The organism is Priestia sp. JV24 (assembly GCF_025910025.1).
GTDB classification, from domain to species: domain Bacteria; phylum Bacillota; class Bacilli; order Bacillales; family Bacillaceae_H; genus Priestia; species Priestia megaterium.
On record NZ_JAPCIN010000012.1, the window covers coordinates 576,716 to 618,911 of the forward strand.

44 protein-coding genes, 4 pseudogenes and 1 other annotated feature (1 of these 49 only partly in view) are annotated in these 42,196 nt (G+C 33.8%); of the genes and pseudogenes, 34 read left to right on the forward strand and 14 right to left on the reverse strand.

Features of this window, described 5'->3' with window-relative positions; genetic code table 11:
* On the reverse strand, positions 1-1,211 hold the 5' portion of the coding sequence (locus OK414_RS08600; protein ID WP_263046001.1) for an arsenic transporter. The gene continues 88 nt to the left of window position 1, outside the view; 1,211 of the gene's 1,299 nt are visible here — the first part of the coding sequence; its start codon is at positions 1,209-1,211; the stop codon falls past the left edge of the window.
* An 18-nt stretch (positions 1,212-1,229) separates the two neighbouring features.
* Complete coding sequence (locus OK414_RS08605) at positions 1,230-1,577, reverse strand: ArsR/SmtB family transcription factor (protein ID WP_263046002.1); 348 nt, start codon at positions 1,575-1,577, stop codon at positions 1,230-1,232.
* Positions 1,578-1,984: 407 nt separating this feature from the next.
* Here OK414_RS08605 and OK414_RS08610 point away from each other — a divergent pair, with 407 nt between their 5' ends.
* A complete protein-coding gene (locus OK414_RS08610) occupies positions 1,985-2,314 on the forward strand; it encodes an ArsR/SmtB family transcription factor (protein ID WP_205662614.1) in 330 nt (109 codons plus the stop codon).
* A 50-nt stretch (positions 2,315-2,364) separates the two neighbouring features.
* On the forward strand, positions 2,365-2,793 hold the full coding sequence (locus OK414_RS08615; protein ID WP_205662615.1) for an ArsI/CadI family heavy metal resistance metalloenzyme: 429 nt from the start codon (positions 2,365-2,367) through the stop codon (positions 2,791-2,793).
* 50 nt (positions 2,794-2,843) lie between these two features.
* On the opposite strand, the gene OK414_RS08620 is transcribed toward OK414_RS08615, so the two are convergent.
* The gene (locus tag OK414_RS08620) at positions 2,844-3,077 is read right to left on the reverse strand and encodes a hypothetical protein (protein WP_205662616.1); all 234 of its coding nucleotides are present in this window, start codon (positions 3,075-3,077) and stop codon (positions 2,844-2,846) included.
* A gap of 180 nt (positions 3,078-3,257) precedes the next feature.
* Positions 3,258-3,455, reverse strand: a pseudogene (locus OK414_RS08625) (MerR family transcriptional regulator); the annotation flags it as partial.
* A 1,093-nt stretch (positions 3,456-4,548) separates the two neighbouring features.
* Here OK414_RS08625 and OK414_RS08630 point away from each other — a divergent pair.
* Positions 4,549-4,749 carry a cold-shock protein gene (locus OK414_RS08630; RefSeq protein WP_013056497.1) on the forward strand — a complete coding sequence of 67 codons (201 nt, stop codon included), beginning with the start codon at positions 4,549-4,551 and terminating at the stop codon, positions 4,747-4,749.
* 265 nt (positions 4,750-5,014) lie between these two features.
* Here OK414_RS08630 and OK414_RS08635 read toward each other — a convergent pair whose 3' ends face one another.
* Positions 5,015-5,218 carry a cold-shock protein gene (locus tag OK414_RS08635; protein WP_016763693.1) on the reverse strand — a complete coding sequence of 68 codons (204 nt, stop codon included), beginning with the start codon at positions 5,216-5,218 and terminating at the stop codon, positions 5,015-5,017.
* Between the two features lie 628 nt (positions 5,219-5,846).
* Here OK414_RS08635 and OK414_RS08640 point away from each other — a divergent pair.
* The 4 genes from OK414_RS08640 (at position 5,847) to OK414_RS08655 (ending at position 9,076) form a co-directional block, all read left to right on the forward strand.
* On the forward strand, positions 5,847-6,701 hold the full coding sequence (locus tag OK414_RS08640; RefSeq protein ID WP_016763694.1) for a hypothetical protein: 855 nt from the start codon (positions 5,847-5,849) through the stop codon (positions 6,699-6,701).
* Between the two features lie 506 nt (positions 6,702-7,207).
* Entirely contained in the window at positions 7,208-7,396 is a 189-nt protein-coding gene (locus tag OK414_RS08645) for a hypothetical protein (RefSeq protein ID WP_013082641.1), read from the forward strand.
* 500 nt (positions 7,397-7,896) lie between these two features.
* A complete protein-coding gene (locus tag OK414_RS08650) occupies positions 7,897-8,565 on the forward strand; it encodes a DUF3885 domain-containing protein (protein ID WP_263046003.1) in 669 nt (222 codons plus the stop codon).
* 175 nt (positions 8,566-8,740) lie between these two features.
* Positions 8,741-9,076 carry a hypothetical protein gene (locus OK414_RS08655; protein ID WP_013082643.1) on the forward strand — a complete coding sequence of 112 codons (336 nt, stop codon included), beginning with the start codon at positions 8,741-8,743 and terminating at the stop codon, positions 9,074-9,076.
* 192 nt (positions 9,077-9,268) lie between these two features.
* Here the strand turns inward: OK414_RS08655 and OK414_RS08660 are convergent, their stop codons facing one another.
* Complete coding sequence (locus OK414_RS08660) at positions 9,269-9,994, reverse strand: hypothetical protein (RefSeq protein ID WP_016763697.1); 726 nt, start codon at positions 9,992-9,994, stop codon at positions 9,269-9,271.
* 186 nt (positions 9,995-10,180) lie between these two features.
* On the opposite strand from OK414_RS08660, the gene OK414_RS08665 reads away from it, so the two are divergent.
* Positions 10,181-10,624 (forward strand): hypothetical protein, encoded by a 444-nt coding sequence (locus OK414_RS08665; RefSeq protein WP_263046004.1) that lies wholly within the window; start codon positions 10,181-10,183, stop codon positions 10,622-10,624.
* 305 nt (positions 10,625-10,929) lie between these two features.
* Here the strand turns inward: OK414_RS08665 and OK414_RS08670 are convergent, their stop codons facing one another.
* The gene (locus OK414_RS08670; protein WP_034652933.1) at positions 10,930-12,306 is read right to left on the reverse strand and encodes an amino acid permease; all 1,377 of its coding nucleotides are present in this window, start codon (positions 12,304-12,306) and stop codon (positions 10,930-10,932) included.
* Between the two features lie 43 nt (positions 12,307-12,349).
* Positions 12,350-12,564: a binding site (T-box leader), on the reverse strand.
* Positions 12,565-13,086: 522 nt separating this feature from the next.
* Between OK414_RS08670 and OK414_RS08675 the strand changes: the two genes are divergently transcribed.
* Both OK414_RS08675 and OK414_RS08680 read left to right on the forward strand, forming a co-directional pair.
* Positions 13,087-13,602: a DinB family protein gene (locus OK414_RS08675; protein WP_263046005.1), complete on the forward strand. Its 516-nt coding sequence runs from the start codon at positions 13,087-13,089 to the stop codon at positions 13,600-13,602.
* Between the two features lie 352 nt (positions 13,603-13,954).
* On the forward strand, positions 13,955-14,116 hold the full coding sequence (locus tag OK414_RS08680; RefSeq protein ID WP_370881284.1) for an IS3 family transposase: 162 nt from the start codon (positions 13,955-13,957) through the stop codon (positions 14,114-14,116).
* Between the two features lie 176 nt (positions 14,117-14,292).
* On the opposite strand, the gene OK414_RS08685 is transcribed toward OK414_RS08680, so the two are convergent.
* Together OK414_RS08685 and OK414_RS08690 are read right to left on the reverse strand one after the other, a co-directional pair.
* Positions 14,293-15,492 (reverse strand): MFS transporter, encoded by a 1,200-nt coding sequence (locus tag OK414_RS08685; RefSeq protein WP_216874831.1) that lies wholly within the window; start codon positions 15,490-15,492, stop codon positions 14,293-14,295.
* Between the two features lie 100 nt (positions 15,493-15,592).
* Complete coding sequence (locus tag OK414_RS08690; RefSeq protein ID WP_047934085.1) at positions 15,593-16,039, reverse strand: MarR family transcriptional regulator; 447 nt, start codon at positions 16,037-16,039, stop codon at positions 15,593-15,595.
* A gap of 608 nt (positions 16,040-16,647) precedes the next feature.
* On the opposite strand from OK414_RS08690, the pseudogene OK414_RS08695 reads away from it, so the two are divergent.
* Positions 16,648-17,232 (forward strand): annotated as a pseudogene (locus OK414_RS08695) (DUF3231 family protein).
* Positions 17,233-17,371: 139 nt separating this feature from the next.
* Positions 17,372-18,148, forward strand: a complete 777-nt coding sequence (locus OK414_RS08700) for a hypothetical protein (RefSeq protein WP_263046006.1) — start codon at positions 17,372-17,374, stop codon at positions 18,146-18,148.
* An 89-nt stretch (positions 18,149-18,237) separates the two neighbouring features.
* Here the strand turns inward: OK414_RS08700 and OK414_RS08705 are convergent, their stop codons facing one another.
* Complete coding sequence (locus OK414_RS08705) at positions 18,238-18,462, reverse strand: hypothetical protein (protein WP_016763705.1); 225 nt, start codon at positions 18,460-18,462, stop codon at positions 18,238-18,240.
* A gap of 132 nt (positions 18,463-18,594) precedes the next feature.
* Between OK414_RS08705 and OK414_RS08710 the strand changes: the two genes are divergently transcribed.
* From OK414_RS08710 to OK414_RS08745, 8 genes are all read left to right on the forward strand, one after another.
* Entirely contained in the window at positions 18,595-20,217 is a 1,623-nt protein-coding gene (locus tag OK414_RS08710; RefSeq protein ID WP_263046007.1) for a spore germination protein, read from the forward strand.
* On the forward strand, positions 20,207-21,433 hold the full coding sequence (locus OK414_RS08715; protein ID WP_263046008.1) for a Ger(x)C family spore germination protein: 1,227 nt from the start codon (positions 20,207-20,209) through the stop codon (positions 21,431-21,433). The genes OK414_RS08710 and OK414_RS08715 overlap by 11 nt, the downstream gene beginning before the upstream one ends.
* 21 nt (positions 21,434-21,454) lie before the next feature.
* Positions 21,455-22,564, forward strand: coding sequence for a GerAB/ArcD/ProY family transporter (locus OK414_RS08720; protein ID WP_263046009.1), 1,110 nt, complete (start codon positions 21,455-21,457; stop codon positions 22,562-22,564).
* 159 nt (positions 22,565-22,723) lie between these two features.
* Positions 22,724-23,836, forward strand: coding sequence for a GerAB/ArcD/ProY family transporter (locus OK414_RS08725; RefSeq protein ID WP_221790512.1), 1,113 nt, complete (start codon positions 22,724-22,726; stop codon positions 23,834-23,836).
* Positions 23,837-24,047: 211 nt separating this feature from the next.
* The gene (locus OK414_RS08730; RefSeq protein WP_176586280.1) at positions 24,048-25,148 is read left to right on the forward strand and encodes a GerAB/ArcD/ProY family transporter; all 1,101 of its coding nucleotides are present in this window, start codon (positions 24,048-24,050) and stop codon (positions 25,146-25,148) included.
* Between the two features lie 364 nt (positions 25,149-25,512).
* On the forward strand, positions 25,513-26,631 hold the full coding sequence (locus OK414_RS08735; RefSeq protein ID WP_263046010.1) for a GerAB/ArcD/ProY family transporter: 1,119 nt from the start codon (positions 25,513-25,515) through the stop codon (positions 26,629-26,631).
* Between the two features lie 324 nt (positions 26,632-26,955).
* Positions 26,956-27,366 carry a thiol-disulfide oxidoreductase DCC family protein gene (locus tag OK414_RS08740; RefSeq protein WP_263046017.1) on the forward strand — a complete coding sequence of 137 codons (411 nt, stop codon included), beginning with the start codon at positions 26,956-26,958 and terminating at the stop codon, positions 27,364-27,366.
* Positions 27,359-27,847, forward strand: coding sequence for a hypothetical protein (locus tag OK414_RS08745; protein WP_258357771.1), 489 nt, complete (start codon positions 27,359-27,361; stop codon positions 27,845-27,847). Before OK414_RS08740 ends, OK414_RS08745 begins: the two co-directional genes overlap by 8 nt.
* Before the next feature lie 360 nt (positions 27,848-28,207).
* Here the strand turns inward: OK414_RS08745 and OK414_RS08750 are convergent, their stop codons facing one another.
* Complete coding sequence (locus OK414_RS08750) at positions 28,208-28,546, reverse strand: hypothetical protein (protein ID WP_263046011.1); 339 nt, start codon at positions 28,544-28,546, stop codon at positions 28,208-28,210.
* Positions 28,547-28,926: 380 nt separating this feature from the next.
* Here OK414_RS08750 and OK414_RS08755 point away from each other — a divergent pair, with 380 nt between their 5' ends.
* From OK414_RS08755 to OK414_RS08780, 6 genes and pseudogenes are all read left to right on the forward strand, one after another.
* On the forward strand, positions 28,927-29,715 hold the full coding sequence (locus tag OK414_RS08755; RefSeq protein ID WP_216874850.1) for a hypothetical protein: 789 nt from the start codon (positions 28,927-28,929) through the stop codon (positions 29,713-29,715).
* 3 nt (positions 29,716-29,718) lie between these two features.
* Positions 29,719-30,188 (forward strand): annotated as a pseudogene (locus OK414_RS08760) (hypothetical protein).
* A gap of 439 nt (positions 30,189-30,627) precedes the next feature.
* Positions 30,628-30,777 (forward strand): hypothetical protein, encoded by a 150-nt coding sequence (locus OK414_RS08765; RefSeq protein ID WP_233335160.1) that lies wholly within the window; start codon positions 30,628-30,630, stop codon positions 30,775-30,777.
* A 9-nt stretch (positions 30,778-30,786) separates the two neighbouring features.
* Positions 30,787-31,521, forward strand: a complete 735-nt coding sequence (locus OK414_RS08770; RefSeq protein ID WP_370881286.1) for an EamA family transporter — start codon at positions 30,787-30,789, stop codon at positions 31,519-31,521.
* 396 nt (positions 31,522-31,917) lie between these two features.
* Positions 31,918-32,292, forward strand: a complete 375-nt coding sequence (locus OK414_RS08775; RefSeq protein ID WP_216874852.1) for a UPF0715 family protein — start codon at positions 31,918-31,920, stop codon at positions 32,290-32,292.
* Between the two features lie 239 nt (positions 32,293-32,531).
* A complete protein-coding gene (locus OK414_RS08780; protein WP_216874854.1) occupies positions 32,532-33,365 on the forward strand; it encodes an STAS domain-containing protein in 834 nt (277 codons plus the stop codon).
* A gap of 966 nt (positions 33,366-34,331) precedes the next feature.
* Here the strand turns inward: OK414_RS08780 and OK414_RS08785 are convergent.
* Positions 34,332-34,844: a DUF3231 family protein gene (locus tag OK414_RS08785; RefSeq protein WP_216874856.1), complete on the reverse strand. Its 513-nt coding sequence runs from the start codon at positions 34,842-34,844 to the stop codon at positions 34,332-34,334.
* A gap of 381 nt (positions 34,845-35,225) precedes the next feature.
* Between OK414_RS08785 and OK414_RS08790 the strand changes: the two genes are divergently transcribed.
* The 4 genes and pseudogenes from OK414_RS08790 to OK414_RS08805 all read left to right on the forward strand — a co-directional run bounded on the left by OK414_RS08790 (position 35,226) and on the right by OK414_RS08805 (position 38,423).
* A complete protein-coding gene (locus OK414_RS08790) occupies positions 35,226-35,495 on the forward strand; it encodes a hypothetical protein (RefSeq protein WP_216874858.1) in 270 nt (89 codons plus the stop codon).
* 101 nt (positions 35,496-35,596) lie between these two features.
* Positions 35,597-36,135, forward strand: a pseudogene (locus OK414_RS08795) (IS6 family transposase); the annotation flags it as partial.
* Positions 36,136-36,515: 380 nt separating this feature from the next.
* On the forward strand, positions 36,516-37,751 hold the full coding sequence (locus OK414_RS08800) for a Bcr/CflA family multidrug efflux MFS transporter (RefSeq protein WP_216874860.1): 1,236 nt from the start codon (positions 36,516-36,518) through the stop codon (positions 37,749-37,751).
* A 525-nt stretch (positions 37,752-38,276) separates the two neighbouring features.
* Entirely contained in the window at positions 38,277-38,423 is a 147-nt protein-coding gene (locus tag OK414_RS08805) for a sporulation histidine kinase inhibitor Sda (protein ID WP_129542320.1), read from the forward strand.
* A 7-nt stretch (positions 38,424-38,430) separates the two neighbouring features.
* Here OK414_RS08805 and OK414_RS08810 read toward each other — a convergent pair whose 3' ends face one another.
* Positions 38,431-38,559, reverse strand: coding sequence for a hypothetical protein (locus OK414_RS08810; RefSeq protein WP_263046013.1), 129 nt, complete (start codon positions 38,557-38,559; stop codon positions 38,431-38,433).
* A 526-nt stretch (positions 38,560-39,085) separates the two neighbouring features.
* On the opposite strand from OK414_RS08810, the gene OK414_RS08815 reads away from it, so the two are divergent.
* From OK414_RS08815 to OK414_RS08825, 3 genes are all read left to right on the forward strand, one after another.
* A complete protein-coding gene (locus OK414_RS08815; protein WP_241097060.1) occupies positions 39,086-39,409 on the forward strand; it encodes a YbjQ family protein in 324 nt (107 codons plus the stop codon).
* Positions 39,409-39,639 (forward strand): hypothetical protein, encoded by a 231-nt coding sequence (locus OK414_RS08820; protein ID WP_263046014.1) that lies wholly within the window; start codon positions 39,409-39,411, stop codon positions 39,637-39,639. The genes OK414_RS08815 and OK414_RS08820 overlap by 1 nt, the downstream gene beginning before the upstream one ends.
* 67 nt (positions 39,640-39,706) lie before the next feature.
* Positions 39,707-39,862, forward strand: a complete 156-nt coding sequence (locus tag OK414_RS08825; protein WP_168797088.1) for a hypothetical protein — start codon at positions 39,707-39,709, stop codon at positions 39,860-39,862.
* A 136-nt stretch (positions 39,863-39,998) separates the two neighbouring features.
* Here OK414_RS08825 and OK414_RS08830 read toward each other — a convergent pair whose 3' ends face one another.
* Positions 39,999-40,637, reverse strand: coding sequence for a hypothetical protein (locus OK414_RS08830; RefSeq protein ID WP_263046015.1), 639 nt, complete (start codon positions 40,635-40,637; stop codon positions 39,999-40,001).
* 367 nt (positions 40,638-41,004) lie between these two features.
* Between OK414_RS08830 and OK414_RS08835 the strand changes: the two genes are divergently transcribed.
* Entirely contained in the window at positions 41,005-41,748 is a 744-nt protein-coding gene (locus tag OK414_RS08835; RefSeq protein ID WP_263046016.1) for a polysaccharide deacetylase family protein, read from the forward strand.
* Positions 41,749-42,196: the final 448 nt, after the last annotated feature.

Genomic DNA, 42,196 nt, shown 5'->3' on the forward strand with positions numbered 1-42,196 from the left:
GTTCCCCAAGAAATCTTAACTCCTTTTGTCGAAAGAACGTGGAGCCATAAGAGAGTGGCTAGAGAGCCAATAGGTGTAATTTTTGGTCCTAGATCCGAACCAATGACATTTGCATAAATTAAGGCTTCTTTAATTGTACCTGTTGCAGAAGTTGCATCAATGGCCAAAGCATCAATCATCACGGTTGGCATGTTGTTCATAATCGATGAAAGTATGGCTGCAATGAATCCCATGCCAATGGTTGCAGCAAATAATCCATGGTCAGCCGTTGCTTGAATGAGGCTTGCTAATACTTTAGTTAGCCCTACATTACGTAATCCATAGACAACAACATACATACCAATCGAAAAGAAAACAATCGCCCACGGAGCTCCTGCTAACACTTTTTTAGTGTGAACAGCGGGACTCTTTCTTGCTATTCCTAAGAATAAAATCGCAATAATACCTGCGATAATAGAAACAGGAATATCGAAAAACTCACCAATAAAGTAACCAAGAACTAAAATGAATAAAACGATTCCTGATAAACGGAACATTTTCTTATCTTTAATGGCTTCAACCGGTTTCTGTAAATCATCTAGATTGTATTTCTTAGGGATGCTTTTACGAAAGTACAAATATAAGACAGCAATACTTGCCAAAAGTGAGAACAGATCTGGCACAATCATACGTGATGCAAATTCAGAAAAGCGAATACCAAAGAAATCAGCTGATACAATGTTGACCAAGTTACTTACCACAAGAGGTAACGATGTTGTATCTGCAATGAATCCACTGGCGATAATAAAAGGAAAGACCATTTTATCTTCAAATTTAAGTGCTCGTACCATGGCAAGTACAATAGGTGTTAGAATTAAGGCTGCTCCATCGTTTGCGAATAATGCTGCTACTACAGCTCCAAGGAGGGATACATAAACGAACATGCGAACGCCATTGCCTCCTGCAGTACGCGCCATATGTAAAGCTGCCCACTCGAAAAATCCAATTTCATCTAAAATTAAGGAAATAATAATAACTGCAATAAACGTTAATGTTGCATTCCATACAATTTGAGTTACATCCAGCACGTCATGGAAATCAACCACATCTGCTAAAAGAGCTAATACTGCGCCTCCACATGCTGACCAACCAATAGACAAGTTCTTTGGCTGCCAAATGACAAAAATCAATGTCACTAAGAAGATGAGGGAGGCTACTATAACTGATACCACTTTACAGACCTCCTATTATTAGCAACAATTAATACGTAAACCTTGCTTTTCTAGTTCTTTTAATCGTTCATCTTCGTTTGGTAAAGAATCGAGTATATCAAGGACAAACTGATAATAGCTGTTTTCTTTATTTAAGGAATAGAAGATCCAATGTCCTTTTCGTCTTTCACTTACAAGTTCGATATCTCTTAATTTACGCAAGTGTTGGCTAATAGCCGGTTGACTTGCTTTATAAATTTCAACTAGCTCACAAACACAGCACTCGTTATTTTGGAGCAGCTTCATCATTGACAATCTTGTCTTATCTCCAAGCAACTTCAGTATCTGTACTGCTTTTTCCACTTCTACCTGCGCTTTTACATTCATTATGACTCGCCTCCTTATTTTTAAATATAATTATATAAGTATTTTATTATATACTCAACAAAAATATACATTTTAAACATTAATCAAAAAAAGTTGATTAATTCCTTGATTTATCTAAATTTTCCAGATATGATGAATACATCAAAAAAAATTGATTTATAAAAGTGGGGATGAAAGCAGTGAGAGTCAACAACTCTGGAAACTTATCTGTTACGTACTTTCGAGCCTACTTTCATTTAGTTATGAACACCCAAGGGATGAACCAGAAGGAAGCACAAAACCTAATTTTTCAGCGTTTTTTTCATCAAGATCCTATGCTAAGAGGGGAAACTACATATCGTAACTTTAAAAAAGCTGCCGAAAGCTTCAAGCATTAAATCAAAAAAAATTAATGGAGGAGAATGACAATGGAAACAGTTAAGGAAGGAAAGCACCCATTTAAACAGTACGAACAAAAATTTAAAGCACTTGCTGATCAAAAGAGATTAGAAATTATGTATGAGCTCTGCCAGCGAGGACAGACATGCGTATGTGACCTAACTGAATTCTTTGGGATGTCTCAATCTAAACTTTCTTATCATTTAAAAATTTTATTAGAAGCAAACCTTATCACAAAAGAAACAAAAGGGACATGGAACTATTATGATTTACATGATAAAGAGGTAAATCACCTGTTATCTGACGAGCTTTGCTGTTTATTTAGAAAAGATACGAGTAAAAGCTGTTCATGCTCTTAATCTAAGGAATTCAAGTTAATAGTGTCTATAAGACGAAGGAGGAATTTTAAATGAAATATGTTCATGTAGGAATTAATGTAACCAATCTAGAGGCATCCATTGAATTTTATCAAAAAGTATTTGGTGCTAGCCCTGTAAAGGTTAAAGAGGATTATGCAAAATTCTTATTAGATGAACCAAGATTAAACTTCACATTAAATATACGTGACGAGGTACGTGGAAACCAAGTTAATCATTTTGGATTCCACGTAGATACTCAGGAAGAAATATCTTCTCATAAAACACGATTAGAAAAAGAGGGCTTCTTTGCTCGTGAAGAAATGGATACGACTTGCTGCTACGCTGTGCAAGATAAGTTTTGGGTAACAGATCCGGACGGAAACGAATGGGAATTCTTTTATACGAAATCTGATAGTGAGGTTCACAAGAACAGCGATGGGCTAAATGAAAAGCTACCTGTAACTAATGCTTGTTGTTAATCATTAGTTAACATAAAACCATTTATCGGTAAAAAATAAAAAGCAGACCTTTAATTAAAGATCTGCTTCTTTTCTTTAGCAAAAACTAAATATGTTCCCACTAAAAACATGATGCCCAAACCTATAAACATTAACCAGTACGTTAAAGGGAAACTATAGGAAACTTTCATAACTCCAGTGTTTCTATTTAATATTCTAACGATGTAAGGAGTATATGCTGGCTTAATAGTTAAGTACGTTAATAAAGCTTGAGCAATAAGAACTATCCCTATTGCACATTTCATTATATTGCCTCCAGACTCATACATGTTTCTGTGTACAGTTTAACACAAAGGGGCTTACTTAATATGCTAGATACATTTATAAAAAATCTGAATAAAAATAACCCAGTAAATATTGAATATAGAGATTGAGTAAGCATGAACAAAGACTAAAAGAACAAATCAAATTTACCTACTTTAAAATAAATCCTTGCGCATTTCCCGTGTTCTAACACCATCTTCCATTTTTTCTGCAATATCCATTAACCTTTCAATGTCGGAAAAGGAATACATTCGGGTACCTGAAGAGTTTCGTTTTGGAAAAATAAGCTCTCGCTCTTCATAATAACGAACTTGTCTTTCTGATAAACCTGTCATTTCAGTAACGATTTTTATAGTCATAACTTTCTCATCTAAATATGGATGATTTTTAGTCAAGATTATCCTCTCCTATTTCCATTCTTTATCAGTATATATGTTATTAACTTTTGGTCTGTATATAGAAATGAAGTTTATTAAAAATAGCACGTTATAAACACTTCTTGATGAAAGGCGTTTGTAGTTATTGAGAGTGACAGTAGGTTAACTAATTTCAAAACAAGTGTTTCAAAATCAATAATAAGAAGAAAATAAGAGCTTCTAAATTGCTCAAATTTACGTCGAACTATTTATTCTATTATATGTAAAACCAAAGTTCATTCCCTCAGAGAGCGTTTTTCTGTATATTTGAAATATATTTTAATCTGATTACTAATGAAATATATGGATACGGTGCAACCTATATCATTCTAGTCATTTTCATTCCTATAAATAAAAAGACTTGCTTTAGATAGAAAGCAAGTTGAAAGAAGGATAATCACTTTGGTGATTCCATTATAATCCAATGATTATAGTGAATCATTAAAATATGGTTAAAAATAAATTAAAAGTAAATTAATTCATTAAAAGTATTAATTAACCTTTTGTTTAAGGTTCGTTAAAGCAATTTTATTAATTCCAATAAATTTTTTAACTTTATTTCTTTAGTGTTTGAATAAAGTTAAAAATTAGGAGTCCGTAAAAGTATACTTTTTCGAATGGGATAGCTGTTTTTTAAGTCGTTTTTTCACAATCCCAAAAAGTGTACTTTTTAAGACTATCTATATTAGAAAACTTAACCATAAATTAACTATACCTAGTTAAAGGGATTCTGGTGCATAAGTGTTGAAATGTTGTACTGAGAAGCCATCAGAAGAAGATATTCTTTATTTCGCGGGTGATTGTCCACTCGTTGCAATTCTGAGCGTTTCTCATAATACTGTTTTTAGTGAAGAATGAAAAAAAGCAATTATTTGCTATCAATATCTCTATGTGTTACACTATGTTTAACTTGTTTTTGTTCGGTATAAGATTGAGAGAAGAAAAAACCTTAAACAGAAGTTTTTATCTTGAAATAGTATGATTGGGCAAGAAAGGTAATACATTTGTGGAGTATTCCACAGCAGGAGGCAACATTATGACACAAGGTACAGTAAAATGGTTTAATGCAGACAAAGGTTTCGGTTTCATTGAAATCGAAGGCGGAGACGATGTATTCGTTCATTTCAGTGCTATTCAAGGTGAAGGTTTCAAATCATTAGAAGAAGGTCAAAAAGTTACTTTTGATATCGAGCAAGGTCAACGTGGAGCACAAGCTGCTAACGTTCACAAAGCATAATTAAAAGTGATAACAAAAAGGACTCCTTATGAAGGAGTCTTTTTTTATGGTCTTATAATTAGAAAACCATGATTTATCTACTATTAGTTCAATAGAAAACCCAAGCTTTAAAAAAAAGCCTGGGTTTTAGACAAGACGATCGATACAAGGTATAACTAGTTATAACATACATTAGAAATAGAAAGCAAATGCAAATAAATTAACTATATTTTCAATTAAATAATATAGTAGTAATTTTTAATCTATGCGATAGCATTGGTACAAATTATCTTCGATGGGGATTAAGGGGGATTTTATTAATAAGCCGTTCTCCAGCTTCCATGTGATTTCCACACAAAGGGCATTTTTGGTGGTTGTCGTAAGAGAAATCTTTTCTCATCCAGCCCTTACAATCTTCTACTGTACATTCCCAAACCTCTGTTTGTTCTTGAGCTAAAGGTTCTTGATTTCTTTTGCCGTAATAATACATACTAACATCACTACTCCTCATATTACATTATAACTTATAAAAGAGTAATAATCATTTATATCAATTAGTGTTTCTTACCATTTTATTTTCATGGGATAATGCACGGAATTTTTTATATGAGAATTTCTAAACACTTGGTAATAATGTTCATATCTTCTTCTTTTGCTTTTTAATTGTACCACTTACTGTAGTAGTACATCCCTAAACTAAGCCTCCAACGTCATGAGGGTTAGTTTAATGGTGGAATCATTTCGCTTATCACCAGTAATCAAATGGTTATTTATAGGGACTTTCCAGAAGTTTCATGACTTGTTGGAGACTTTTATTTTGAGTTATTGTAAACAACAAAACTTCATTTTACCTCAAATTAAAATATATTGTCAATGAAAAATTTGTAATGTTTTCAAAAAATGTTATAATAGTTTTACAATTGTTTTTTCGATCGTATTCTGAATTCCGCTGTGTTTTTTTCAGATAGAATTATGGATGCATTTTTTCAATACCCTTTTTTAAACTGAAAAAAAACTCAAACAGTTGTGTGAGCTTTAAAGGTAAGTTAGTTGAATAAAATTATTAATTTACTATCTAATAGTAACCGAGTTTTTATTCTACAAGGAGGCCTAGAATAATGAATCTAATCAATAAGAAAGTTACACACAAGCTTTTTGGGATAGGCAGTATAGTTAAATGTAATGATTCCAGTATTGAAATACATTTCGCATCGGAAAATAAAAAATTTGTTTTCCCCGATGTATTTGGAAAGCATCTAAAACTGCATGATAAAAGTGTTGCTCATTCACTCGAAAAAATTATAGAAAAAAAGGAAATGGAACACAACGAGGAAGAACGGAAGAAGGAAGAGGAAAAAAAACTACAACGAAAAAACCAAGAACTTCGCTGGGGACTTGAAAAACTTATGAAAAATCATAAACTTCATTCTGAATCACAAATGGTTTTTTGGTGTGACACAGAAGAACAGAATAGTTCTTTTTTAGAGTGGAAGGTTTTTTCAGGTGTAATAAAAAGCGGTAATAACAAGGGGAAGCCCACCAAACCCATTCGTTTGCACCAAAATAGTGCTGTCTTGTTAACAGCAATAGATTCCAGTATGCCTGAAAAAGACAGACGTATCTTAGGCGTCTATATGGTGAATGAAGATTTTATCGGTAAGCTTTGTGAAGATGGATATATTCCTGCTCATTCAAAATACAGACTCCAGCTTACAGAACAGGAATCGGATCAGATGCCTTTCTGGAAATATTATGTAAATGAAAGAACATCCCAAAAAATGACATGGAATACAGGTAAATACCGTTATTTTGATAATTTATGGATGGCTCAAATTTTACTTGATATAGCTGAGTTGAAAAATGACCCAAAGGAAAGAGAGCTGGCACAACAATTTTTTGAACATTTTTGTAAAATGAATCTGATAACAGCTGAGGAGTTACCAAAGCCTAATGGCGCATTGATGCGTATGTAAACGTTAGCCCAAAGGTAATAGGAATGACTAAGGACTGACCCATTTTTCTCACCCATCATTAATAGCGAACGTTCCTTGGCTCTGTTCGCTATTAAAAAGGCAAGAACAGAACATAGGAGAGGTAGAAAAGTGACGGTAGGTGATTAAAATCTATATAAAATAATCCTTTACTATTTTATAACTATATACTTTTTGAGCTCATATACCAGAATGAGGAAAATCTGTACAGATTGATGTAAGCTTTTCTCAGCTCTATTATAAGAATAATACGATAACCTTATTATTTTTAATAGGAGAGAAGATGAAGGATATAACGTGAAAATATTTAGTAATGGAAAAACAGTAACTATAAGAGTATCGAATGAATTAGTAACAATCTTAAAAAGTCATTATGTAAAAAACATGAAAAGATACTCTTATACGGTTACTAAATATCCAAGTATTTTTTTCTTTGAAGAAGAATTGATGAAACAAGAATAATAAGTAGATAATGAGGAGATACACCTATGCTTAAATTTAAAGTTATTTTCGAATTTATAAATGGCAGGACAAAGGAATTAAAATTCGAAGCCGCATCAAAGAAAGAAGTCATTAGTCATATAACAAAATATGAAAGATTCATTTCGAATGAAAAAGAGTTAGTGCACATCAATTTAAATAACGTGGTACAGTTTATGATTACAGAAGAAAAATAATAATAAAAACTAGGCATCTATTAATTGAGGTGCTTTTTATTTTAATAAATAGACTGATTTAAGAAATAAGCAGCACTATAAGATTTAGAGCCTCTTGATTCCATGAGGTGTCATCAGTGGCAAGCACTTACGAAGCTATTGTGATTGGGTAAAATATTCATTCTGAGTTCATATAATGTGATTTTTCAACACACATGCAAAAATAGATTAAGATTCGATAGGGAAGATTAACTGCCAAAATGCATAAAAAGTTTGCGTTTTACGAATGTATTTATGAGGTAGAGAATAGTTTTTATAGGAAAAATATACTATACTTTATAATTCCATATTAAGTTTCTCTTGTAAGCTACCTTTCCTGACAATTCGAGGTGGCTTTTAAGTTTATTTTTTAAAATAAAGGGCTTTATTAATCCTACATATAAAATCGAACAATTACTTAATGTTTAAGTGAAAAAAGTTACTTATAAACTATAAAAACTAAAAAATTTGGAGAAAAATACATGAGCACTAACACTCTACCTTCATTTTTAGAAAAATACTTTGAAGGATTAACTTTAAGTCCAGCTCTGTTTTATTCGTGGAAATATAGCATTCGCTTTGAAATATCAGATCCATTAATTTCATCTCACGAAAAAGATTGTTTGAATCAAGCTTTTCATCGATCAATCACATTATTTCACAGAGTATTTGAAGAGGGAGATGAGATTCTTTTTATTACGGATGTGCATACTACGAACAAAGATCGTTTCCTTCAAAAAAGACCTTTAAACGTTTATTTAAAATACATAAAAGATAAACAGCGGCTATATCAATTAAACCATCACTGTGTGCCGAGTGTATTTCAGGATGAAGACGAAGACGATGATCAATCTTTGACTCATCGCTATGTACTTTCTTGTAAGAAAACAGAATTAAGATATGCGCAACTTTTAAAGGCTATTAATTATGAAGATTTTGCTCATCCATCTACTATTCTGAAGAGTAATTCCCAAAGTAGTTATGATATTTACTTTATTAATCTCTCTAAAAAAAAGATTTTTCATTTGTATGATGATCGCGGATGTGATGTCTTAGCCTCAAGTAAAGAATCTATACGCTTTCTTTATGAAGAATATAATAATTGGATTTTGGATTATGATCGAGAAGAAATTGACCTTTTATTTAAGTGAAAAGTAGGATTCATCCACTAATTAGCACATTTTTTATATCCATAATCACCTGTCTCACAGTAACTAAAAATAAAAAAGGTATCTACAATCTTCTAGGTTAATTTTGTTATATAATCAGATTAGCATTAGGCTTATAGCTAAATGGAAATCCAAATAAGATTAAGGTGATAATACAATGATGGAAGAACTAAAAAATAATAAACCGACAGCAGCTTGGCAACAAAGAATGGAAGATGATGAGATTTTCACTGTAGAGAATATTAAAGCCACTGATGAAATCCTTGATACTTATATTAATAGACTTGAAGGTTCTGTAGATAAAATGTCAGAACAAGATATCTTAGAATATGTACAAGAGATAGTTATAGGATTAAATGAGTTAAATGAACAATTTGATTATTTCATTGAAACGTTAGAAAGAGAAGAACTTTGCGAGTTTATCATCAAAGCTGCAAATGCAGCTGGCTTAGAGACTGAAGAGGATATCACAGAAGAGTGGAGAGAGTGGTAACATACAGATGCTTATATATAAGAGAATGAAATATGGATTCTAAGCAGTTATTTCTAGTTACCATAATCATGACCCTAGGAAGTAATGTAAAAGAAGAACATTCTATGAAATGTTCTTCTTTTATAAATGATCACAGTGAGGTATAGCTGCATACAATTGTAGGTGTCTTTTTGACACTTAAATTTAATCATTCTAATGGCCATGAAATAATGAAAGAGAATATTGATAAACATAAATAATTACGAATCCTAGCGAAATTAATAGCCATACATGCAATTTCCTGAAGTGCTTGATGGTATTTCCAATTATTTCATGAAAGATAACAAAAGACAGTGTACCGATTGCTGCGCCAGTCGACAAAGCTTGTAGTTTAAGTGAGGAAACTTGTACACTTTCACCAATGAATAAACTGCCTCCTAAAGACAGCGACAGAATGGCTATAATTAGTAAAAAGAAGGTGTTAGGTATTTTTGCTATAGAGAGGACTGTCATAATTGCCATCCCCTCTGGGACCTGATGTAAAAGGGTAGCTGCGAATACAGAAGCTGATTGGTGCATATCTGTTATTCCAAAGGTAACACCTGTGATGACATTATGAAAAAAGATAGCAACCGTTAATAAGATAAGTGCCTGTAAGGGTGAAATTTCGCTGTTTTGTTTATGCAAAAAGAGGTCAATGCATAGCATGATGATATATCCGACTACAATCCCTAATAAAACGCCTCTTAAATCATATAGATGCCAAGTAGACGGAAGGATATCAAAAAACAATAAGCCCAATAAGATTCCACCGCATATAGCATACATAAATTGGATTCTTCCCCTTGCCAGATGGTTTACTAATTTGAGAAGTCCTCCACCTGCTAATAAACCCAGTAAAGAACCTAAAGTAAATAAGATATTCATTTCTATATGCATAATTGCTACTTCCTTTCGGCTATATGGTTTTGTACAACTAACCTATTCAAAGGAAAGGCAATCATACCTATGTTTTATAAATGGTTAAAAAAAATAAAAGCACATGATATTAACTTGGGAGTAACTTTTAGGTAAATCACTAATAAAAAAGGACATACTAACGTTATCTAAAAAAGAGGTGTTACTATGGAATCTCCTTTTGAAATGATAACCAGTGTGGACAAGGTCGAAAATGCTTATTATATAGAAGTGAAACCAGGGGAGTACAATGCAAAGTATTGGAATAAAGAATCGGTCTATTTTGCTGATGAAGCTTTTGCTTATTTCTACACCACTATTTGCAAGTATGTGCCACAGTATCAACCTACCCAAGTGACAGAAATCAAAGCAGAAACATGGCTGAGGATCAGTAATCAGCTGCAAGAACTCGCATATTTTTTGAGCACTAATCCGCCTATGATTAAACTAAAGAAATGGATTGATTTTAGCAAAGTAAAGGAAACGTACAAACAGTTTGATCATCACAAAAACAAGTACATTCGTGAGTTAATTAACATGATTAACGAATTTACAGTGTGGATAACAAAGGTATGTCAAACACAATCGTACATCACCATTTTGGGCACTTAACGGGAATCGATGTTGCTTATTTTAATCTACAAGCTATGCAGAAAATGAAAGAATTGCTCAAAACGAATATGGCATATTACGCTAAAGGAATAAACGACACTCACAGCGAAAAGAGCTATAAGAAGATGCAAAGAGTATCTTGCATGAAACCTTAGAGGCTTGGAATGAAGAGCAAAAATCCCAAAAACAAATCGTGAGTTAAATCACTAAAAATGCTCTCAAATGAAGCAAGTGATTCTATAAATCAAAAAAAGATACTTTATAAAGTATCTTTTTTTGATTTAAGTTTTTGAAGAATGTAAAATCTAATTGGTATCATTCGGTACTTCAAGAGAAGTAGGTTTGGTGTTCTTTTTGAAAAATGAAAGAATTACCATTACAAGAACGAATGCTACACAAACTATAGAGCTTAACCTATTCGCACTGTCTATGAGAAAGACTATGAAGCTAATAATTAATGTACATGCGGCAAAGAGCGTTAAATAAGGGAAGCCCCAAAGTTTAAAATATGGTTTTTCTTTATATTGAGGACGTAGCTTTAGCTGAGCTAAGCAAATACTAATCCATATAAGAGAAACTGTAAATCCAGGAATAGCTAATAAATAAGAAAAAGCTTTTTCAGGATATAAGTATACGAGGTACGTTCCCAATAATAAAAATAGGACACTGAAAGCTAAACTGTAAACAGGTACGCCTTGTTTATTTACATAGGACAAACTTTTAGGAGCATCTCCCGACTGAGATAAAGAATGAAGCATCCTTGTACAGCCATAAATACCTGAATTGGCTGCTGAAAGGACAGCTGTTAATAAAATAAAGTTCATAACATGAGAAGCACCTTGAAGCCCGGCTGTTTCAAATACCTGCACAAAAGGGCTAGCATTTGCATCAATTTTATCCCATGGTATCAAGCCACAGATAATAAAAATAGGCAAAGTATAAAACAGAACTACTCTCCACATAACGCCTTTAACTACCCCTGGTAATACCTTTTCAGCATCTTTCGTTTCTGTAATAGTTAAACCAATGAGTTCTGATCCTCCATACGAGAAAATGACTACAAGTAATGTAGAGAAAACGGCTTTCCAGCCATTTGGTATAAAATCACTATAATTATGAAGATAATGAGAAGATGAATTATTGCTTGGCATAATTCCAAATAGTATCGCTATACCTAATAAAATAAAAGCAATAATAACAAAGATTTTAATACCAGCAAACCAAAACTCAATTTCTCCAAAAGACTTTACGCTTGTAGCATTAATTAAAATAAGTACAATTGAACAAATAAGACAAAGAATCCATAAAGGGATAGAAGAAAACCAATATTGCAGAAAACTACCTGCAGCGATGACTTCAATAACACACACAGTAAGCCACATAAAGCAATAAGTAGCTCCCGTTACAAAAGAAAAACGTCTTCCAAAAGCTTTTTGAATTAGATCTTTCATATTGTGCGATGGGTATACAATAGCCATTTCAGCCAAAGCCCCCATTACAATGAGAAGCAATAGTCCAGCAAATAGATACGAAAAGATAACCGAAGGTCCTGCTAATCCAATTGTATCAGCACTCCCTTTGAAAATCCCTGTTCCAATCATTCCTCCAATAGCAATCATTCGAATGTGCCGCGGTAATAATTGCTTTTTTAACGTATTCTTTGATGCAGTATTTTCTTTCATGATGCCCTCCTTTTAACATAAAAAAGTCCCTGCTGAATTATTCAGCAGGGACGAAAATTTCGCGGTACCACCCTATATTGTAAAAACATCTTACCTCTTAATTAGCATAACGGTTTTATCCGTCCTCTCTAAAATACCATTAGAAGAGGAAGCTCTAGGAGTGAATTTCATCTCTAATCTTTGTACTGACTTCCACCAATTATCAGCTCTCTATAACAGGGAGATTAGGATTACTTAAGATCCTATCTTAGCTTTTGTTTATTAAATTAAAGTGTATGTAATGTATATCATCATAGTTAGTTTGAAATTAAATGTCAATATGTTTTTATCTATTTACAGCTATAAGAAGAGTTATTAGATTTTACACAAAGATAACAATTACCATTATTCAGTATTTAATCATTCCTTTTCCCATCTTTTGTACTGTGATTGAATTGTACGCTTTTCTATAATAGAAAACCTACTGTGCAAACAAGAGTACAGTAGGTTTTTAAATCAGAATAAAAATGGTGAGAAAATATCTCAGTATTGTATTTTGTCCTAAAGAATATAACAAGGCAAGAGTTATTCTTTTCTTTTACAACATTTGAATTATGAATATACAAAACCTTTAATAATAGGAATTTTAAAAGTTTGTTACTTCTTATAATTCATATTAAGTGAACAAAAAACTCCTCTAAATAAAAGGTCTGGAGGATATTTTTATAGAAGTATAGTTAAGTTGACTACTGATACCTTGTGTAATGTCGATAATGAATTGGGAAATAGGGGGAGTTTCAAATGTCACATCACTCATTAAAATTGTACGATTACCATGTATGGGTAAACCAAAAAATTTTCGACCGATTAAAAGAACTTTCTGAGGACATTTACGAAAAGGAAATTCAGAGCGTTTTTTCTTCTATATCAAAGGTGATGGCGCACATTTATGTCTCTGACAACATATGGTTAAATTGTATTTCTGGTGAAAAGTTTGATGAAGCATCTGCGTCGGCTAATCAATTGAGAGAACAGATTGAAACGAAAAGGATCGAGGAAGTAGAAACGATGTTTTTCGATTTATCTGACAGGTACAAAGCATTTCTCAATCCTCAAGAAGATATAGAAACCGCCTTTGTGCTGGAAACTTCAATTGCTGGACGACTCGAAACCCGTTTATCTGATGTAGTACAACATGTTGTCAATCATGGAACATATCATCGTGGCAATATTACAGCTATGCTACGGCAATTGGGCCATCCCGGTGTTATGACTGATTATATTTTATATTTATATGAAAGGGATACAAAAGAGTAGTTTCTCCTCTATCTAAAAGGGGTAGGGTCAGGAAATGCGGATTTACAATGTTAAGGGAATTCTAATATTAAAAGGTCCAATTCCTAAGTATTAAACTAGAGAAATTGAGCTTTTTTTCGTTCCTCCATTTTTATATTTTTATAAGAAACGAAAAAGCACCTCCCGTACAAATAGAAAGTTGCTTTCTCGTCACAATCATTTATAAATAAAAACCTAGTTAATCAAAGACTTTAAAATGCAGAGAAATGCTCGCTGACAAAATTAACTTTTGTTTTTCATATAACTCCTGATTCAACGCAAACTTCGGCATTATAGAAACCTTTATTTTCTTGTTATCAATTTATTTTTCAAACTGAAGCCAGAGCTTTTATATCTTCAACAATTTAAAGATATGGACCATTTTGAGAGAGAACTAGAAGGATATATACACTATTACAATAACACTCGAATTAAGAGAGAATTGAAAGGCATGAGTCCAGTCGAATACCGTACTCATGCCAACTACGTTGCTTAAATATAAATTGTCTAACTTTTTGGGTTCAGTTCATTTCTAAGGGTTCTCTTTTTGCGTGTGTTCCGGAAGAGTGTTTATGTTAACTAAATGCCTGTAAGGTATACAGTTATAAAACAGAAAAAACTCCCATCGGTGAAGAGGCAGTTCTTCTATTCTTGTTTAATGGTTGTTTTTTATTAAATATAACGATGCTTTTTTGATAAAACGAGAGTAGAGATACCAATCAATACCACACCCATGATGGCTGGAGTAGTGTGGCTAACTACTGAATACAACTGACCGCCAATAATTGGTCCAATTAACCGAGCTAGAGATTGAATGCTCTGAGCTCCCCCTAGTATATGCCCTTGCTCACTGTCACTAAGGGATTTTGAAAGCATACCATTAAATGATGGCCCAAAGACCGAATCACCCAGGCCGAAGAAAATCATCCCAACAATAAAGACGAAATAAAAAGCTGTAAGGGCTGAAATTGAAATAAGGATAAAACCAATAATTTGACTTATCATGCCTAAAAGAGCAATTTTTTTATCTGTCAAAAATTTGAGTAATCGTGGCATAATGATTGTTTGTGAAAAGATATCAAGTACGCCTATTATAGAAAATGTCAGACCAATAAATATAGGCTGCCATGCAAAGGTATCTATTGAAAACTGAGAGAAGATAGCTTGTAATGATCCGTTAGGAATCCAAACTAGGAACCCAGCAATTAACAGCCATTTAACAGATTTAAAGGAAAAAACCTTGGATAATTGTATAAATGGATTAAGCTCTCTAACAGAAATACTGGAAGAGCGTCTGGACTTCTCAAGACTCTCAGGCATAAAAAAATAGCCATATATGGCATTAAGCAATGTGATAACCGTACCAGCATACATAGGAACACTGTTTCCGAAAGTCGCAAGTTCACCTCCAATTATAGGGCCAAGAGCAGTGCCAGCCCCAACAACAGCACTAATCCAACCAAAGTACTTAGTGCGTTCATTTGAAGAGGTAATATCTGCAAAGTAAGCAAAAATCGCTGAAATTTCGCCACCTGTCAAACCTTCAATGGTACGGCCAAGGAAGAGAATCCACAGTGCACCTCCAAGTCCAAAGATAAAATAACCAAAGGCAGAGCCGATAAGACTAATAATTAATACTGGACGACGACCATACCTATCGCTTAACGCACCTAAAACTGGGGCAGCCAAAAAGACAGAAAGAGCGTATATAGACGTAAGTAATGTTACTGCAGTAGCCTGACCGCTGGGACCACTAGTATAAGTCTTTACCAAAAAAGGTAAAACGGGGCTAACTATAGTCAATCCAAGACCCATTAAGAAGACAGTGATAAGCCCAAACGTTAGGGCATGTTTATTTATTGAAGTATCCATGATAATTCTCCTTTGAAGTTATTGTTTCTTAAGAAACAAACATAAGTTTACCGCTTTATTGTTTCCTCGTCAACAATAAAGCGGCATAAAAAAATACCACTTACTCAGTGATATTTTTCAGATGATGTCTATATCGACCAATGAAACGAAAAATGGTGTCAAATTCTTCATCGGTCATGTGCTTAAATACTTCTTTATCACGTTCAAGAAAAGATTGGTGTAATTTTTGATGGATATCATTTATTTTTTGTCCATGGGTTGTTAGTCGAAAATATATTTCCTTTTTATTTGCGACACTTTGATAACTCTCTATAATATTTTTAGCTATCAGCTTCTTGGTAAGCTTGCTTATAGCACCTCGAGTCATGTAGCTTGCAGCTGCAAGTTTTGTTACATTTGCATTTGGGATTAGAGAGATATTTTCAATTAATTCTATTTCACTCAACGTATAGTCCTTTAAGGCCAATTCTACTTCAGGTTTATTACGCCAAATTATTTCATTACACAAATCCATAAGTTCACTCATTAACTGCTGTCGTTTATCCATAATAACTCCTCCCTGATTTGTATACAGTATAACGAGTTTTTGTTTCTTTCACAACAAAACGACCAAATCACTTTAATGTTTATTACGAATACGTAATAAACGTTATTATTAATAAGAAGTAAATGATCAAACTCTTTTATTAAAACTAAATTTTTATCATTTACTTAAAGTAACAGCAAATATATTGTTTTTCTGATTGTTATATACAAATCTTATAGTTTTATAAAAAATGATGTAAATCTAAAATATATAATAATTTTGATATAAAAATAATTTAATCTTATTAAGAAAAGTAATATTTAACATATTCCATTGAAAATAGTGTTAAATTTTACACATCCTGTAGAAAAGGAACTAATTTGTCGTCACTAAGTATAAATATTAAAACATAAATAATATAAAAAACACTTTAGCATTTACCTAAATAACAACACAACTTAAATAAAGTTATATTCTAAGATAATGTTTAATCCTAACATTCATTTTTAAAAATATATGTATATGAATCTACAAATCTGGCCAGACTAATAACTTATTCCCTCTATTCCGATAAATTTAAAAAACCCTTTACCTATATAGGCAAAGGGTTCTTTGTTCGAGCCTCTTATATTTCTTACCCCACCCAACCGAATACTGTAGACAGCAAAAGCTATCTTAGTGGCTTTTCATTTTTTAGTAAAGAGCCTTCTTTGGATGCCATTGAAATATCGCATTTATATATGAACATCCAAACCCATATCAGTGGCAGTAAGCTAGCTCTTAGTTTTGCTCAAACATTTCAAAGAGAAAAGATTCAAAATTGGATGTTAAGGGAGACTGAAATCTCGGAAAAACATGCGCAGATATTTGGAGAAGCACTTCTAGAAAATCATATTCGACTACCGGTTCCCCATGATATTGCGATTAGTGACTTAACGACATCTATCTTCTCGGATCGACTAGCGATGTTTCAAATGAATTTTTTGAGCGCAGCAGGAACAGGTAACTACGCAACCGCAGCAGCTACAAGTTAACGAAGTGATCTCGTTGTCGATCATCAAAGGCTATCAATTGAGATCGGTCGATATGCGAAAGATGGAGCTGATATCATGATCCATCATAAATGGCTTAAACAACCACCTCGAACACAAGACAAAGAACAACTCGCTAAGAAAAAGGATAATCTCCAACCCCCATTATTAGTTCTTATCTAACAATTGGGGTGTAGTTCATTTTTTAATAGCTTGTTGTCTTTTTAATATATACCTTATACAGATTTAGCTCCACTTGCATACAAATTCCATTATTATACATAATAATAAAAAATCGCTTTCTCAAAAGGGGCTTTCGATAGTGAATAAAGAACAAGTCATTGAAATTTATCAAGATGTTCTAGACAAGAGAAGAAAAAGATTTCCTAATTATTTCTTTGCAGGTAATGAAGGAAAAAAATACATGCGTTATATGACATGCTATTTACTTGAGCAACACTTATCAATTCCGATCGATGAAATTCCTTTTCAAGTAGGCGCCAATACATTGTGGTCTCATCGTCTCAGACCCCCTGCTATGCTATATGGATGGAATTATTATGAAGTCATTGATAATGCCTATCCAGGAAAATTTAAACCTTGGCAATTCCAACAAACTCCTGATAAATATTGGGAGGGAGAAGAAGGAAAGAGAAGAGCTATTGAGGCAGTAAGATATGTAATAGAGGAAAAAATGAAGATCCATATGGAAGAAATACCCTTTCAAGTTAATTTTAATTTTTTTAGACAACATGGTTTAGGTGGCGCCTTTACGCTTTTAGGTTATTCCCCTTTTCAAATAGTTGAAGCTATTTATCCTAGCGTCTTTAGGCCTTGGCAATTTGCTCATGTTCCCATGAATTGTTGGAAAAATGAAGAATATATTCGAGAGGCAATGGATGATTTCTTATTCAAACAGCTTCATTTCTCTTCTTATCACGAGGCTTTTCTCCAATTAAAGAGAAGTCATTTTACCGATTTTCAGTTAACCGGTCTCTTTCAAATGGTCTTTGATTCCAGAATGAATAATGTAAGGAAATGGATAAATGAACAACTAAATAACACAGATGATGAATTATTTTATATGAATCTTGATTAACGAAAGAACTGATTGAAACGGGTAGCCTGAACTAAATTACCATTATGTCCATTTCCTATTTTTAAAAATGATAATGGGTGAGTATATGGTTACTTGCTTTGATTTTTCTTCTTCATAAAAAGATATAAAGATTCAGCAAAAAAAAGAAAAAGAAGAAAAAAGAGTACAAATAATTCAGCGACTTCCATTACCCTAAATGGACTCACAGCGTTGTACAACGCCTGAGAAACATCAAATCCTTGAACCATATCAATACCTAAAGAAAAGCCCATTAAACATCCCAACATTAAAAGGCTAATACCTATGATTTTCATATCTATCACGCTCCATATAATAGGTTCTTCCCTTTCTTCTATAATGATACATAAATATTTATTGTTAATTTTTACATAAAAAACTCTTATATGGTTAAAGTAATAAAAACTGAAAGAAGGGTGCTTAAATCTATGCCTTCGTTTTTTAAAGATCGCAAACCAAAAAAGAAACGGCCACAGGGTGACGAGAATCAACCTACTGATCATCAAATAGAACGGATACAGATTTCGTTATCAGGCAACCTTAACATAATTAAGCAGAAAACGGGAAATAGTTCAGATGTTGTTATTCGTGAGATAAAAATGGGGGGGGATTCTGACATTAAAACGGCGATTGTCTATGTAGAAGGAATTGTAGACAATCAGTCAATTCAAGAGTATCTACTGCAATCTATGATGAAGGATGATCATAAAGAAGTAATAAATCAGCAAAATGCGATAGACCTGCTTTCTAAAGATATAATGACAATTGGAAACATATCTTCCATCACTAACTTGGATGATTTATTTGCATCTTTAATGGCAGGAGATACTCTTATTTTAGTGGATGGAGTAGATCAGGCACTGAGCGCTAGTACCCAAGGTGGAGAGAAGCGTTCCATTGCGGAATCTACTACCCAAATGGTAGTACGAGGACCAAAAGGAGCATTTACCGAGTCTCTTGGGACCAACACAGCTATGGTACGCCGCATCATTAAGACCCCAGATTTATGGATGGAGTCTTTAAAAGTTGGACGTGTAACAAAGACGGATGTGACGCTTATGTACATACATGGCATTGCCAATGATAAAGTCGTCAAAGAAATTCGTCAGCGATTACATCGAATTGATATCGACAGCATTTTGGAATCAGGATATATTGAACAACTAATAGAGGATCAAACATTGACTCCTTTTCCAACTATGTACAACACGGAAAGACCTGACGTTGTAGCAGGGAACCTGTTAGAAGGGCGAATTGCTATATTTGTGGATGGAACCCCATTTGTGCTGATTGCGCCTGCTGTGTTCATGCAATTCTTCCAATCGGCTGAAGATTATTATGCTCGTTTTGACATTGCAACCTCAATTCGTCTTTTGCGTATTTTTATGTTTATGATTTCGTTAATCGCGCCAGCTACCTATGTCGCCGTTACAACCTTCCATCAAGAAATGGTTCCGACCATGCTCATTGTAGCTATTGCGGCACAGAGGGAATCCGTTCCTTTTCCCGCGTTTGTGGAAGCCGTGCTTATGGAAATAACCTTTGAAATCTTACGCGAAGCAGGGATACGCTTACCTAAAGCTATTGGTTCAGCCGTATCCATTGTCGGGGCCCTTGTAATTGGTCAAGCAGCCGTTCAAGCAAGTATTGTGTCACCAGCAATGGTTATTATTGTATCAATCACAGCCATTGCTAGTTTTGCCACCCCATCTTTTGATATGGCGATTTCGGCCCGTTTAATTCGTTTTTTATTTATGATTGGTGCAGCAACATTTGGTTTCTATGGCATCATTTTGTGCCTTTTAATGATGGTTGTCCATCTATGCGGCTTACGATCATTTGGAGTACCCTATATGGCTCCATTTGCTCCCTTCATCCCCGTAAACAATGGAGATACCGTTGTGAGATTACCATGGTGGTCACTGAGACAAAGACCGAGATTAATTACTGCTAATACGATTCGAGAAGGGACAAATCAACACCCACACCCTCCTGCATCTCGAGGTATGGTGAATCGCGATTTTGAAGAGGGTAACAACAATGAAGCGTAAAGGGGTTTTTCTTTTATTAATGATAGCAATGACGCTCTTGCTTACAAGTTGCTGGAGTAAAAAAGAATTAACGGACCTTGCTATTGTATCAGCCATGGGTATCGACAAAACGAAAGATGGAAGATTTCACTTAACACTTCAAATTATTAATCCAGGAAACGTGGCAGGAGGTATGCAAGGAGGAGGAGGCAGTCAAAGCCCTCCTATTACCATCTATTCGGCTTCAGGGGATAATATAGTAGAAGCAAGTAGACGGGCTTCAGGCAGAATCTCTCGACGATTGTATTATGCTCATACAAACTTAGTCGTAGTTGGGGAAGGACTGGCCAGAAAAGAAGGGCTTAATACGTTAATCGATGGTCTAGATCGGGATCCGGAATTTCGAAATACTTCCACTCTTGTGATTGCGAGAAACTCCACCGCAGCTGACCTTGTCAAAACATTAACGCCAGTTGATAAAATTCCAGCGAATAAAGTGCTAAAAACCTTAGAATTTACGGAAAGAAAGTGGGGAGAGAATGTAAAAACATCACTCCAAGAAGTGATGAAGAGCATTGAGTCCCCTGGAAGAGGAACTGTCGTATCAGGATTTCGTCTAGTTGGTAATCCCCAGCAAGCACAAAAGCTAGATAACCTTCAGGAAAGTGCACCCGCGGCAACGCTTCGTGCTTCCGGAATTGCTGTCTTAAAACAGGGGAAGCTAGTGGACTGGCTGTATGGAAAACCAGCAAGAGGGACGGTATGGATCCTCGATAAAATTCAAGGAACGGATATTAATATTGATTGGGCAGGAAAGAAAGAGGCTATTGCTTATCAAAGTGTACGACAAAAAACAAGTGTATCTGCGCAAGTGAAGAATGGGAAACCTCATATTTCTATTCATACACGTGTTGAAGGAGATATCGGCGACATGGAGGTACCTGTTGATATTACCAATCCGAAGGTTATTACAAAAATCGAACAATCTGTGAGGAAAGAAATTAAAAAAGAGCTAAGGGTAGCTATTGAGCATGCACAAAAAAACAAAACGGATATTTTGGGATTTGGCGAAGTAGTTCACCGTACTAGACCGAATCAATTTAAAAAATTAAAAACAGAATGGAATGATGTCTACTTTCCAAAGTTAGATGTAGATATCGCAGTAGAAGCCTATGTACGTCGAGCTGGCTTACGAAATAAATCGTTTCTTTCAGGAGTAAAGGAGAATCAAAAGTAAGGAAAAGGAGGTGCCAGTTAAATGGAGAAAGCAAAAATTAGTGCCAGTCAGCTCTTTATTTTAATGGTCCTGTTTGAGCTGGGGAGTGCTTTACTGGTACCTCTCGCCATCAGAGCTAAACAGGATGCATGGCTTGGAATTCTGCTGGGTATGTTAGGAAGTTTTGTTTTATTTTTAGTTTATCATAAACTTTATACCTATTATCCTAACCTCTTACCCACAGAATATATGCGAAAGATCTTAGGGAAAGTGATGGGTACTGCACTTGCCTTTGTTTACATTCTTTACTTTATGTACGATGCCTCAAGGGTTCTACGGGATTTTGGTGAAATGTTGTTAACTTTTGCCTATCCTGACACACCTTTATTCATTGCCAATGCATTATTAATGCTTGTCATTATTTATACAATCAGAAAAGGAATTGAGGTCATAGCTCGATCCGGAGAACTGCTTTTTATTTTTATGTATGTCCTTGCAGTTGCTGGCTTTATCTTAATTATATCTTCTGGATTAATCGAGATTAAAAATTTACAACCTGTTTTGGAAGAAGGGTTATTACCATCGGTAAAGGTTGCATTGTCTGAAACGTTATATTTTCCGTTTACTGAAGCTATTGTGTTTACAATGATTTTGCCGTACTTAAATGATTCTAAGAAAGCAAAGGTGACTATGCTTTGTGCAACAGGATTAAGTGGCATCAATTTAACTATCACCATGCTTATTAATATTAGTGTACTAGGAGTTGATTTGACTGCACGTTCACAGTTTCCTCTTCTTACTACGGTACAAAGCATTCAGGTAGCTGATTTTTTAGAACGGCTTGATGTGTTTTTTATGCTTGCTATGGTGATTGGGATTTTTTTTAAGGTTACCATATTATTTTATGCAGCCACCATAGGAACAGCTAACTTATTCAAAATTACATCACCTTCAATGTTAGCGTATCCTTTAGGTATTGTTGTTCTATTTTTATCTGTCACAATCGCGAGTAATTTCCAAGAACATCTCCATGAAGGATTATATATAGCCAAGTTTATTCTGCATATTCCTCTATTCACCATAATTCCTCCTATCCTTCTTTTTATAGCTTTCTTACAAAAAAGAAAGGTTCATGGGAGTAAACATAGTTGATCAGCTAATTTTTATGTAGAATATAGTCTCTACATTAGAGTTACCTTTAGAACAAATCTCATCTTTATTACATAACGTTCAAAAGCGATAGAAAGTTAAATAACCATTCAAAAAAGCAAAAGGAAGCTTTAATAAAACCGAAAAGGAGGTCTCAATTGAATGGAAAAAGCTAAGATTAGTTCTAGCCAGCTCTTTATCTTAATGGTTCTGTTCGAATTGGGGAGCGCTTTACTGGTACCTCTTGCAATAGATGCAAAACAAGACGCTTGGCTTGCAATTCTCCTTGGAATGGTATTCAGTTTCGTTCTATTGTTAATCTACCACAAGCTTTATACCTATTATCCTGACCTTTTGCCTACAGAATATATCCAAAAGATTTTAGGGAAAGTATTAGGTACCGTACTCGCTTTTGTTTACATTCTTTATTTTATGTACGATGCCTCAAGGGTTCTACGTGATTTTGGCGAAATGTTGTTAACTTTTGCCTATCCTGACACACCTTTATTTATTGCCAATGCATTATTAATGCTTGTCATTATTTATACAATTAGAAAAGGAATTGAGGTCATAGCTCGATCCGGAGAACTGCTTTTTATTTTTATGTATGTCCTTGCGGTTGCTGGTTTTATATTAATTATATCTTCTGGATTAATCGAGATTAAAAATTTACAACCTATTTTGGAAGAAGGTTTATTTCCTGTCCTAAAAGTGGTATTTACTCAAACTTTGTATTTTCCATTTACAGAAGTCATTGTATTTACCATGATTTTACCGTATTTAAATAATCCTAAGAAAGCAAAGGTGACCATGCTATGTGCAAGTGGATTAAGTGGAATCAATTTAATTATTACAATGCTCATTAATGTTTGTGTATTGGGAGTTGATTTAACTGCACGTTCACAGTATCCACTTCTTAGCACAGTGGAGAGCATCCAAGTAGCTAATTTTTTAGAAAGGCTTGATGTATTTTTTATGCTTGCTTCAATTATCACTATCTTCTTTAAAATCTGCTTGTTATTTTATGCAGCTGTCATAGGTACAGCAAATTTATTCAAGGTTAAATCACCTTCAAGGTTATCGTATCCTTTGGGGCTAATCATTCTCTTTTTGTCTATTACCATTGCGAGCAATGTTCAAGAACATAACCACGAAGGACTGAAGGTGGCAATGTTTACTATACACATTCCTCTTATTGGGATTATTCCTCCTTTTCTTCTTCTTGTAGCTTTCTTGAAAAATAGGAAGAAGCATGGAAAGAACACATTGAACTAGTTAATTTTTATATAGAATATTGTCATTCACATTGAGATTCCTAGTGAAATCCTTAACCGGGCAAAGAATAATTTTATTCCAGAAAGAACCTTAAAGTAAACTTAATTTCTACTACATAATGTAAAAAGGAATTCAAGTGACGAAAAGGTCAAAGAATAATTCAAAAGAAACAGAAAATCGCTTTAATAAAATCGAAAAGGAGTCCGGTTGAATGGAAAAAGCCAAAATTAGTGCTAGTCAGCTCTTTATCCTAATGGTTCTGTTTGAACTAGGTACTTCCTTACTGTTACCTGTCGCAATGGAAGCAAAACAGGACGCATGGTTGGCTATCTTACTTGGGATGCTTGGTAGCTTGGTTCTATTTGTAATTTATCATAAACTTTATTCGTATTATCCAGATCTTTTACCTACAGAATATATGCAAAAAATCTTAGGTAAAGCAATAGGAAGCGTACTGGCCTTTCTTTACATCTGTTATTTCATCTATGATATAGCAAGGGTTTTACGTGACATTGGAGAGATGTTGTTGACATTTGCCTATTCTGATACTCCTTTATTTATTGCCAATGCTTTACTAATTCTAGTTATTATTTATACGGTTCGAAAAGGGATTGAAATAGTAGCTCGATCAGGCGAGATATTTTTTATATTTATGTATGTACTTGCTGTCACAGGGTTTCTACTAATTGTGTGTTCAGGATTAATTGATTTTAAAAACTTACAACCAGTACTTGAAGAAGGGATTTTACCCGTTTTAAAAGTCGTTTTTATTCAAACCTTGTATTTTCCTTTTGGTGAAGCAATTGTGTTTACCATGCTTTTACCTTATTTAAACAATCCTAAGAAGGCAAAAGCGACTATGTTATGTGCAACAGGATTAAGTGGGATTAATTTAGCTATCACCATGCTTATTAATATTAGTGTACTAGGAGTTGATTTGACTGCACGTTCACAGTTTCCTCTTCTTAGTACGGTACAAAGCATTCAGGTAGCAGATTTTTTAGAACGGCTTGATGTGTTTTTTATGCTTGCTTTAGTCATTGGTGGCTTCTCTAAAATCAGTGTACTGTTCTATGCTTCTATGATAGGAACAGCCAACTTATTTAAAATTAAATCACCTTCATCGCTTTCTTACCCTATTGGGTTAATCGTGCTTTTTATGTCTCTGACGATTTCTAGCAATTTTCAAGAGCACCTTCATGAAGGAATAGGGGTAGAGATGTTTTTCTTGCAAATTCCCTTCCTCGCGGTTATTCCTATTCTGCTTTTCCTTGTTGCATTCTTGAAAAATAGAAGGAAGCAGAAAGCATGACAGGTTTGTTTGCTGACTCTTTGAATAATATAAATATTCCAGCCCCTTGAACCATTATAAGCTACTAGTACATATCAAAATGGATGTAAATTATGTGAGGTGATTTTTTTGTATACTTGGTTTTATGATCATTTTATCAACACAATTCTATTTCCTCTTACTTGTATAGTGATGGTAGCTATCATGTTAAGCGCATATGCGTACTTTAAATTAAAAAAATAAATGATTAATAGTCCCCAGGGCTTATTGATTTCAAATATGGATATTTCTCCTTTGAAACTTGATTATTTAGACAAAATATAGTCATCACTTATATTAATGATTTTAAAAGAGATCGTAGCTATCAACAGGAGGTAATAGTCTAGTGGAAAAAGCAAAGATTAGTGGAAGTCAACTATTTACCTTAATGATATTGTTTGAATTCGGAAGTGCTTTTATTCTTCCTATTGCTATAGAAGCGAAGCAAGATGCTTGGCTTTCCATTATGTTTGGAATGATAGGCGGTTTCCTTCTATTTTTAGTCTACTATCAACTCTACCGTTACTACCCTGACTTATTACTTGTCGAATTTACACAAAAGATCATGGGGAAGTGGATTGGTCGTTTTATTTCATTTCTTTATATTTTTTACTTTGCAAACATTGCTTCCAGAGTAATCCGAGATTTTGGAGACATGTTATTGACATTTGCCTATCCAGATACGCCTTTATTTATTGTAAATGCCTTACTGGTGCTTGTTGTTATCTATACCGTAAGCAAAGGAATCGAAGTTTTGGCAAGATCCAGTCAACTTCTGTTTATTCTGTTCTACCTATCTGCTATTTCTGGACTCATTCTTATTGTATGTGCTGGTATAATTGATTTTACAAATTTACAACCTGTATTAGAAGAAGGTATCTGGCTTCCTTTAAAATCTGCTCTGACTCAAAATATATACTTTCCATTTGGAGAAACGGTTGTATTTTTGATGATTTTACCGTATGTAAAAAACATGAGCAAAGGAATTGGATTAAGCGCTATTGGATTAACAGGTATCAATTTAATGATTACCATGATTATAAATGTCAGTGTATTGGGAGTAAGTCTTACTGCTCGCTCACAGTTTCCTCTTCTAAGTACAGTAGAAAGTATTCAGGTGGCTGATTTTTTAGAGCGTCTTGACGTGTTTTTCATGCTTACAGCAGTTATTGGGGGATTTTTTAAAATAAGTGTGTTTTTCTACGCTACTGTAATAGGTGCTGCAAGTTTATTTAAAATTAAATCTCCATCTAAGATATGCTTTCCCTTAGGGCTTGTTATTCTACTTTATTCTCTAAGCTTAGCAAATAATTATGAAGAACTTATACAAGAAGCGCTTAAAATACTACCATTTTCTTTAAATATACATTTTCAAGTCATACTTCCTCTTTTGCTCCTTATTGTAGCTTTCTTCAAAAATAGAGCAAAGCTTAAGAAATCTGATGTTACTCTACATCAACGTTAAGTTTAAAAAATAGAAAGTAAGAAATATAAAATACACTAAGGAACTATCGGCCTGATCTTTCCTTAAGAGAAAACAATCCAACTCCCACGGATCGTTTTTTCTCTTTTTAAGCTGTTATGATATACATCTTTAGTTACATAATGTGCCTTCTAGGCACTCTTAACAAAAAAATGAAGCTCACCTAACAAAATTGTAAGCCCGTCTTACATTATTGTTAGGTGAGCTTTATTAAATCTCGTATTATAATTAATTGTAGAAAATATTTACAATTAACTAAAGGGATGAAATATATTGAAGGTAAAAAAAGATAATCAACCTATTATTATGTTTGATGGTATATGTAACGTATGTAATCATTGGGTCCAATTTGTGATAAAAAGAGATCCTAAAGGCATATTTAAATTTTTGTCTCTTCAATCAGATTTAGCACGTTCGTTGATAATAAATGACAATCCGAATAATATGCAATTGAATTCCATTATCTTAATTGATAAAGGTCAAATATATACGGAATCTACAGCAATCTTACATATCATAAATAAGCTTACCGGACCTATAAGGTTTTTCATTCTCTTTCGGATAATACCTAAAAAAATCCGAGATAGAGCGTACCGTTTTATTGCAAAAAATCGATATCGATTCTTTGGAAAAAAAGAAAATTGTCTCGTCCCTAGCAAAGAAATACAAAATAGGTTTATTAAAACGAAAATAGAAAGTGGGAAAATCAATGAATAGAAGTACATTTCTAAAAAAGCTTAGAACGACAATTATCACTACATTTAGATGGTCTTTAGCATTAACTTTCTTGATTTATGGCATTGCCAAAATCTATCCAGGCCAGTTTTCTACTGGCGACTTTATATATGACTCGACAAAGGACTCAGCTATGCAATTGGCTTGGCACTTCTTTGGATACTCGGATACCTATAATCTTTTTATTGCTTTTGGAGAAATAACAGCAGCCTTATTATTAGTAATTCCAAAGACAGCAACTTTAGGAAACATTATTTATTTACCTATCACAGTAAATATTACTATTCTTGATTTTTGTTTTGAGATACCAGCTCGTTCTGTTACCATATTGCTAACCTTTATGAGTATAGCTTTACTTTTCTTTGAATATAAAAAATTAAAAAGAGTATTTTTTGACTCCCCAGTAACAGCTGAAACGTCTATCCAAACAGGCATTATGAAAAAGAAGGTGAACATACAATGATTGTGCTACCTATTATATTGATCAGTTTGGGAATTTCTTCTTTTTACTATTTTATTCTTAAAAAAGAAGCTTGAAATGAATACAATATACAGATCCGGTTAACATAATGTGATGTATCAAAAATGTTTTGAAGAACATAAAATGCCCTACATTAATTTCTTAGAGGTAATATTCTTTCAATAAGCCATCTACCTATTAATGCTACTAAGAAAAACCCAATAAGAGAAAGCCAATGATGAAAGTTATATTTTTGATACATATTTGCCCAGGCAAAAAAGGGTTCAATTACATAAGCAAATAAAAAGGAAATGATTATACTATATACAGTATATCTCCTCCACGCTTTTCCATAATGGTAAGCTAAGCTAAACTAAATACAACTGGAATAATAGTTAAATCTGCAGGAAATAAAGGAGGCACCATAAAAAATAATTTTGTAGGGTATCCCCATAATAGAATATCTGCACCTATTACATCTAATATACTCGAAACAATACCTATGAACATCGCAAATGCAAATACATGTAGACGGTCTTTTTTCTTAACAAGATAGCCCCATATAATCCAAGGGAAAATAGTAGCTATAAGTAGAATCCACCATTGCCATGTAAATAAATTATTATGAAGCCAGTGTTCATATCCAGCTGCCTTTAGTTCATAACGGATTTGTTGTACATCATTATAAGAAGGATGTGCCAAAAAAATTGTTCTCTCCTCTCTACATACACGTGAAAAATATCCCTACTTTTATCTTTCCAAAGTCTCTAAATATTATAAATGAATACCTTTTTATAATTTGAGCAAACTATCCAAGATGTAATAGAGCATCAGTTTAACATCTATATTTAAACGACTAGGAAAACTACTGAAACAGGATCAGTAGTTTTTTCGTTTTTAGGCTTTATACGTTATTTATTTTTAGTTCATGTAATGAATGTCCTTAAAAATAACAAAGGATTAGATGTATATCAGTTGATTGAATCAGCATAAATAAATAAGAGCATATTAAATATGGATAATGGGTACAACAAGTATATTTTTTTCGAATCTATAGAAGATAAATCCATAGGAGATTGTAAATGAATAATTATAAAAACGACAATACTGCAAGACGCTATATTGCTCATGTCAGTATATTTGGAACGACTCAAATCCATTTAAGAAACCCTTATATTATCGCTTGGTGGTCAGCGGCTTTTCCAGGGTTTGGGCACCTACTACTGTCTAAATACCTTCGCGGCTTTGTGTTATTTATATGGGAAGTCGTCATAAATATTAAATCTCATGTAAATTTAGCGATGATTTATTCTTTTCAAGGAAATATTGATATGGCCAAAGAAGTGCTTAATACAAGGTGGCTTCTTATTTATATTCCCGTGTATATTTTTGCTATATGGGACAGTTACCGAACAACGGTTGATTTAAATAAAATATACGTATTAGCTGAACGAGAAAATCATAACTTCAACTCCTTCAGTATAGGCGCTATGGAAATAAACTATTTAGACAAACGGAATCCCATCCTGTCCGTTTTCTGGTCCTTGGTAATGCCAGGTCTAGGACAACTCTATATTCATCGGATCATTGCTGCTTTCTTTGTTATTATCTGGGCAGTTGTTTTCTTTTATTATTCTCACTTGCTTGAAGGAATTTCTCTTCTATTTTTAGGAGAAATAAAACAGGCTACTGCCGTTTTAAATAAAGAATGGCTGTTATTTTTCCCTTCCCTATATGGTTTTGCTACCTTTGACTCTTATATAAATACGGTGGAGAATAATAAACTTGTCGAAAGAGAACAGAAAAACTTCTTCGAGAAAACGTATCAACATCCAAGCTTTTGTATTGTGAAAGGAAAAAAGGTGGAGTGAAATATGCAGGTTTTTTCTACATTTGAATACTCCAGTTACATAGAATTAGCTGTTTCAGAGCTAGAAAAAAAGGCATAAAGAAAGAAGATATATTTATTGTTTCTCTTAATAATCGCACAGAAAATCGCCGGCTTTTTGATAGTCTTCATCGAGCAGATGGGGTTTCTCTTATTGATTTAGGAATGGCTCTAGCCACAGCCTTTTCAGTTATTGGTACAAGTATTGGTTTTAAACTAAACTGGGGCCCTATTTATTGGGGAATTATTAGTGCTTTTATCGGATTTATCTTAGGATTAGGAATTAAGTTATTTATGTTTAAAGTAATCAGGAAAAACCAACGGCTTTTACGCGGCAAACATTCGGAAGTTAAACTCATTGTTGATTGTCATACGTTGGACGCCGAAGTCGTTGAACAAACTTTGTGGAAAAATCTTGCCTTGGGTGTCTCTAAAGTTAAACCAGATGGCTTATAAAGCCACGGCATGATCGTACAATATACTAATGAAAGATAAAATAATGAAAATTTTCTAAGGGAAGATTGCATATCTATTGTAACGTTTGAGCAAACTACTCAGGATACTGAAAAGTATCTCCAATCTAGAATCTCATTAGCCTATAGAAAAACTCCCTATATGAACAGGGAGTTTTTCTATTTTCCTACTATATATGATAACAACCTTAGTTAACGTAAAACAGATTACCGGAAATTATCATTCTTCCATCGTCTCCTCTAAATTTCAGCTTGATACTTAGGAGTGGGAATTCTATAATATAAGTTATTAAAATAACTAAAAGCTGTAAAAGTCTGTTTACAGCAGGTGGATTTTTCGTTTGAATTTATTCTTTTACTTTTCGCCACCCATCTCATATTTGAGATGGGTGGCTTTATTGTATTTTAGGGAGGATTTAACAATGAAAATTTCGAACTATGCTTTACTTGTTTTTCTGGGTGGTTGTTCTTATGGAGTCGTATCAACGTTTGTTAAATTAGGGTACAGTGAGGGATTTAGACTAAGTGAAGTAACAGGAAGTCAATATTTCTTTGGTGCTATCATGTTGTAGGCTATTGCAATCTTTGTTCCAAAGGACCGTTTAAAATGTAAACATTGGCTTACTTTGGCCATAGGAGGCATAACGATGGGACTAACGGGTATTTTTTACAATCAAGCACTTGGTTATATTAATGCCTCATTTGCTATCATTCTACTACTGCAATTTACATGGATAAGTATTGTTTTGCAATATGTCTTTACTAAGGAAGCACCAAGTCGAAAAAGCTTCATCTCAACGATAATTATTCTTCTCGGTTCTGTCCTTGCTTCTGGCTTTTTGCAAACGGGTATCATTTTTTCTTTTGCTGGAATCAGCTGGGGGATGCTTGCTGCTGTCTCCTTTGCTTTCTTTATTTATATAAGTGGGAACACAACTATACCTGTGCATCCTATTTATAAAAGCGCTATTATGACAACCGGAGCGTCATTGCTTATATTTATTTCGTTACCACCAGTATTTCTTATAAACGATGTACTTACAGATGGGCTATTCATGTATGGTCTTCTTACTGGATTCTTTGGTTCACTTGTTCCACCTATTTTATTTAATATTGGCATGCCTAAAATAGGGGGAAGCTTAGGCACGATTCTAAGGACATCAGAGTTACCAACGGCCGTAATTATGTCTATACTTGTTCTCCACGAAACCGTCACCTTCCTTCAATGGATCGGTGTGATCATCATTCTAGGTGGAATTGCGTATCCAAACGTTCAGATTCATAAGAACACTCGTTTAATAAAGAAAAACGTGTAACATTTATACTTATTATTTCTATAATTGAAAAGTTAGTTTTCCAAACAATCTATTTTGGCAGGCTAACTTTTCTCCTTAATGATATATAATATTCCATTCTAGCTCATATTGGGTAGGAGCTTTATTTTCTTCGCGATTATATACACGGCATAATAATGATGGAATATGCACAAATTAATCAATAAAACTAATTTAAAGTTTGCTATAAGTGCCTATTTGTTCGTTATTGTTTTAATCGCACCGTCCTATGCATTTATTCCATTTTGTAAGGTAGCAGGTGCTGGATCAGTTTGTTTTTATTTATCAAAAAAACTCAATAAAAAAACTAAAGTTAATTAGCTTTAACCTTTATATAATATACATCCGTAGAATAGACAAGAAGGATGTGTTTACTCATTGACATTTAAAGAGCTTTTACCATATCATGCGTTAACAGTTATTAGCTCTAGCGTCTCTTATTCCATATTTCTTATCATCATTGAGCCTAGTTATAGAGCTGTTATTGCATTTTTTATGATCTCACTTATTACAATCATTGCTTATTCTGTTGCAGCCGTACCACTGCAGCTATTTCTAAATAAATGGCCTAAGAAGTTCAGTATTCTCTACTTATTTACCTATTGTGTCGTAGCAACCCTATTCCTTTATACCTCTTATAAGCTTCAAGGAAATTGGTCTGATCCAATATGGAATTATCGTAAGATGCTTATATTTGCAGTAGGGGTAGCCATCATATACTGGTTTTGGGATTCCATCATCATGAACAAGTAGGCGTTTTTTCTGAACGTAAACATAATGTAAAAAAGTTTAATTTTATACATATGTTGTAACTTGTCTGACATAGTCCTGTCATAAAGATATGTTATGATTTAAGGGCATTATACAACTAAATAAAAAATATAAGTAACTTACCATTTCATCATTATCAATACACTTTTCAATATGCTTAGTCCTCTAATCCTCATCTATTAGAGGACTATTTGTTTTTTAAGATAAAAGGAGGGACACCGTTGCACTATATACATCAAGAAAAATTATATGATATTAGAGAGACCATTCTAGAAAGAAAAGAAGAGTTAGCTGAAAATAAAAGACAAGATCTTGCAAAGTCTCATAATACCTATACGGAGTTGACTACTTTTCGCTTTGACCTTCTTACCACTTATGCCGATTCTCTTTTGATGGAAAAAGGGGAAGCAAATGAGGTCATGGAACAGTGGGGAAACAATATGGCTAATTTATTAGTTGATCACGGACTTCCTTTAAACCTAGCCTTAGAGGAGATTAGTCATTATCGACATGTTATTGGAGAAATAATAAAAGAAGAAGCAAAGAGTAATGATTTTTCTTTTGATGCTTTTTATCAAATCATTTCTCACTTTAATAGCATTGTAGACAATGCTATCCAATTCGTAAGTAAATCATACGTGAAAGATTACAGTGAAAAAATAAATTATGCTCAATATGCCATTGATGAGTTATCTGTTCCCGTTGTCCGTATGACAGAAGAAATAGGTATCCTTCCTCTAGTAGGTGATTTAGATACTAAACGAGCACAATATTTGATGGAGAGTGCCTTAGAAAAGGGAAGTCAGTATAAATTAAAGTGGCTTATTTTAGATCTATCAGCTGTTCCAATTATTGATACAATGGTAGCCGATCAACTTTTTAAAGTAATAGCTGGGCTACAGTTATTGGGAATTGAAGTCGTTATTAGTGGCATACGTCCAGAGATTGCCCAAACCATGGTTAGTTTAGGGATAAAAATGGAAGAAATTAGAAGCTTTTCTAGTTTACATCAAGCTGTGCAATATACAAATTCATTTACAAGATCTTTAATTTGAATATTCACCTTTATTTTGAGAAAACTACTTATGATGTGAAGTACTATCTATACTAACTTCTAATTACGTTATCAAAAAAGCTACTGATTTAGGCACCAGTAGCTTTTTGGGGGTAAGTGTTACCAAAACGAAAACACCCTAACTATGTTCTAAATAGTTAGGGTGTTTTCTCTCCACTTCTGAAGGTTGAGTTCCAAAAGAAGATTAGCTTTCCGGGTTCTATAGTATATGAAAATCATTATTTTTAAGAACCAATATAGATAATACAACATGTATTTGTGCAACCTATTCAGGATGCTATAATGCATTAAATAAATACACCTCGTATAAAGCCAGTGAAAGAATCATCCTTTCTACTGGTTTTATATGTGAGTACAGGTTATAAGAAGAGTGTATGTACATATTATTATAATAAGCAATAAAATTAACTTCGAGGTTTTATAATTGAACGAAAAGAAAGTCTACTGAGGATCTCAGTAGGCTTTCTTTTTTATTATGTATAGTTATTGACTATATTAAGCAAACTATTCTAGACGCCGTGAGGCATCACATAAGTAATTCTCCTATTTCCATTTCCTTACGAGGACGGAAAAAGCCACTAATACGCTAGTGGTTTTTTCTGATTTTAAGGCTCTATATGCATAAAATAATAGTATTTTGAGCAAACTACTCACATGTAGATTTTCTAAAAGACAAACCTACCTTTGACAAATCAGGTGGGCTTGTCTTTTAATACATAAGTTATTCATAACTTGAGCAAACTACTCATGATATCGTAAGATATCATCCCGACGTGATACATGTATATGACAGAAAAACTCCTGAACAGGTCACAGGAGTTTTTCTGTTTTTAAGCTGTATATCGTATGCATATGTAGTTACCATATTGGAATTTGTAGAAAATAAAAAAGATGTTTCTTAGCAAATAGAAACATCTTTTTGTTGATAGACAGTTAGATCTAATGGTTAATAATCCGTGTGTTTAGATTTATGAAGTGGTGGAGGAACTAACCAGCCTTTTTCTTTATTAAGTCGTAAAAACTTTCCACCAAGAGCTACTTTTTGCGCGTGAATTTGAGCAAACATAGCTGCAATATCTTCACGAATGGATTGGCCGATCAATTGGCTACAAGCAACTAGACCAGCAGCAATATCCATTGAGATAGCAGTAGCGACTTCTGGATCTTGAACACGTGCTCCTACTGGAATATCATCTAAACATGCTTCTGGGCGTTCAGGCGGAGTTGGAGGTAAAGCCACACCATTCTCTTTTAGCAGTGTCTCCACACCTTTCATTTCTTGCTGGCATTGTTCAATTGTTTCTTGTACTAACTTATGTAGATCCTTGTCTCCTACATGATTTAGAAACGTTTGATAACCAGCTACTAATCCCTTTGAAGCAGAAAGAAACGACCATGTTCCAAATACTTCACCGTAATGCATCGGTTCATCTGTAGGATTTCCACTTAAAATACCCATTGTTATCCTCCTTAACATATCTAAGAACTTATTTTATCTTTATATGTTAAAATATGGTTATAACTTAATGGCATGGTAAAGGGGGAAAACAAATATGACTTTATCTCGTAATCTGAAATTAGTTTTACTTAGTTTATTAATCATAATAGGGATTAGTAGTTATTTTTTATATAGCAGTAACAATTATAAGGTACTATCTAAAAGAGAAATTAATGATTTCATAGAGGATAAAAGAAAGTCTAACTTATCTATTCTTAAAGAAGAGAATGTTAAATCTAAGGCTGTCCTCATGCCCTTATCTTATATAAAAATGACACTAAATTGGGCACTTACATACTTACAAAAAACAGACAAGGAATTGAAGAATACAAGGGGGTGGAAGTGCCCATAGATAAAACTCTACCAATACAGGTTACAGGTGCCTTATCAGGGGTTCCATATCTCGGTATATATATTACAAATAATAAATTAATTCAAGAAGGAAAATATATAGAAATGGAATTTCAAGACGGAACAAAAGTAAGAAAAAACATATCATTAAATCAAAAAGGATATATTCTTTCAGAAAAAACAACTCCTGAAGTACCTAGAGAATCTGTCCAGGTCTCAGTCATAAAAGATAGTCAAGTTCTATATACAAATGAGTATTAAATAGCTGTTAACCTATATACTACATAAAATTTTAGTTACCATAATTCAGATTCGCGGAACCAAATAAAAAAAGGAACCCATGTAGTAGGGATCAGTAGATGGTGATGGAAGAACGCGGATTATCGATTTCTCACCCACGATTATGCGTTGAGTTCATCAATATGGTCCTGAACTAGATGAACGAGTACGGCGTCACCTTAAGCTAATCAATGATTCTTGGAGAGTGGATGAAACGTATATTAAGTTAAAAGGTCAATGGATGTACCTATATCGTGCCGTTGATCCAAAAGAAAATACGATTGATTTTTATTTAAGCAAAACAAGAGATTATAAGGCTGCAAAACGCTTTTTCAAGAAAGCTTTGCGCTCTTTTCATGTTTCAATGACCCGTGTCATAACAGTCGATAAGAATCCGGCCTATCCTGTGGCTATTGAAGAGTTGAAGAAAGAGAAAAAGATGTCCGTAGGCATCCAAATAAGGCGGATAAAATATCTAAATAACACCGTGGAACAAGATCACCGTTTTATTAAGAAGCGTGTTCGTTCGATGTTAGGGTTGAAATTATTTCGTACAGCCACTTACATACTGAGTGGCATAGAAATCATGCATATGCTGAAAAAGAAGCAAGTTTACCAATAGGTGAAGTCCGCCCAAGGTAGAAAAGTGTTCATCCATCAACTATTTGGTTTAGCCTCATAAGCTAGTAATTCAAGGGAACCTAACGCTTTATTTTTCTAGCGAATGTTTTTTGCATCAGAACCAGTATGTCCAAGTTTTAGAGAGTAGTTTCAAGTCGGCTGAAATTTTGCATCAGAACCAAAATATTTAACCTTCATCTGCAAGCTGAATTTTTAATTGTTTACCCCGAAATGATAAAAGGTTATAATCAGAACTATGTATTTCGGGTATCGAATTAAATCTACATTTTGGTCCCTTTGTGCCTAATGTAGGATGGGAGCTTGTAGCCTACATTTCTGTAGTGAAATGAAATACAAACTATATAGAAAGGCGAGGAAAAATTGAATACACTTAGTGGAAAAAAAAGAATTCAACTTGCGATGCTTTTGGGATCACTTGGACTCTTAGGCCCTTTTACAATTGATACGTATTTACCTTCCTTCCCCACAATCGTAAAAGATTTTCATACTACGGCATCACTCGTACAAATTAGTTTGACAGCATGCTTATTAGGATTGGGAGCAGGACAATTATTTATTGGCCCATTGAGTGATGTGAAAGGCCGTCGTAAACCTTTACTATTATTTCTTTGCTTATACTTATTAGCTTCTTTAACTTGCTCGTTTTCACCAAATATCTATTTCCTTATTGTGGCTCGTTTTGTCCAGGGTTTTTCGGCAGCAGGCGGGCTTGTGGTTTCAAGAGCTATTGTCAGGGACCTTTTCAGTGGAAAGGAACTGACCAAATTTTTTACTTTAATTGTATTAGTCGGTAACCTCGGCCCAATCGTTGCACCAATTGCTGGGGGAGCCATTCTTTCGTTTACCAAGTGGAATGGAGTTTTTATTGTTTTAGCTTGTATTGGAGCTATATTAATCTTCATGGTTTCTCTAAAACTACCAGAAACGTTACCACCTGAAAAACGTGTGCCTAGTAATCTGCCACAGCTCATGAGCAATTTTGGTTCCTTATTTAAGGAGCGAGAATTCATGGGATACGCATTCACACAAGGATTCACGACAGCTGGAATATTTGCTTATGTATCTGGTATTCCGTTTGTCTATCAAAATATTTACCATGTTTCTCCGCAACAGTTCAGTCTACTCTTTGGAGTTAATGGTTTAGGCTTGATTATTGGAAGTCAGTTGGTTGGACGCTTGGCCGATCACATTTCGGAGCGAACATTCTTAAAGATAGGACTAGGAATTTCTATTGCGGCAGGAGCAATCCTACTCATCGCTCTTCTTTTAAAAGCTCCATTAATTGCCGTGGCGATCCCGATTTTCTTTTTTGTCTCATCAATCAGTATTATTGGTACGACGTCCTTTGCATTAGCCATTGAATCACAAGGGCATATTGCGGGCAGCGCCTCCGCATTATTAGGCTTATTGCCTTTTGTACTCGGATCACTATCAGCACCTCTTGTTGGAATAGCAGGATCGTATACGGGTGTTCCAATGGGCGTCACGATCTTTGGTGCTAGCTTGTTGGCGTTTCTTTCCTATTTTGTTTTAGTTCGAAAGCGTTCGGTTAAGATGCAGAGGCCCAATGATGCTGAACAAGGTTCTAAGCTATAATGTGGATACGTATGTTATTTAAGTCAATTAGACAGTTGACACCTAAGAAGAAAAAAACATTAATGTTATTAACAACACGCCCCAAGTGATGAGCCATCGCTTGGGGCTGTTTTCGTTTTGATGCATTGTTTCTATAACAAACAGTATTTTTTTCTGTTTTTAAGCTGTATATCATATACAAAGATAGTTAACATAAAACACGTTTCAGGAACCTATTTTGTTACCAGAGAAAGAATATCGAGCTCTTTTTTCAAATTGCTTTTTTCATCATCATAATTAACAGGGCGAAACCATGTTTTTTCTAGCTTTAATAGAGCAAATTTAATATACATTCAAAAATAAATAAAGTTTATGAATGATAACTCTGTAAAAGCGAGTGAGTCCTTGAAGATAAGGGCTCGTTTTTGTTAGGATTCCGCAAATTGTATAAGCTAAAAGCGAGATGTAAATATCTTTTAAATACTTAACATCCAATTCAACTTGTTATATATTTAAAGGTTTTGTTCAAAAAAAGTGAGGAGAAGCATGGAGAAATTAAATGATGAAACATTATTAGCATCGTATTTTAAAGCAATTGAATTAAAGTTAGATCAAGATTTCATTCTTATTCTTGAAGAAGAATTAAAAAGAAGAGATCTACCCTTCATTACTAAAACAGATAGGAGTAAGTAATTCAGAATTACGCTTCTATCTGTTTTTCCTTTTTTACGACCCACATTAAGAATTCCTTTTCTTGATTAGTTAGCTTTCTATTTAAAGATTGTTCAAATTTTAAAACTAACTCTATAAAACGTGGCATGTTATCCATTTATGTTATAACTCCTTGAGTTTATTTTTATGTATAGAATAGGGTTAAGGTTTTATTTTTGTCAAACTTTGTTTGGTTTTAACACTGGGGTTTTTAAAAAGCATAAAAGATAAATGGAGACTAGTGATTTTATAGAAAAGAAAAGCCCCAAAGCAGTTCTGAAAACTGACAATAGGACTTTTCCTAGAAAAGGTTAAGATGTACATTCTTATGTGTTATGCAACGTTGGACTTTTGCATGAATCTATTTTAACACAAAAAAGTTAGGTAAGTAAATGTTTCAGTTGGTGAATATTTGTAGTTTAGAAGCAGGATAAATAAGTTAAACTTTGTGCAAGAAGGCAAGTTTTGTGCAAAGAAATGGAGCTTAGACATAGTATAAATATATGTAAATAAACAATATATAAAAATCTGTACAATAGAGAAAGATTGAAAAAAATACAAAAAGAAATATTGATTCAGGGTTGCTATGCAATTTTTTGATTTCAATATCTTATAAATATCATAAATAAAAGGGGAAATGGTTGATGATTATTGTTACAACTGAAAATGTACCAAACTATAAAACGGTAGAAGTAAAGGGGCCTGTATTTGGATTAACTGTACGAGCGAGAGGGATTGGGAATGATATTCTTGCTGGGTTAAAGGGACTCATTGGTGGTGAAATTAGTCAATATACAGAAATGCTTGAAGACGCAAGGAAGCATGCGTTAGACCGTATGGTGAAAAACGCCCAAGTGATGGGTGCCAATGCAATCATTATGATGCGCTTTGATTCTGGTGAAATTGGAAACAATATGAGTGAAATTGTGGCATATGGAACCGCAGTTATTGTAGAAGAGATGCAATAGTGGTGAATATAATCATTATTTATTATGTAGTGATGAGTATTGGTATCTTGATTTTAGTTCTACTATCATGGCTTATTTGGGATAAACGCTTTCGAAACCGACATGGGCAGGGTATACCGAATGGGTTTATCCGCACGGATGAAGTTATGGTTGATCCAACGACAAACAAAAAATTGCGTGTATACTATAATCATCATACAGGAGAACGGTTTTATAAGGAAGAACAATGAACTCTGTTTCTACTTTGCATAATGCTGTTTATCATTGAGAAAAATATACCCGAAAGGAGTGTACTAAATGAAAAAACAAAAAAATTCAACTGATAAGCCAACAATTGCAGAAGGAATGAATACTGAAGATGAATTGCAAAAAGATGCAACTCCAGAGGAGATTTCTAAAGGAGAATATACTAACGTAACGACTCTCTCATTAGACGAAAATGATCCAAGTTAAATTAACTTAAAACAAGTTTTTCACACTAGAAAGTCCTGTGGGTCATATATATTGTCTATTTACATAATACCGTTTTAGGAAAGAAAAAAAGCTGAAAGAACTCAATTTTTGAGCTTTCAGCTTTTTCTTTTATTAATTAAGTTAATATCCAGGGAACGTAACATATAAATACTGTCTCTTCTAATTCTGGTCGAGCAGTAGCTTCTTCATGAAAGAAATAATCATGTTTATATACTAATCCTACCCCTTTTTTATTTAAAAAATTGAGTAGTACATTTGTTTCTCTATTTCTCCAAGGTTGTAATTCCTCATTTTTTAAATAATCGACTATTAAATTTTCACGAATCTCTTCCTTAGAAAATAAGATGACTGTGTCGTTATCCCCATCAAATAAATCTAAAGTGAATGGACTATCATCCTTAGTTAAACTTTTATAACAATACTTAATGGTTTGAATGTCTGCTGATACATAATAAGGTGTATAGCTCTTTTCGTCCCTTATACAAGAGTAATGTAGGTCTTGAAATCCATTCTTTTGAAGATTTCTTTCACAGAACAGTTTTTGTATTTTATTATGACCCTCAATAGGCTTTACAACATAAAAATAAGAATTTTCACTATTTAAAAATAGGGAGAGCTTATCTTCTTTAATTAGATATCGGTTTACTAAATTTGCTCCTTCAATGCTATTATCAAATTTGTAGTCCCAGTTATATGAACCTACGCGAGATGCGGGTTCATATTTGGCTAAATACCATTTATCATTTACACTCATCTATGTATTTCCTTTTACAATCTTTATTGGGATAAATAAAAAGACGCTCTGCCAGGAGCATCTGTGTGATAAAAAAGAATTTTCTACAAGGTAGTCTCATTATACACTAATACTTGTGGAATTGAACTAGGAATCTTTTTCCAGTAGACCTAATGCAAAAGACTTAGCCGCTGTTTCTTTCTTCTTCACATTATCCCTCTTATAATATGTAAAACCAAAGTTAATTTCCTTAGGTAGTGTTTCCCTACACATTCATATATTTGGTATTCTGCTGCTGAACCCTTCATAGCTCATGGTAGAGGGCTTATACATAAAAACAACTCAATAGGTTATCTTAACGAATAATGTTTTAAAGAAGGTGATGCTTATGAGTCGGATGGTTTTATTGGTTGGAGTATCTTTATTTACCTTGTTTGTGATGAGTGAAAAAACAGTTAATGCCTGTTCATTGATGAGTCCTTTATTTTCTATCTCTCTACCTCAAGAGCATGTCATTCATTCTATTCCTATCCAAAAGAAGAAAATAGCTCTTACATTTGATGATGGACCAACATCAGATGAAACGGTACAAATTTTAGATCTTTTGAAAGAATACGATGCAAAAGCGACTTTCTTCGTTGTAGGGTCTCGTGTAGAACGTTATGCATCTATTGTTGAAAGGGAAATACGAGAAGGTCATGAAGTTGGAAACCATACATTTCATCATTTGATTTGGACTCGCAATGTTTCCCACAAACAATTGATCAAGGAAATTGAATTAACTCAGAAAGCTATTTCTAATATAAGTGGGTATCAGCCTTCATTATTTCGACCTGTTCAAGGGTTTTACAACAAAAAGCTCGTGGACGTGGTGGAAGATTCTAACTTGAAAGTTGTGTTGTGGTCTCAAAAGCATGATACGCGTGATTGGGATCGACCTGGGGTGGAATATATTGTTCAAAATGTATTAGATGATATAGAAAATGGAGACATCATTCTTTTACACGACCATGTGAATGGAAAAAGCCAGACTATTTCAGCTCTCAAACGTATTTTGCCCGCCTTAAAAGAAAAAGGGTATGAATGTGTCACAATTTCAGAGCTATTAAAAACGTTTGAAAGTACGCACTAATATTTATGCATTCCCTCAATTTGCTATGAGCCTAGTCTATTGTGAACATCTTCCTTTTGTGGATTATGTAAAGAGACATTTGTAAATAAAATGAGGATTATGAGAAAAAAGCTCACCTTTTAAGGCAAGCTTGAAAATGGAAAGGGGAATATCTATAGAAAATGCTTTATAGCATGATTAACACTTAAGTTATCATTTAATAGTGAAAAAAAGATGAAAAAGTAAACACACTATAAATATAGTCGCATTAAAGGATTAAGATTTTATCCTAAATGAAGAGAACAAAACTAATAGATAATACAAACAGCAACATACTTTACCACCTTAGAGTTTAATATAATCTTCCTTTATAAATATTAAAAGTGACAGGAATGGTTTCTCTAGAAAGTCTATATATCCGTTATCATATTTAATCTATATTTTCTTTGCTTGTTCAAAGTGTTTCATA

Bases quoted from the DNA above. Each gene is read 5' to 3' on its own strand.
- OK414_RS08745 (WP_258357771.1), top strand. From the start codon at position 27,359: ATGAATAGAAGTACATTTCTAAAAAAGCTTAGAACGACAATTATCACT.
- OK414_RS08730 (WP_176586280.1), top strand. From the start codon at position 24,048: ATGGAAAAAGCCAAAATTAGTGCTAGTCAGCTCTTTATCCTAATGGTT.
- OK414_RS08825 (WP_168797088.1), top strand. From the start codon at position 39,707: ATGAAAAAACAAAAAAATTCAACTGATAAGCCAACAATTGCAGAAGGA.
- OK414_RS08835 (WP_263046016.1), top strand. From the start codon at position 41,005: ATGAGTCGGATGGTTTTATTGGTTGGAGTATCTTTATTTACCTTGTTT.
- OK414_RS08630 (WP_013056497.1), top strand. From the start codon at position 4,549: ATGACACAAGGTACAGTAAAATGGTTTAATGCAGACAAAGGTTTCGGT.
- OK414_RS08610 (WP_205662614.1), top strand. From the start codon at position 1,985: ATGGAAACAGTTAAGGAAGGAAAGCACCCATTTAAACAGTACGAACAA.
- OK414_RS08660 (WP_016763697.1), bottom strand. From the start codon at position 9,994: ATGCATATAGAAATGAATATCTTATTTACTTTAGGTTCTTTACTGGGT.
- OK414_RS08620 (WP_205662616.1), bottom strand. From the start codon at position 3,077: ATGAAATGTGCAATAGGGATAGTTCTTATTGCTCAAGCTTTATTAACG.
- OK414_RS08765 (WP_233335160.1), top strand. From the start codon at position 30,628: ATGAAAATTTCGAACTATGCTTTACTTGTTTTTCTGGGTGGTTGTTCT.
- OK414_RS08665 (WP_263046004.1), top strand. From the start codon at position 10,181: ATGGAATCTCCTTTTGAAATGATAACCAGTGTGGACAAGGTCGAAAAT.
- OK414_RS08640 (WP_016763694.1), top strand. From the start codon at position 5,847: ATGAATCTAATCAATAAGAAAGTTACACACAAGCTTTTTGGGATAGGC.
- OK414_RS08635 (WP_016763693.1), bottom strand. From the start codon at position 5,218: ATGTATTATTACGGCAAAAGAAATCAAGAACCTTTAGCTCAAGAACAA.
- OK414_RS08810 (WP_263046013.1), bottom strand. From the start codon at position 38,559: ATGGATAACATGCCACGTTTTATAGAGTTAGTTTTAAAATTTGAACAA.
- OK414_RS08725 (WP_221790512.1), top strand. From the start codon at position 22,724: ATGGAAAAAGCTAAGATTAGTTCTAGCCAGCTCTTTATCTTAATGGTT.
- OK414_RS08815 (WP_241097060.1), top strand. From the start codon at position 39,086: ATGATTATTGTTACAACTGAAAATGTACCAAACTATAAAACGGTAGAA.
- OK414_RS08615 (WP_205662615.1), top strand. From the start codon at position 2,365: ATGAAATATGTTCATGTAGGAATTAATGTAACCAATCTAGAGGCATCC.
- OK414_RS08740 (WP_263046017.1), top strand. From the start codon at position 26,956: ATGTTTGATGGTATATGTAACGTATGTAATCATTGGGTCCAATTTGTG.
- OK414_RS08670 (WP_034652933.1), bottom strand. From the start codon at position 12,306: ATGAAAGAAAATACTGCATCAAAGAATACGTTAAAAAAGCAATTATTA.
- OK414_RS08690 (WP_047934085.1), bottom strand. From the start codon at position 16,039: ATGGATAAACGACAGCAGTTAATGAGTGAACTTATGGATTTGTGTAAT.
- OK414_RS08605 (WP_263046002.1), bottom strand. From the start codon at position 1,577: ATGAATGTAAAAGCGCAGGTAGAAGTGGAAAAAGCAGTACAGATACTG.
- OK414_RS08675 (WP_263046005.1), top strand. From the start codon at position 13,087: ATGTCACATCACTCATTAAAATTGTACGATTACCATGTATGGGTAAAC.
- OK414_RS08705 (WP_016763705.1), bottom strand. From the start codon at position 18,462: ATGAAAATCATAGGTATTAGCCTTTTAATGTTGGGATGTTTAATGGGC.
- OK414_RS08645 (WP_013082641.1), top strand. From the start codon at position 7,208: ATGCTTAAATTTAAAGTTATTTTCGAATTTATAAATGGCAGGACAAAG.
- OK414_RS08720 (WP_263046009.1), top strand. From the start codon at position 21,455: ATGGAGAAAGCAAAAATTAGTGCCAGTCAGCTCTTTATTTTAATGGTC.
- OK414_RS08710 (WP_263046007.1), top strand. From the start codon at position 18,595: ATGCCTTCGTTTTTTAAAGATCGCAAACCAAAAAAGAAACGGCCACAG.
- OK414_RS08655 (WP_013082643.1), top strand. From the start codon at position 8,741: ATGATGGAAGAACTAAAAAATAATAAACCGACAGCAGCTTGGCAACAA.
- OK414_RS08805 (WP_129542320.1), top strand. From the start codon at position 38,277: ATGGAGAAATTAAATGATGAAACATTATTAGCATCGTATTTTAAAGCA.
- OK414_RS08755 (WP_216874850.1), top strand. From the start codon at position 28,927: ATGAATAATTATAAAAACGACAATACTGCAAGACGCTATATTGCTCAT.
- OK414_RS08650 (WP_263046003.1), top strand. From the start codon at position 7,897: ATGAGCACTAACACTCTACCTTCATTTTTAGAAAAATACTTTGAAGGA.
- OK414_RS08715 (WP_263046008.1), top strand. From the start codon at position 20,207: ATGAAGCGTAAAGGGGTTTTTCTTTTATTAATGATAGCAATGACGCTC.
- OK414_RS08785 (WP_216874856.1), bottom strand. From the start codon at position 34,844: ATGGGTATTTTAAGTGGAAATCCTACAGATGAACCGATGCATTACGGT.
- OK414_RS08685 (WP_216874831.1), bottom strand. From the start codon at position 15,492: ATGGATACTTCAATAAATAAACATGCCCTAACGTTTGGGCTTATCACT.
- OK414_RS08830 (WP_263046015.1), bottom strand. From the start codon at position 40,637: ATGAGTGTAAATGATAAATGGTATTTAGCCAAATATGAACCCGCATCT.